The 54,671-nt window shown below is 66.8% G+C and carries 58 protein-coding genes and 1 tRNA gene (2 of these 59 running past the window's edge); 29 read left to right on the forward strand and 30 right to left on the reverse strand.

Features of this window, described 5'->3' with window-relative positions; genetic code table 11:
- On the reverse strand, positions 1-24 hold the 5' end (the start) of the coding sequence (gpmA, locus tag J8I34_RS14635) for a 2,3-diphosphoglycerate-dependent phosphoglycerate mutase (RefSeq protein ID WP_029046727.1). Its footprint begins 723 nt before the window's first position; the window shows 24 of its 747 coding nt (coding positions 1-24); it begins with the start codon at positions 22-24; its stop codon lies beyond the left edge, outside the window.
- Positions 25-205: 181 nt separating this feature from the next.
- Between gpmA and J8I34_RS14640 the strand changes: the two genes are divergently transcribed.
- The 5 genes from J8I34_RS14640 to J8I34_RS14660 all read left to right on the forward strand — a co-directional run bounded on the left by J8I34_RS14640 (position 206) and on the right by J8I34_RS14660 (position 3,975).
- The gene (locus tag J8I34_RS14640; RefSeq protein WP_029046728.1) at positions 206-619 is read left to right on the forward strand and encodes a rhodanese-like domain-containing protein; all 414 of its coding nucleotides are present in this window, start codon (positions 206-208) and stop codon (positions 617-619) included.
- Between the two features lie 101 nt (positions 620-720).
- A complete protein-coding gene (gene grxC / locus J8I34_RS14645) occupies positions 721-978 on the forward strand; it encodes a glutaredoxin 3 (protein ID WP_029046729.1) in 258 nt (85 codons plus the stop codon).
- A gap of 180 nt (positions 979-1,158) precedes the next feature.
- Positions 1,159-1,677: a protein-export chaperone SecB gene (gene secB, locus J8I34_RS14650; protein ID WP_029046730.1), complete on the forward strand. Its 519-nt coding sequence runs from the start codon at positions 1,159-1,161 to the stop codon at positions 1,675-1,677.
- 258 nt (positions 1,678-1,935) lie between these two features.
- On the forward strand, positions 1,936-2,952 hold the full coding sequence (locus J8I34_RS14655; RefSeq protein WP_029046731.1) for an NAD(P)H-dependent glycerol-3-phosphate dehydrogenase: 1,017 nt from the start codon (positions 1,936-1,938) through the stop codon (positions 2,950-2,952).
- 45 nt (positions 2,953-2,997) lie between these two features.
- Positions 2,998-3,975, forward strand: coding sequence for a Bug family tripartite tricarboxylate transporter substrate binding protein (locus J8I34_RS14660; protein WP_029046732.1), 978 nt, complete (start codon positions 2,998-3,000; stop codon positions 3,973-3,975).
- Positions 3,976-3,988: 13 nt separating this feature from the next.
- Here the strand turns inward: J8I34_RS14660 and trmL are convergent, their stop codons facing one another.
- Positions 3,989-4,459 carry a tRNA (uridine(34)/cytosine(34)/5-carboxymethylaminomethyluridine(34)-2'-O)-methyltransferase TrmL gene (trmL, locus tag J8I34_RS14665; protein WP_029046733.1) on the reverse strand — a complete coding sequence of 157 codons (471 nt, stop codon included), beginning with the start codon at positions 4,457-4,459 and terminating at the stop codon, positions 3,989-3,991.
- Between the two features lie 62 nt (positions 4,460-4,521).
- Positions 4,522-5,373 carry a ComF family protein gene (locus tag J8I34_RS14670; protein ID WP_209806336.1) on the reverse strand — a complete coding sequence of 284 codons (852 nt, stop codon included), beginning with the start codon at positions 5,371-5,373 and terminating at the stop codon, positions 4,522-4,524.
- Between J8I34_RS14670 and J8I34_RS14675 the strand changes: the two genes are divergently transcribed.
- From J8I34_RS14675 to J8I34_RS14710, 8 genes are all read left to right on the forward strand, one after another.
- On the forward strand, positions 5,362-6,333 hold the full coding sequence (locus tag J8I34_RS14675) for a methyltransferase domain-containing protein (protein WP_371748077.1): 972 nt from the start codon (positions 5,362-5,364) through the stop codon (positions 6,331-6,333). The two genes, J8I34_RS14670 and J8I34_RS14675, sit on opposite strands and share 12 nt — an antisense overlap.
- A gap of 261 nt (positions 6,334-6,594) precedes the next feature.
- Positions 6,595-7,104 (forward strand): DUF2244 domain-containing protein, encoded by a 510-nt coding sequence (locus J8I34_RS14680; protein WP_209768456.1) that lies wholly within the window; start codon positions 6,595-6,597, stop codon positions 7,102-7,104.
- Between the two features lie 58 nt (positions 7,105-7,162).
- Complete coding sequence (coxB, locus tag J8I34_RS14685; RefSeq protein ID WP_029046737.1) at positions 7,163-8,425, forward strand: cytochrome c oxidase subunit II; 1,263 nt, start codon at positions 7,163-7,165, stop codon at positions 8,423-8,425.
- A 38-nt stretch (positions 8,426-8,463) separates the two neighbouring features.
- A complete protein-coding gene (gene ctaD, locus J8I34_RS14690; RefSeq protein ID WP_029046738.1) occupies positions 8,464-10,071 on the forward strand; it encodes a cytochrome c oxidase subunit I in 1,608 nt (535 codons plus the stop codon).
- 69 nt (positions 10,072-10,140) lie between these two features.
- The gene (locus J8I34_RS14695) at positions 10,141-10,272 is read left to right on the forward strand and encodes a cytochrome oxidase small assembly protein (protein WP_209756341.1); all 132 of its coding nucleotides are present in this window, start codon (positions 10,141-10,143) and stop codon (positions 10,270-10,272) included.
- 17 nt (positions 10,273-10,289) lie between these two features.
- Positions 10,290-10,913 (forward strand): cytochrome c oxidase assembly protein, encoded by a 624-nt coding sequence (locus J8I34_RS14700; protein WP_209806338.1) that lies wholly within the window; start codon positions 10,290-10,292, stop codon positions 10,911-10,913.
- 13 nt (positions 10,914-10,926) lie between these two features.
- On the forward strand, positions 10,927-11,151 hold the full coding sequence (locus tag J8I34_RS14705) for a DUF2970 domain-containing protein (protein ID WP_029046740.1): 225 nt from the start codon (positions 10,927-10,929) through the stop codon (positions 11,149-11,151).
- A gap of 140 nt (positions 11,152-11,291) precedes the next feature.
- The gene (locus J8I34_RS14710) at positions 11,292-12,152 is read left to right on the forward strand and encodes a cytochrome c oxidase subunit 3 (RefSeq protein WP_029046741.1); all 861 of its coding nucleotides are present in this window, start codon (positions 11,292-11,294) and stop codon (positions 12,150-12,152) included.
- 125 nt (positions 12,153-12,277) lie between these two features.
- Here J8I34_RS14710 and J8I34_RS14715 read toward each other — a convergent pair whose 3' ends face one another.
- A complete protein-coding gene (locus J8I34_RS14715; RefSeq protein WP_029046742.1) occupies positions 12,278-12,487 on the reverse strand; it encodes a twin transmembrane helix small protein in 210 nt (69 codons plus the stop codon).
- Between the two features lie 117 nt (positions 12,488-12,604).
- On the opposite strand from J8I34_RS14715, the gene J8I34_RS14720 reads away from it, so the two are divergent.
- From J8I34_RS14720 to J8I34_RS14740, 5 genes are all read left to right on the forward strand, one after another.
- Positions 12,605-13,387, forward strand: a complete 783-nt coding sequence (locus J8I34_RS14720) for an SURF1 family protein (protein ID WP_209806347.1) — start codon at positions 12,605-12,607, stop codon at positions 13,385-13,387.
- Between the two features lie 75 nt (positions 13,388-13,462).
- Positions 13,463-14,113 carry an SCO family protein gene (locus J8I34_RS14725; protein WP_029046744.1) on the forward strand — a complete coding sequence of 217 codons (651 nt, stop codon included), beginning with the start codon at positions 13,463-13,465 and terminating at the stop codon, positions 14,111-14,113.
- A gap of 10 nt (positions 14,114-14,123) precedes the next feature.
- Positions 14,124-15,227: a COX15/CtaA family protein gene (locus J8I34_RS14730; RefSeq protein WP_209806339.1), complete on the forward strand. Its 1,104-nt coding sequence runs from the start codon at positions 14,124-14,126 to the stop codon at positions 15,225-15,227.
- Positions 15,224-16,168 (forward strand): heme o synthase, encoded by a 945-nt coding sequence (cyoE, locus tag J8I34_RS14735; RefSeq protein WP_029046746.1) that lies wholly within the window; start codon positions 15,224-15,226, stop codon positions 16,166-16,168. The genes J8I34_RS14730 and cyoE overlap by 4 nt, the downstream gene beginning before the upstream one ends.
- Positions 16,169-16,294: 126 nt before the next feature.
- Positions 16,295-16,909: an SCO family protein gene (locus tag J8I34_RS14740; RefSeq protein WP_029046747.1), complete on the forward strand. Its 615-nt coding sequence runs from the start codon at positions 16,295-16,297 to the stop codon at positions 16,907-16,909.
- A gap of 102 nt (positions 16,910-17,011) precedes the next feature.
- On the opposite strand, the gene rpoH is transcribed toward J8I34_RS14740, so the two are convergent.
- Complete coding sequence (gene rpoH / locus J8I34_RS14745; protein ID WP_029046748.1) at positions 17,012-17,941, reverse strand: RNA polymerase sigma factor RpoH; 930 nt, start codon at positions 17,939-17,941, stop codon at positions 17,012-17,014.
- 354 nt (positions 17,942-18,295) lie between these two features.
- Here rpoH and J8I34_RS14750 point away from each other — a divergent pair, with 354 nt between their 5' ends.
- Positions 18,296-19,174, forward strand: coding sequence for a pirin family protein (locus J8I34_RS14750; protein WP_209767867.1), 879 nt, complete (start codon positions 18,296-18,298; stop codon positions 19,172-19,174).
- 10 nt (positions 19,175-19,184) lie between these two features.
- Here the strand turns inward: J8I34_RS14750 and ybiB are convergent, their stop codons facing one another.
- The 5 genes from ybiB to J8I34_RS14775 form a co-directional block, all read right to left on the reverse strand.
- Positions 19,185-20,177, reverse strand: coding sequence for a DNA-binding protein YbiB (gene ybiB / locus J8I34_RS14755; protein WP_209806348.1), 993 nt, complete (start codon positions 20,175-20,177; stop codon positions 19,185-19,187).
- Between the two features lie 94 nt (positions 20,178-20,271).
- On the reverse strand, positions 20,272-21,075 hold the full coding sequence (locus J8I34_RS14760; protein WP_029046751.1) for an ABC transporter ATP-binding protein: 804 nt from the start codon (positions 21,073-21,075) through the stop codon (positions 20,272-20,274).
- A gap of 18 nt (positions 21,076-21,093) precedes the next feature.
- A complete protein-coding gene (gene ntrB, locus J8I34_RS14765; RefSeq protein ID WP_209767877.1) occupies positions 21,094-22,017 on the reverse strand; it encodes a nitrate ABC transporter permease in 924 nt (307 codons plus the stop codon).
- 56 nt (positions 22,018-22,073) lie between these two features.
- Positions 22,074-23,414 (reverse strand): CmpA/NrtA family ABC transporter substrate-binding protein, encoded by a 1,341-nt coding sequence (locus tag J8I34_RS14770; protein ID WP_029046753.1) that lies wholly within the window; start codon positions 23,412-23,414, stop codon positions 22,074-22,076.
- Between the two features lie 421 nt (positions 23,415-23,835).
- Complete coding sequence (locus tag J8I34_RS14775) at positions 23,836-24,474, reverse strand: ANTAR domain-containing response regulator (RefSeq protein WP_029046754.1); 639 nt, start codon at positions 24,472-24,474, stop codon at positions 23,836-23,838.
- 231 nt (positions 24,475-24,705) lie between these two features.
- On the opposite strand from J8I34_RS14775, the gene J8I34_RS14780 reads away from it, so the two are divergent.
- Positions 24,706-25,407 (forward strand): fumarylacetoacetate hydrolase family protein, encoded by a 702-nt coding sequence (locus J8I34_RS14780; protein WP_209806340.1) that lies wholly within the window; start codon positions 24,706-24,708, stop codon positions 25,405-25,407.
- A gap of 4 nt (positions 25,408-25,411) precedes the next feature.
- Positions 25,412-26,059: a maleylacetoacetate isomerase gene (gene maiA, locus J8I34_RS14785; RefSeq protein ID WP_209806341.1), complete on the forward strand. Its 648-nt coding sequence runs from the start codon at positions 25,412-25,414 to the stop codon at positions 26,057-26,059.
- A 63-nt stretch (positions 26,060-26,122) separates the two neighbouring features.
- On the opposite strand, the gene ftsY is transcribed toward maiA, so the two are convergent.
- The gene (gene ftsY / locus J8I34_RS14790) at positions 26,123-27,253 is read right to left on the reverse strand and encodes a signal recognition particle-docking protein FtsY (protein ID WP_209806342.1); all 1,131 of its coding nucleotides are present in this window, start codon (positions 27,251-27,253) and stop codon (positions 26,123-26,125) included.
- Between the two features lie 227 nt (positions 27,254-27,480).
- Between ftsY and J8I34_RS14795 the strand changes: the two genes are divergently transcribed.
- From J8I34_RS14795 to J8I34_RS14815, 5 genes are all read left to right on the forward strand, one after another.
- Positions 27,481-29,019 carry a M16 family metallopeptidase gene (locus tag J8I34_RS14795; protein ID WP_209767895.1) on the forward strand — a complete coding sequence of 513 codons (1,539 nt, stop codon included), beginning with the start codon at positions 27,481-27,483 and terminating at the stop codon, positions 29,017-29,019.
- 9 nt (positions 29,020-29,028) lie between these two features.
- On the forward strand, positions 29,029-30,420 hold the full coding sequence (locus tag J8I34_RS14800) for a M16 family metallopeptidase (RefSeq protein WP_209767897.1): 1,392 nt from the start codon (positions 29,029-29,031) through the stop codon (positions 30,418-30,420).
- 88 nt (positions 30,421-30,508) lie between these two features.
- Positions 30,509-31,216 (forward strand): 16S rRNA (guanine(966)-N(2))-methyltransferase RsmD, encoded by a 708-nt coding sequence (gene rsmD, locus J8I34_RS14805; RefSeq protein WP_029046760.1) that lies wholly within the window; start codon positions 30,509-30,511, stop codon positions 31,214-31,216.
- 239 nt (positions 31,217-31,455) lie between these two features.
- Positions 31,456-31,941, forward strand: a complete 486-nt coding sequence (gene coaD, locus J8I34_RS14810) for a pantetheine-phosphate adenylyltransferase (RefSeq protein WP_029046761.1) — start codon at positions 31,456-31,458, stop codon at positions 31,939-31,941.
- A 67-nt stretch (positions 31,942-32,008) separates the two neighbouring features.
- On the forward strand, positions 32,009-32,269 hold the full coding sequence (locus J8I34_RS14815; RefSeq protein WP_029046762.1) for a YfhL family 4Fe-4S dicluster ferredoxin: 261 nt from the start codon (positions 32,009-32,011) through the stop codon (positions 32,267-32,269).
- Between the two features lie 177 nt (positions 32,270-32,446).
- Here J8I34_RS14815 and J8I34_RS14820 read toward each other — a convergent pair whose 3' ends face one another.
- The 8 genes from J8I34_RS14820 to J8I34_RS14855 form a co-directional block, all read right to left on the reverse strand.
- Positions 32,447-34,315, reverse strand: a complete 1,869-nt coding sequence (locus tag J8I34_RS14820) for a PhoX family protein (RefSeq protein ID WP_209806343.1) — start codon at positions 34,313-34,315, stop codon at positions 32,447-32,449.
- 205 nt (positions 34,316-34,520) lie between these two features.
- Positions 34,521-35,117: an aminoacyl-tRNA hydrolase gene (pth, locus tag J8I34_RS14825; protein ID WP_209767900.1), complete on the reverse strand. Its 597-nt coding sequence runs from the start codon at positions 35,115-35,117 to the stop codon at positions 34,521-34,523.
- Between the two features lie 162 nt (positions 35,118-35,279).
- Positions 35,280-35,894, reverse strand: a complete 615-nt coding sequence (locus tag J8I34_RS14830; protein ID WP_029046765.1) for a 50S ribosomal protein L25/general stress protein Ctc — start codon at positions 35,892-35,894, stop codon at positions 35,280-35,282.
- A gap of 134 nt (positions 35,895-36,028) precedes the next feature.
- The gene (locus J8I34_RS14835; protein ID WP_029046766.1) at positions 36,029-36,982 is read right to left on the reverse strand and encodes a ribose-phosphate pyrophosphokinase; all 954 of its coding nucleotides are present in this window, start codon (positions 36,980-36,982) and stop codon (positions 36,029-36,031) included.
- Between the two features lie 97 nt (positions 36,983-37,079).
- A tRNA-Gln gene (locus J8I34_RS14840) sits at positions 37,080-37,156 on the reverse strand.
- Between the two features lie 59 nt (positions 37,157-37,215).
- Positions 37,216-38,100 (reverse strand): 4-(cytidine 5'-diphospho)-2-C-methyl-D-erythritol kinase, encoded by an 885-nt coding sequence (gene ispE / locus J8I34_RS14845; protein WP_029046767.1) that lies wholly within the window; start codon positions 38,098-38,100, stop codon positions 37,216-37,218.
- Positions 38,097-38,705, reverse strand: coding sequence for a lipoprotein insertase outer membrane protein LolB (gene lolB / locus J8I34_RS14850; protein WP_029046768.1), 609 nt, complete (start codon positions 38,703-38,705; stop codon positions 38,097-38,099). Before lolB ends, ispE begins: the two co-directional genes overlap by 4 nt.
- 114 nt (positions 38,706-38,819) lie before the next feature.
- Positions 38,820-40,781, reverse strand: coding sequence for a tetratricopeptide repeat protein (locus J8I34_RS14855; protein ID WP_245175938.1), 1,962 nt, complete (start codon positions 40,779-40,781; stop codon positions 38,820-38,822).
- Between the two features lie 141 nt (positions 40,782-40,922).
- On the opposite strand from J8I34_RS14855, the gene mutM reads away from it, so the two are divergent.
- From mutM to mutY, 3 genes are all read left to right on the forward strand, one after another.
- Positions 40,923-41,789: a bifunctional DNA-formamidopyrimidine glycosylase/DNA-(apurinic or apyrimidinic site) lyase gene (gene mutM, locus J8I34_RS14860; RefSeq protein WP_209806349.1), complete on the forward strand. Its 867-nt coding sequence runs from the start codon at positions 40,923-40,925 to the stop codon at positions 41,787-41,789.
- 278 nt (positions 41,790-42,067) lie between these two features.
- Positions 42,068-44,017, forward strand: coding sequence for a dynamin family protein (locus J8I34_RS14865; protein ID WP_029046771.1), 1,950 nt, complete (start codon positions 42,068-42,070; stop codon positions 44,015-44,017).
- Positions 44,018-44,198: 181 nt separating this feature from the next.
- Complete coding sequence (gene mutY, locus J8I34_RS14870; RefSeq protein WP_209806344.1) at positions 44,199-45,371, forward strand: A/G-specific adenine glycosylase; 1,173 nt, start codon at positions 44,199-44,201, stop codon at positions 45,369-45,371.
- An 18-nt stretch (positions 45,372-45,389) separates the two neighbouring features.
- Here mutY and J8I34_RS14875 read toward each other — a convergent pair whose 3' ends face one another.
- From J8I34_RS14875 to J8I34_RS14925, 11 genes are all read right to left on the reverse strand, one after another.
- Entirely contained in the window at positions 45,390-46,058 is a 669-nt protein-coding gene (locus tag J8I34_RS14875) for an LON peptidase substrate-binding domain-containing protein (protein WP_209767906.1), read from the reverse strand.
- A gap of 108 nt (positions 46,059-46,166) precedes the next feature.
- Complete coding sequence (gene rapZ / locus J8I34_RS14880; RefSeq protein WP_029046774.1) at positions 46,167-47,054, reverse strand: RNase adapter RapZ; 888 nt, start codon at positions 47,052-47,054, stop codon at positions 46,167-46,169.
- 122 nt (positions 47,055-47,176) lie between these two features.
- The gene (locus J8I34_RS14885; RefSeq protein ID WP_029046775.1) at positions 47,177-47,509 is read right to left on the reverse strand and encodes a PsiF family protein; all 333 of its coding nucleotides are present in this window, start codon (positions 47,507-47,509) and stop codon (positions 47,177-47,179) included.
- A gap of 171 nt (positions 47,510-47,680) precedes the next feature.
- The gene (hprK, locus tag J8I34_RS14890) at positions 47,681-48,652 is read right to left on the reverse strand and encodes an HPr(Ser) kinase/phosphatase (protein WP_063236682.1); all 972 of its coding nucleotides are present in this window, start codon (positions 48,650-48,652) and stop codon (positions 47,681-47,683) included.
- A 79-nt stretch (positions 48,653-48,731) separates the two neighbouring features.
- Entirely contained in the window at positions 48,732-49,187 is a 456-nt protein-coding gene (ptsN, locus tag J8I34_RS14895; RefSeq protein ID WP_029046777.1) for a PTS IIA-like nitrogen regulatory protein PtsN, read from the reverse strand.
- Positions 49,188-49,559: 372 nt separating this feature from the next.
- Positions 49,560-49,910, reverse strand: coding sequence for a ribosome hibernation-promoting factor, HPF/YfiA family (hpf, locus tag J8I34_RS14900; protein WP_029046778.1), 351 nt, complete (start codon positions 49,908-49,910; stop codon positions 49,560-49,562).
- Positions 49,911-49,958: 48 nt separating this feature from the next.
- Entirely contained in the window at positions 49,959-51,437 is a 1,479-nt protein-coding gene (locus J8I34_RS14905; RefSeq protein ID WP_029046779.1) for an RNA polymerase factor sigma-54, read from the reverse strand.
- A gap of 155 nt (positions 51,438-51,592) precedes the next feature.
- On the reverse strand, positions 51,593-52,393 hold the full coding sequence (lptB, locus tag J8I34_RS14910; RefSeq protein ID WP_029046780.1) for an LPS export ABC transporter ATP-binding protein: 801 nt from the start codon (positions 52,391-52,393) through the stop codon (positions 51,593-51,595).
- A 53-nt stretch (positions 52,394-52,446) separates the two neighbouring features.
- Complete coding sequence (lptA, locus tag J8I34_RS14915) at positions 52,447-53,094, reverse strand: lipopolysaccharide transport periplasmic protein LptA (RefSeq protein WP_029046781.1); 648 nt, start codon at positions 53,092-53,094, stop codon at positions 52,447-52,449.
- 135 nt (positions 53,095-53,229) lie between these two features.
- Positions 53,230-53,859 carry an LPS export ABC transporter periplasmic protein LptC gene (gene lptC, locus J8I34_RS14920; protein ID WP_029046782.1) on the reverse strand — a complete coding sequence of 210 codons (630 nt, stop codon included), beginning with the start codon at positions 53,857-53,859 and terminating at the stop codon, positions 53,230-53,232.
- Positions 53,860-53,881: 22 nt separating this feature from the next.
- Positions 53,882-54,671: the 3' portion of a KpsF/GutQ family sugar-phosphate isomerase gene (locus J8I34_RS14925; RefSeq protein ID WP_029046783.1), read on the reverse strand. Its footprint extends 194 nt past the window's final position; only the last 790 of its 984 coding nucleotides appear in the window; the start codon falls outside the window, past its right edge; it ends in the stop codon at positions 53,882-53,884.

Raw genomic sequence — 54,671 nt, forward strand, 5'->3', positions numbered from 1 at the left:
GCGGATAAGGACAAGCTTGTACATGCTGCTGCTTCCAGAGAGAGTAGATAACCTGCGTGCGTCCGCGCCGTCACCTGATCCGAAGTGCTTAATGGGCACCCATGTATCGGACAGGCGACAATGACGGGTGACCCGTTGCAACAGGGCCCGGACGCCAAACCGCGTATTTTATAATGCCGCCGACCCAACCTACCGGAAAGCCAACGTGAATTTCTTTGCCGACTACAACAACCTCGCCCTGATCGCCCTGGCCGTGGTCTCCGGCGGCCTGCTGGCCTGGCCTGCGATCTCGCGCAGCACCGGTGCCAAGTCCGTCAATACGGCCGCCGCCACGCAGCTGATCAACAAGCGTGGCGCCGTCGTGGTCGACATCCGCGAACCCGCCGAGTACGCCAAGGGCCACCTGCCCCAGGCCAAGAGCGCCCCGCTGGCCGACCTGGCGTCGCGCGCCGCGGGCCTTGCAAAGGACAAGGCGGCCCCCATCATCGTGGTATGCCAGAACGGCCAGCGCGCGGGCAAGGCCCAGGCAGCGCTGAAAGAAGCCGGTTACAGTGAGATCTATGCGCTCGAGGGTGGCATCGCCGCCTGGCAGCAGGCGGGGCTGCCGCTGGTCAAGTAAGCCCGGCCAGGAAGTCGCGGATCCCGCAGGCAATTCCGCCGCATCCATCACAGCGCGCCCGGTCCGCCTGGCGCGCCGCATTGTATTCAAGGAGAGTCCACATGGCCCGCGTCGTCATGTACAGCACCGTCGTGTGCCCGTATTGCAATATGGCTGAACGCCTGCTCAAATCCCGCGGGGTCGAGACGATCGAGAAGATCCTGATCGACCGCGAACCGGGCAAGCGCGAAGAAATGATGTCGCGTACCGGGCGCCGTACCGTGCCGCAGATCTACATCGACGAGACCCATGTGGGCGGCTTCGACGACCTCTCGGCGCTGGACCGCAAGGGCGGCCTGATGCCGCTGCTGGCGGCCTGAGCGCGCTGCCGGTCAGAACTCTCTGATTCCTGGCCGGCCAGGCGCCGGCGCGGGTGAAATCGCCACCCGCGTCATGTACCATATGCGCTTTCCACTTTTCCAACCGGGCACCGGCCAGTCCTTGCGCCTCGCAGACGATGCCGCCGCCGCGCCCAACGCCCATCCTCCCGGAAGCCTTTCATGAGCGACCAGCAAAACACCCAGCAGGACGATCAACCCTTCTTCAACATCCAGCGCGTCTACCTGAAGGACATGTCGCTGGAGCAGCCCAATTCGCCCGGCATCTTCCTGGAATCGGAGGCCCCGTCGGTGGAAGTGCAAGTCAACGTTGGCGCTTCGCAGCTGCAGGAAGGCATCTTCGAGGTGGTCGTGACCGGCACCGTGACGACCAAGGTGCAGGACAAGGTGGCATTCCTGGTGGAAGCGCACCAGGCAGGCATCTTCGATATCCGCAACGTGCCGGTGGAGCAGCTGGACCCGCTGCTGGGCATCGCCTGCCCGACCATCCTGTACCCGTACCTGCGCGGCAACATCGCCGACGTGATCACCCGCGCCGGCTTCCAGGCCATCCACCTGTCGGAAATCAATTTCCAGGCGCTGTACGAGCAACGCCTGCAGGCGGCCATGCAGGAAGCCCAGGCGGCCGAAGGTGGCAACAGCGGCATCGTGATGCCCGACGGCAGCCAGGCTCGCCACTGAGCGAGCGGCCTGCCGCGCCATGCTACGGAACGGGGCTGCGGCCCCGTTTTGCTTGTGCGCATGTTCTAGTGTCATGACTTGGAGGTTCGTTGCATCAGTCTGCCGATAAGACGCACGATCCGTCGTCGCGAATGCTCGCAAGGCTCCAGCCTTGCTGCGCTTCGCTCCTAGTCTCGCACGCCTTCTCGACAGGCTTATTTCCGCAACGAACCCCCAACTCATGACACTAGCGCCTGATTTCTCTCCGATCGAGCTGCCATGAAACTGACCTTTCTCGGTGCCGGCGCCTGGGGCACCGCCCTCGCCAGCCATGCCGCGGCCACCAATGAGGTGGTGCTGTGGGGGCGTGATGCCGCGCAACTGGCGGCCATCGCCGCAACGGGTGAAAACGCGGCCTATCTGCCCGGGGTGAAGCTGTCCCGTCGGCTGGCGGTGCAAGCTGATTTCGAGCAGGCGGTGGCCCATGCCGCGGATGACCCGGACGGCATCGTGGTGGTCGCCACGCCGGTCTCCGGACTGCGCGAAATGACACGCAGGCTGGCCACGCGCAGCGCGCGCCCGGTGTCCATGCTGTGGCTGTGCAAGGGCTTCGAGGCCGGCACGCACCTGCTGCCGCACCAGATGGTGCGCGCCGAACTGGACGCCGCCGGCCGCACCGAAGGCTTCGACTACGGCGTGCTGACCGGTCCCAGCTTCGCGCGCGAAGTCGCGCAAGGCCTGCCGTGCGCGCTGACGGTGGCGGGCAGCGTGCCGTCGCTGGCGGAGCGGGTCCAGCAGGCTTTCCACCACCACGCCATGCGCATCTATGGCAGCGACGACCTGACCGGCGTCGAGGTCGGCGGCGCCGTCAAGAATGTGCTGGCGATCGCCACCGGGGCCAGCGACGGGCTCGGCCTCGGCCTGAATGCGCGGGCCGCGCTGGTGACGCGGGGGCTGGCCGAGATGACGCGGCTGGGGCTGGCGCTGGGCGGGCGGATCGAGACCTTCATGGGGCTGGCCGGCGTCGGCGACCTCATCCTGACCGCGACCGGCGACCTGTCGCGCAACCGCAAGGTCGGGCAGCAACTGGCCGCCGGACAGAGCCTGGAGCAGATCCTGGCCGGCCTGGGCCACGTGGCCGAAGGGGTGCGCTGCGCGCAGGCAGTGGCCGAGCTGGCCGCCGCGCATGGCGTCGAGATGCCGATCGCGCGCGCGGTGTGCGCCGTGCTGTTCGATGGCCTGGGTGTCGCCGATGCGGTCGCGCAATTGCTCCAGCGCGATGCGCGCGATGAATGACCCCGCGCGCGCTCCAATCCTCCTGAAGAAAGTTAAATTTTCCGCATGCCTACCCGCCGACACGCGCTGATCGCGCTTGCCGCCGCCTGCGCTGCCGGCGCATCCGCCAGCGTGCTGGCGCAACCGTGGCCCGCGCACCCGATCCGCATGGTGGTGCCGTTCCCGCCGGGCTCGTCGCCCGACCTGATCGCCCGCATCGTCACCGAGAAGCTGGCCGCCGCGCTGGGCCAGCCTGTGGTGATCGAGAACCGGCCCGGCGCCGGCGGCAATATCGGCACCGGCATGGTGGCGCGCGCCGCGCCGGACGGCTATACGCTGCTGTTCACGATCAACGGCCCGCTGGTGACCGCCCCAACGCTGGCGCGCAACCTCAATTACGACCCGTTCCGCCAGCTCGCTCCGGTGACGCTGGTGGCCACGTCGCCCAATGTGCTGGTGGTCGACGCGCGGCTGCCGGTGAATAACCTGCGCGAATTCGTGGCGCTTGCCAAGTCGAAACCGGGCGCGCTGAACTTCGGCTCGCCCGGCAACGGCAGCGCGTCGCACCTGGCAATGGAGCAGCTCAAGGCCATGGCCGGGCTCGACCTGCAGCACGTGCCGTATCCCGGCTTCCCGCAGATCACGACTGCGATGGTGGGCGGGCAGGTGCAGGCGGCCTTCATGGTGCCGGCCATAGCGATGCCGCAGGTCAATGCGGGCAAGCTGCGCGTGCTGGCGGTGACGACGACCGGCCGCACCGCGGTGCTGCCCTCGGTGCCGACGGTGGCGGAGTCGGGCTATCCCGGCTTCGAGGCGATCTCCTGGCAGGCCGTGCTGGCGCCAGCCGGTACGCCGCAGGCGGTGATCGACCGTCTATATCGTGAACTGGTGGCGATCATCGGCAGCGCCGACGTGCGCGACAAGATGCGGGCGCAGTATTTCGTGCCTGCCGGGACTGCGCCGGCGTCGCTGCGCCAGACCATGGTCAGCGAGAGAGCGCGCTGGGACAAGGTCATCCGCGCTGCGGGCGTGCAGCCGGAGTAGCCGGGCAGGGCGCCTAGCTACCCCCCGCGAACCCGTTCTGCCGCCACGCTTCGAACACCACCACCGCCACCGTATTAGACAAGTTCAGACTGCGGTTGTCTGGCCGCATCGGCAGCCGGATCCGTTGCGCCGGCGGGAACCACTCGCGCCGCTCCGGTGAAAGCCCGCGCGTTTCCGAGCCAAACACAAACCAGTCTCCCGGCCGGAATTCCACCTGGCCGAACGGTGTCGAGCCGCGCGTGGTCAGTGCGAACATGCGCGCGGGATCGGGTTGCTCGCTGGCCATCAGCGCATCCCAGTTCTCATGCACACGCATGGCCGCATATTCGTGGTAGTCCAGGCCGGCTCGGCGCATGCGCGCGTCGTCGAGCGGGAACCCCAGGGGCTTGACCAGGTGCAGCTGCGCGCCCGTGTTGGCGCACAGGCGGATCACATTACCGGTATTGGGCGGGATTTCGGGTTCGACCAGGACGACGTTGAACATGTGCGGAGCTTCTTGAGAAACGGTGCGCACTTTAACGCGCGCACCAGGCGCTGTCATCCGGACTAGGGCGTACGCAGCGCAACGATCACGCTGACGCGTGCCGCGCCGTGCGCCTTGAGGACAAGCGCTGCCTCATGCAGCGTCGCGCCGGAAGTCATCACGTCGTCCACCAGCGCCACATGCAGCCCATCCAGCCGCGCGGGCCGCGTCAGCCGGAACGCATCGCGCAGGTTCACCTGCCGCGCGGCCAGGTCCAGCGCGCGCTGGCTGCCGGTATCGCGCCGGCGCTGCAGCAGCACGGGGTCGGCGCGCAGGCCGAGCCGGCGCGCCAGCGGGCGGGCGATTTCCCAGGCCTGGTTGAAACCGCGCGCGGCCAGCCGTTGCGGCGCCAGCGGGACGGGGGCGAGCAGGTCGGGCGGCGCCAGCCCCTGCGCCGCCCAAGCCGCCGGCAGCGCCGCGGCGAGGCGGCCCGCCAGCCAGTCGGCCAGCGGCAGCGCGTGGCCGAACTTGAGAGACAGTACCAGGTTGTCCTGCGGACTGGCGTAGTCGCCCAGCGTGCAGGCATGGTCGAACGCCGGCGGCATGGCGGCGCAGGCCGCGCAACCGGCATGGCGGCCCAGCGCCAGCGCGCAAACGGGGCAGCGCCGTAGCGGCCGCAGCAGGTCGGCGGCACACGGCGCGCACACCACGTCGCGCTGCACGCTGCCGCATAGCGCGCAGGCGCTTGGCAGCAGTGCCGGGGCGGCGGCTTGCCAGGCGCCGAGGGCCCACTTGGCGCCCATCGCGGCGCCCATCGCGGCGCGCGCGTATACTTGCCGTCCGGCCGCGGCCCATCGGGCGCGGCGGCCGCGTTCGTCCGGCGCGCGCGCCGGTTCCTGGTCTTTTTGCTGCCCTGCCTGTCCGTGTCCCTGCATGCCGCCGATCTCCCCGATAGCTCCGCTGGTCCCGATGCCTTCCTGCCGCCCGCGCGCCTGAGCCGGCTCGCCTTCGACCGGCGCAGCCGCAACTTCGGCCAGCTGGACTTCCTGCTGGGCGAGATCGGCCGCCGCATGCAGGAGCGCATGGAGGTGATCCGGCTGGCGCCGCAGCGTGCGCTGGACATCGGCTGCGGCCACGGCCAGGGGCTGGCGGCGCTGCGCGCCCGCTTCCCTGATGCGCAGATCGCCGGCCTCGACATCTCCGGGGCGATGCTGGCCGAAGCCGGCCAGCGCGACCCGCAGCGCCATCCGGGCTGGCTCGGCCGCATGCTGGGCAAGCGGCCGCTGTTCGACCTGGTGCAGGGCGATCTTGCCACACTGCCGTTTGCGCCCGCGAGCTTCGACCTGCTGTGGTCCAACCTGGCGCTGCACTGGCATCCCGAGCCGCACCGCGTATTCCCGGAATGGCACCGCGTGACGCGCGACGAGGGGCTGGTGCTGTTCTCGCTGTTCGGCCCCGACACCCTGGGCGAACTGCGCGCGGCCTTTGCCGAAGTCGACGACGCGCCCCATACGTTGCGTTTTGTCGACATGCACGACATTGGCGACATGCTGGTCCACGGCGGCTGGTCCACGCCGGTGATGGACATGGAAACGCTGACCGTGACCTACGAGTCGCCCGCTACGCTGCTGCATGAGGTGCAGGCTTTCGGCGGCCTGCGCGGCCCGGCCGGCGCGCTGCCGCAAGGCCTGCGCGGCCGCCGCTGGTACCAGGCGCTGACGCAGGCGCTGGAGCGGCGCCGCAACGCCGATGGGGTGATCCCGCTGACCTTCGAGATCGTCTACGGCCATGCGTGGAAGCTGGCGCCGCGTGGCGGCCAGGCGCTGGACGACCAGGGCCGCGCCGTGGTGCCGCTGGACCAGATCGGCCGTGCCAGGCCCCGTAGGACAGGTTAAAACAGAGTTAACTTGCGCATGCGACAGATTGCCGCAGACCGAGTGCTGGCGCGGGGTCCCGGGCAGTTCCGCAGGCACAGAATCGAGCGGCGCGCAAGCGCCCTGGTCAAGGACCGCCCTTGTCCGTGTATGGGAAGCGCCCTATAATGCGCCAGTTTGTCGCAGTGGTCCCCTGGCACAAGAACGTCCTGGTTTTGCACCTGCACTGTGCAGCCCGGGCGCCAACGTCCCGGGTGTGCATCCGATGCAGAGTGGTTGGCGATGCAAGACTTGGGTATCGCATTCCAGACGGCAGGTGGTGACTCCGGCGGAAATCACGACGGACCTCCCCCCCCGCCCCACGACTGGCTGATGAAGCGGAATTGCTCGCTGAGTCCACGCCAGGTCGGCTGGTTTTACCTCTCGATCCTCACTGTCTCGCTTGTCATTGCGTTGTTTTTCGCGTGGCAAGGGTCCTGGCTCGTGCTGCCGTTTGCAAGCATCGAGCTGGCGGGGCTGGGGATCGCCCTGCTTGTGTATGCGCGCCATGCGACAGACTATGAGCGCGTCAGCATTACCGACGGCATGCTGGTCGTGGAGACAGCCAGCGGCACGCAGGTGACGCGCCACGAATTCAACCCGCGCTGGGTGCGGGTCGAACTGGGTGAATCGCTCCGCGCGCTGGTGACGCTGCGCTCGGGCGGGCGTGAGGTACAGGTGGGGTGTTACGTGGACCCGTACCGGCGACGCAAGTTCGCGCAGGAGCTCGCAGCGGCGTTGCGCCACCTCTGAGAGGGGGGCAGGGCGGCGGCGGGGACAGATTTGAATCTGTAAATTGGGTAGATAACAAATGAAAATGTGGAAGAAGGCATCCGCAGCTTGTCTGGCAGGTGCGTCCCTGCTTGCCAGCCACGCGGCGTTCGCGGTCAGCGACATGCCCGGCGGGCCCGCCGTGCGCCAGCTCAACCTGACCGAGCCCGTTACCAAGATCGCCGAACAGATTCACTGGCTGAACTGGATGATGCTGATCATCTGCACGGTGATCTTCGTCGCGGTGTTCGCCGTGATGTTCTATTCCATCTTCACGCACCGCAAGGCGAAGGGCTCGAAGCCTGCCTCCTTCCACGAAAGCATCACGGTCGAGGTGGTCTGGACCATCGTCCCGTTCCTGATCGTGATCGCGATGGCGCTGCCGGCGACCAAGACCGTGGTCGCGATGAAGGACACCACCAACTCCGACATCACCATCAAGGCCACCGGCTACCAGTGGAAGTGGGGCTATGACTACCTGAAGGGCGAAGGCGAGGGCATCTCGTTCGTGTCGACCCTGACCACCCCGCGCGAGCAGATCAACAACGAGCAGCCCAAGGGCAACACCTACCTGATGGAGGTGGACAACGAGCTGGTCGTGCCGGTCAACAAGAAGATTCGCATCGTTACCACCGCCAACGACGTGATCCACGCCTGGATGATCCCGGCCTTCGGCGTCAAGCAGGATGCGATTCCCGGCTTTGTGCGCGACACCTGGTTCAAGGCCGAGAAGATCGGCGTGTACCGCGGCCAGTGTGCCGAGCTGTGCGGCAAGGAACACGCCTTCATGCCGATCGTGGTGCGCGTGGTGTCGGACGCCGACTACACCAAATGGGTCGACGGCAAGAAGAAAGAGCTGATGGCCAAGGCCGACGATCCCAACAAGACCTGGACGCTGGATGAATCCAAGGTCCGTGGCGAGAAGGTCTATGCCGCCAACTGCGCGGTCTGCCACCAGCCCAACGGCAAGGGCGGCGGCGCCTTCCCGGCGCTGGACGGTTCCAAGCTGGTCAATGGCCCGAAGGCCGGCCAGATGCACATCCTGCTGGAAGGCAAGGGCGGCATGCCGTCGTGGAAGCAGCTGTCGGACACCGAGCTGGCAGCGGTCATGACCTATACGCGCAACGCCTGGAGCAACAAGACGGGTGAAGTGATCCAGCCGGGCGACTTCGTGGGTGCCCGCGCGGGCAAGTTCCCCGAAGGCGGCGGTGCAGGCGGCGAAGCCCCCAAGGCCGACGCCAAGCCCGCGGACAAGACCGGCGCCAAGCAGGCCAGCCTCGCGGACAACCGCGTCGCAGGCTGACCCGCTGAAGACAGAACAGGATTAGAGGAGCATTTGCGATGAGTACTGCTACCCCGGACGCGCTCGCCCATCCGCACGATCACGCGCATGACGACCACGCGCACGATCACCCGCATGGCTGGCGCCGCTGGCTGTTCGCCACCAACCACAAGGACATCGGTACGCTGTACCTGCTGTTCTCGTTCATCATGCTGCTGTCGGGCGGCCTGCTGGCGCTGCTGATCCGCCTGGAGCTGTTCGAGCCGGGCCTGCAGTTCTTCCGCCCCGAGCTGTTCAACCAGTTCACCACCATGCACGGCCTGGTGATGGTGTTCGGCGCGATCATGCCGGCCTTCGTCGGCTTCGCCAACTGGATGATCCCGCTGCAGATCGGCGCGTCCGACATGGCGTTCGCGCGCATGAACAACTTCAGCTTCTGGCTGATGCCGCCGGCCGCGCTGCTGCTGGCCGGCTCGTTCTTTGCCCCGGGCGGCGCCACCGCCGCCGGCTGGACCCTGTACGCGCCGCTGTCGGTGCAGATGGGCCCGGGCATGGACATGGCCATCTTCGCGATGCACATCATGGGCGCGTCGTCGATCATGGGCTCGATCAACATCATCGTGACCATCCTCAACATGCGCGCCCCGGGCATGACGCTGATGAAGATGCCGATGTTCTGCTGGACCTGGCTGATCACCGCCTACCTGCTGATCGCCGTGATGCCCGTGCTGGCCGGCGCCATCACCATGGTGCTGACCGACCGCCATTTCGGCACGAGCTTCTTCTCGGCCGCCGGCGGCGGCGATCCGGTGATGTACCAGCACATCTTCTGGTTCTTCGGCCACCCCGAGGTGTACATCATGATCCTGCCGGCCTTCGGGATCATCTCGCAGGTGGTGCCGGCGTTCGCCCGCAAGCGCCTGTTCGGCTACAGCTCGATGGTGTACGCCACCGCCTCGATCGCCATCCTGTCGTTCATCGTGTGGGCCCACCACATGTTCACGACCGGCATGCCGGTGACCGGCCAGCTGTTCTTCATGTACGCGACCATGCTGATCGCGGTGCCGACGGCCGTGAAGATCTTCAACTGGATCGCGACGATGTGGCGCGGCTCGATGACCTTCGAGACCCCGATGCTGTTCTCGATCGGCTTCATCTTCGTGTTCACCATCGGTGGCTTCACCGGCCTGATGCCGGCGGTGGCCCCGATCGACATCCAGCTGCAGGACACCTACTTCATCGTGGCGCACTTCCACTATGTGCTGGTGGCCGGCTCGCTGTTCGCGCTGTTCGCGGGCTTCTACTACTGGGGTCCGAAGTGGAGCGGGTTCATGTACAACGAAGCCCGCGGCAAGGTCCACTTCTGGGGTTCGCTGATCTTCTTCAACGTGACCTTCTTCCCGATGCACTTCCTGGGCCTGGCCGGCATGCCGCGCCGCTACGCCGACTACCCGACCCAGTTCACCGACTTCAACGCGGTTGCGTCGATCGGTGCGCTCGGCTTCGGCCTGATGCAGGTGTATTTCTTCTTCTTCGTGGTGCTGCCGTCGTACCGTGGCGGCGAGAAGGCCGCGGACAAGCCGTGGGAAGGCGCGGAAGGCCTGGAATGGACCGTGCCGTCGCCGGCGCCGTTCCACACCTTTGAAGTGCCCCCGCAGGTCCGCTGAAGCGGTATTGCGCAACAAGGCAGCGGGGGGCGGCAGCGTCCGCCTCCCGCGCCGGCAGGTAAGCAAACGATGCAGGCTCCAGACAAAAACCCATCACACCCGGACCCGAAGGCCGCCAACCGGCGCCTTGGCCTGATCCTGCTGTCGATCGTGGTGGTTTTCTTTTTGGGGTTCTTCGCCAAGATGGTGTTCCTGGGCTGAGGTGGCAGGGTAGCGAGATGAGCGTCGACCAGCAGGGCAGGGAAGCGCAGGGAGCGCGGGAAGCCGACAAGCGCTTCAACCGCGGCATGATGGTGCGATTGATGGTGATCGTCGCCGTGATGTTCGGCTTCGGCTATGCGCTGGTTCCGCTGTACAAGAAGATCTGCGACATCACCGGCATCAACGTGGTGACCACGCGCGAGCTGCATGGCGGCTCGGTGAAGAACACGCAGGTCGACAAGAGCCGCACGGTCACGGTGGAGTTCGACTCCAACGCGCGCGGGCCCTTTGCCTTCCGTCCGGTCAGGAACAGCATGGAAGTGCATCCGGGCGAGATGATGACCATCGTCTACGAGGTGGCCAACGGGCAGCCGCGCGATATCTCCGCGCAGGCCATCCCGAGCTACGCCCCCAAGCAGGCGACCCAGTATTTCAAGAAGCTGGAGTGCTTCTGCTTCAAGCAGCAGACACTCAAGGCGAACGAGGCGCGCGAGATGCCGGTCGTGTTCGTGATCGATCCCGCGCTGCCCAAGGATGTGAAGAGCATTACGCTGTCGTACACCTTCTTCGAGGTGGGCACGCCGGTGGCGCAGGCCCCCGAGGGCCAGTTGGCACCGACGCCGGCGGGCAAGGGCAGCTGAGGCGAGGGGCGCGATGGACGAACTGAAGGACGCCGCCAAACGGAAGATGTCTTTCGCGCAGACCATGCGCGCGGTGCTGTGGTCGTTTATCGGCCTGCGCAAGGGCGCGGAGCACGAGCGCGACATGGCGCGGCTGAACCCGGTGCATGTGGTCATCGCCGGGCTGATCGCCGTGGCAGTCTTTATCGCGGTGCTGATCGTCATCGTGCGGATGGTGGTCAGCCAGGCGGCAGGGTAGCAAGGCAGGAAGGGTAGACAACAAGGCAGTCGCAGAAAAACAACCGCGCCGGCGCGGCCGTCCAGAGGAGGCGGGCGGCCCCGGGAAACCGGCACGGATAACGAATACTGAATCAAAGACTCTGAGCTGGAGATAAAAGAATGAGTGCGAATCGCGCAAACGCTCCGTACTACTTCGTACCGGGCCCGTCGCGCCACCCGATCACCGCAAGCTTCGGCCTGCTGATGACAGGTGCGGGCGCCGCCGGTTGGGTAAACGGGCAATCCTGGGCGCCGTACCTGTGCGTCTTCGGCCTGCTGTGGTTCCTGTTCGTGCTCAAGAGCTGGTTCGGCGACGCCATCAGCGAGTCCGAAGGCGGGATGTACGGCAAGAACATCGACCTCTCGTTCCGCTGGTCGATGGGCTGGTTCATCTTCTCCGAGGTGATGTTCTTCGCGGCCTTTTTCGGCGCGCTGTTCTATGCCCGCGCCATCGCCATGCCGTGGCTGGGCGACCTGAACAACAAGATCCTGTGGCCCGACTTCGCCGCGGTGTGGCCGAACGTGGGACCGGCCGGCGTGGTGGAATCTTTCCAGACCATGGGGCCGTGGCCGATCCCGACCATCAACACCGCGCTGCTGCTGATGTCGGGCCTGACGCTGACCTGGGCGCACCACGCGCTGCTGGCCGGCAAGCGCAACCAGCTGATCCAGGGCATGGTGCTGACCATCCTGCTGGGCGCGATCTTCATGTGCCTGCAGGTGTACGAGTACATGCACGCCTACCAGGACCTGAACCTGAAGCTGACCTCGGGCATCTACGGTTCGACCTTCTTCCTGCTGACCGGCTTCCACGGTTTCCACGTGACCATGGGCGCGATCATGCTGGCGGTGGTGCTGGGCCGGGTGCTCAAGGGCCACTTCACGCCGGATCACCACTTTGCCTTCGAAGGCGCCGCCTGGTACTGGCACTTCGTTGACGTGGTGTGGCTGTTGCTCTACGTCGTGGTGTACTGGCTGTAAGCTGCCGTACCCGCCGGTCGTCCCAGCAGCGGGACGCCCGGCGCCAGCGCAAAAGAGAAACGCCGCAGGAGGCCCGGCAGCCTGCGGCGTTTCTCTTTTGCGCTGGCCTCAAGCCATGCGGCCCGTCAGGGCGCCATGCGGATGCCCGTGCTGTGGATCCACCCCATCCAGCTCGAGAACAGGATGAACAGGAACAGCGCCACCGAGAAGCCTACGCGCAGCATCAGCGAGCGCATCATGTTGGGCGTCTTGCCGCGGTCGCGCATCATGAAGAACAGGGCGGAGGCCAGGCTGGCGATGATCAGGATGAAGGCGACGATGATGACGAAGCGCATGGCGGGGCGGGTTGGCAGCGGAGCTTGCCGCAGTCTCGTAGTAGTGGCCGCGATGGATGACGGTTCTGCACATTATCGCACCGTGCCCGCGTGCATGCCGCCGGGTATGTCGGCGCAATGAAGGCGGGCCGCATCCTCGGCGTGCTGCCGCTGGCCGCCGCGCTGGTGGTGATCGCCGTGACCGCCGCGCTTGGCAACTGGCAGCTCAACCGCGCGCACGAGAAAGAGGCGCGCGCCGCGCGGCTGCAGGCGCTGGCGGCGCAGCCGCCGGTGGAGCTGGGCGCCGCGCCGCTGTCACAAGTTGTGACGGACCGAAGGGTCCGGGTCACGGGGCGTTTCGACACGGCCCACACCGTATTGCTGGATAATCGCCCCCACGGCACGGGTGGCCGCAGCGGCGACAGCCGTGCCGGCTTCCTGGTGGTCACGCCGCTGGTGATCGGCCCGGCACAAGGGGGTGCAGGCGCCAGGCGGGCGGTGCTGGTGCTGCGCGGCTGGCTGCCGCGCGATGCACAGGACCGCACCCGGATCGCGCCGTTCCCGACGCCCGAGGGCGAGGTGACCGTCGAAGGCACGGCACTGGCGGCAGTGCCGCGGGTGTATGGCCTGGGCCAGGCGGCCAGCGCCGAGGCCGGCAGCAAGATCCGCCAGAACCTGGAAATCGCCGACTACGCCGCCGAAACCGGGCTGGCGCTGCAGCCGCTGGTGGTAGCGCAGCGCAACGATACCGGCGACGGCCTCGCTCGCGACTGGGCGCCGGCCGACGCGGGCGCGGACCGGCACTATGGCTATGCCTTCCAGTGGTTCGGCCTGGCCGCGCTGACGGTGGTATTGGTGGCTGTGCTGGGCTGGCGCGCGCGCCGGCGCGCGGCATCGCCCGTGGCCCGCAACAACGCATGAACGAAGGGCAGGCTCGCCCCGGGCAGGTTCCCGGACGAGCCCTGACTGCAGATGAAAAAGGACGGACGTACTCCCATGGCACAGCAAGACCCAGCCCCGGCGATCCAGGCCACGCCGCAGGATCCCCGCATCGACGCGCGCACGCGCCGCGGCCGCCTGCAGATGCTGATGCTGTTGCTGGTGTGCGCCTCGCCGGTGATCGCCTCTTACTTCACCTACTACGTCATCAAGCCCAGGGGCGGCGCCACCAACTACGGCGCGCTGGTCGATCCGCAACGGCCGATGCCGCCGGTGCGCGTCACCGACGAGCAGGGCAACGCCGTGCCGCTGGAGCAGTACCGCGGCAAGTGGCTGCTGGTGACGGCCGATCCATCCGCGTGCGATGAAGCCTGCGCCAAAAAGCTCTTCACCATCCGCCAGATCCGCGCCGGACAGGGACAGGACCGCGAGCGCATCGTGCCGGTGTGGCTGATCACCGATGACGGCAAGGTCGACGAGCGCTTGCGCGCCGCCTACAACGAGCCCTATGCCGGCGTGCGTTTCCTGCGCATCGACCGGCAGGTGGCGCAGCAATGGCTGCCGGCCGAAGCGGGCAAGCGTGCCGAGGACACCATCTTCCTGGTGGATCCGCTCGGCAACCTGATGATGCGCTTCCCGCAGGATCCGGACCCCAAGAAGCTGAGCGGCGACCTGAAGAAGCTGCTCAAGGTCTCGCGCATCGGCTAAGGGAACGGGCATGCTGCTGCAACTGGCCATCATCGGCGTCCTGATCGCACTGCTGCCGCTCAGCTACGTGCTGGTCAAGGGCGATCGCAACAAGTACCGCAAGCTGGTCTGGATCACCGCGTTCCTGACGCTGGACCTGATCATGTTCGGCAGCTTCACGCGGCTGACCGACTCCGGCCTGGGCTGCCCGGACTGGCCGGGCTGCTACGGCCACTCCAACCCGCACGCCGCGATGGAGCCGATCCATGCGGCCGAGACCGCGCTGCCCAGCGGCCCGGTGACGCTGATGAAGGCGTGGATCGAGATGATCCATCGCTACTTCGCCATGGCAGTGGGCGTGCTGATCATCGCGCTGATGGTGCTGGCCTGGGTCAAGCGCCGCGAGCTGAAGCAGTCGCCGTGGTTCGCCACCGGCGTGCTGGTGCTGGTGTGCGTGCAAGGTGCGTTCGGCGCGTTCACCGTGACCATGAAGCTGCAGCCGATCATCGTGGTCACGCATTTGATGCTGGGCATGGGCCTGCTGGCGGCGCTGATCCGGCTGGGCTCGCGCAGCGACCCGCCGCACCCGGTCGCGACCCAGGCGGTGCGGCTGCACTGGCCGGTGCGCATCGGCCTGCTGCTGCTGGCGGTCCAGATCTTCCTGGGCGGCTGGGTCAGCACCAACTATGCGGTGCTTGCCTGCACGGATTTCCCGCTGTGCAACGGGCAGCTGGTGCCCGAGATGGATTTCCGGCACGGCTTCACGCTGTGGCGCCAGCTTGGCATGACGGCCGATGGGGACTACATCCCGCACGCGGCGCTGGTGGCGATCCACTGGGTGCACCGGGGCTTCGCATTCGTGGTGCTGGGCTACCTGGCGTGGTTCGGCTTGCGTGCGCGCCGGCTGGAGGGGCTGCACCGGCAGGCAGGCTGGCTGCTCGGCATGCTGGTGCTGCAACTCGCGACCGGGATGTCCAATATCGTGTTCGACTGGCCCCTTGTCGCCGCGGTCGCCCATAACGGCGGCGCGGCGGTGCTCCTGCTGCTGCTGGTCCGCCTCCACTACAATATAGGGCTCGCGACCCGGGCTGCCCGCGCTCCCGCCCCTGTGCCGAACGCTGCCCGCGCCACATGAAAGACAAGACCCCTTCCGTGGTTACCGCTACACACCCCCATTCGCTGGGCAAGCTGAGCCGGATACGGCACCTGTCCCGACAATATGCCGCCCTGACCAAGCCGCGCGTGACGCAGCTGGCAGTCTTCTGCGCCATCATCGGCATGTTCCTGGCCACGCCCGGCATGGTTCCGTGGCGCGTGCTGATCGGCGGTGCCGCCGGCATCTGGCTGCTTGCCGGCGCCGCCTTCGCCATCAACTGCCTGGTCGAGCAGAAGATCGACGCGCTGATGCGCCGCACCGCCTGGCGCCCGTCCGCCACGGGTGAGATCACCACGGCACAGACGCTGGTGTTCTCCGCGATCCTGGGCGGCGCGGGCATGTGGATGCTGCACGAGTTCGCCAACGACCTGACGATGTGGCTGACCTTTGCCACGTTCCTGGGCTATGCGGTGGTCTACACGATCCTGCTCAAGCCGGCCACGCCGCAGAACATCGTCATCGGCGGGCTGTCGGGCGCGATGCCGCCGGCGCTGGGCTGGGCCGCCGTTGCCGGCGAGGTGCCGGCCGAGGCCTGGTTCCTGGTGCTGATCATCTTCACGTGGACGCCGCCGCACTTCTGGGCGCTGGCGCTGTACCGCCGCGCCGACTACGCCAAGTCGGGCCTGCCGATGCTGCCCGTGACCCACGGCGAGCGCTACACGCTGCTGCATATCCTGCTGTACACGCTGATCATGATCGCGGCGACGCTGCTGCCGTTCGTCTACGGCATGAGCGGCTACATCTACCTGGCGGCCGCGCTGGCGCTGGGCGGCGGCTTCCTGGCCTACGCGTGGAAGATGTACCGCAACTACTCGGACGAGCTGGCGCAACGCACCTTCCGCTTCTCGATCCTGTACCTGTCGCTGCTGTTCGCGGCGCTGCTGGTCGACCATTACTTCAAGTTCGTGCCGCAGGTCTGACCTGCCTTGCCACGCTGCGGGCTGCGGCATCTTGTCGCGGCCGGCGCGGCGCTGCGGCGCCATCGGCGATACTGGGTGCTTTCGCCGACGTTTCCACTGCTGACCGCTACCCACAAGCTTTCGCGCATGCCCAGACCCGCTTCCGGCCTGTTCGCCGCCTTCCGCCGCTTTTCCCTGCTCGCCGCGCTCGCGCTGGCGCTGGCCGCCTGCGGGCAGCAGAAGGCATCGTTCCGCAATGTCGACATCAGCGGCGCCGCGGACTTCGGCAAGGATTTCTCGCTTCCTGACCACAACGGCAAGGTCCGCACCATTGCCGACTTCAAGGGCAAGGCGGTGGTGATGTTCTTCGGCTACACCCATTGTCCGGACGTGTGCCCGACCACCATGGCCGAGCTCAAGGCAGTGATGGAGCAGCTGGGTCCGGATGCCGACCGTGTCCAGGTGCTGTTCGTCACTGTCGATCCGGAGCGCGACACGCAGGCGCTGCTGGCGCAGTACGTGCCGGCGTTCGACCCGCGCTTCCTGGGGCTGCGCCCGGCCGACGACGCCGCGCTGCAGAAGCTGGCCAAGGACTTCAAGGTGTTCTACGCCAAGGTGCCGGGCAGCTCGCCCAACAACTACACGGTGGATCACTCGGCCGGCAGCTATGTGTTCGATCCGGAGGGTCGGTTGCGGCTGTTCATCCGCCACGGCCAGGGGCCCGAGCCGATCGCGCACGACCTGAAGCAGCTGCTTTCCTGACGCCTCAGGTATCCGCGCGGTGCGGCATAACGTCGCACCGAGGTGGCCAAGACGAAAAAAAGCCGGTCCTGCTGGACCGGCTTTTTGCATGGGTGCCCCGGATCAGGCAAAGGCCTGCAGCGCCCCTTTCATCTTCTTCATCGCCGCGGCTTCGATCTGGCGGATGCGCTCCGCCGAGACGCCGAACTCGGCGGCCAGCTCATGCAGCGTGGCGCCGCCCGAGCCGTCGTCGGACACGTTCAGCCAGCGTGCCTCGATGATGCGGCGGCTGCGCTCGTCCAGCCGGCCCAGCGCTTCTTCCAGGCCCTCGACCTGCATGCGGTCCTGGCGCTTGGCTTCCAGCACGCGCGTCGGCTCGTTGTGGTTGTCCGCCAGGTAGGCGATGGGGGCGAATTCCTCTTCGCCGTCGTCGACCTGGCCTTCCAGCGCGAGGTCGCCGCCCGACAGGCGGGTTTCCATCTCCATCACTTCTTCCGGCTTCACGTTCAGCTCGCGCGCGACGGCCTCGACCTGCTCCGGCGTGAACGTGTGCGAACCCTGCTTGTGGCTGCGCAGGTTGAAGAACAGCTTGCGCTGGGCCTTGGTGGTCGCCACCTTGACCATGCGCCAGTTCTTCAGCACGTACTCGTGGATCTCGGCCTTGATCCAGTGCATCGCATACGAGACCAGGCGTACGCCTTGCTCGGGATCGAAGCGCTTCACAGCCTTCATCAGGCCGATATTGCCTTCCTGGATCAGGTCGGCATGCGGCAGGCCATAGCCCAGGTACTGCCGGGCGATCGACACCACCAGGCGCAGGTGAGACATCACCAGCTGGCGGGCGGCATCGACGGAATCGTTATCGCGCAGATCGCGCGCCAGGCGCTGCTCTTCCTCCGCGGTCAGCAACGGAATCCGGTGGACAGCCTGGATATAGCTGTCGAGATTGCCCACGGTCGCCGGGAAGGTCAGCGCAAAGCTGCTCCCGCTATGGGGCGCCGTCGGCAGACGGGTAGTCGTCAGGGTTTGGTCGGCAGACAAGACTGCGTTCACTCAATCGCTCCTTTCGCATCCGGCGGTTGGATTGCCGGGTCATGCCCCGCGCTTCCTTATGGGAGAGGGAGCGGCGGCGGCACTGAAACACATCTTAGCACTCCAACCGGGTGAGTGCTAATTGGAGTCCCAATGGCCTTGATAGTTCCCTTCGATCGACTTTACATATTACATAGCTGACGAGCTATGAAGCGGCGTCAGGGACACCCGAGGCTTGGCACACCTCTGATTAGAGCCCGTGTGCGGCCGCCGGTTCTGCATGCGAATGGAATGCTTCGTTTCGCCAGCGCCTACACTCGACGCAAGCGGCGGCAAGCTGGCATGCTTGCGAGCCTCTCTCACACTGGAGGAGTTATGTCTGCTATCGAACACTTGCTGAAGCCGCATGTGCGCGACCTGGGCGATTTCACCGTGCGCCGCCTGCTGCCGGCCGCTGCGACCCAGACGGTCGGGCCGTTTATCTTCTTCGACCATATGGGGCCGGTGCAGATGCCGCCGGGAGAGGGTGCCGATGTACGTCCGCATCCGCATATCGGGCTGGCGACTGTCACCTACCTGTTCGAAGGCGAGATCATTCACCGCGACAGCCTCGGCAGCGAGCAGGCGATCCGGCCGGGCGACGTCAACTGGATGACCGCCGGCCACGGCATCGTCCATTCGGAGCGCTCGCCCGATCACGTCCGAGCCGAAGGCGCGCGCCTGCACGGCATCCAGACATGGGTGGCATTGCCGAAGTCGCACGAAACCGACGAACCGTCCTTCTCCCACCATCCTGCGGCAACGCTGCCGCGCGTCGAGCGGCCAGGGGTGCGCATGGTGGTGATCGCCGGCGATGCCTTCGGCAAGACTTCGCCGGTCAAGGTCTTCAGCCGCACCCTGTACGTGGCGATCAAACTGGACGCCGGCGCGAGCGTAGAAATTCCGGCCGAGCATGCGGAACGCGGCATTTACCCGGTGGACGGCGCGGTGTCCCTGGACGGCGAGCCGCTGCCGGCCGAGCACATGGTGGTGCTGACGCCCGGGCAGCCGGCCACGCTGATGGCGACGGCGCCATCGCGCGTGATGCTGCTGGGCGGCGATGCCACCGACGGCCGCCGCTTTATCTACTGGAATTTCGTGGCCAGCAGCAAGGAGGCCATCGAGGCTGCCGCCAAACTCTGGGAGGACGACCAGTTCCCGCGCGTGCCGGGCGACGAGCGCGAGCGCATCCCGCTGCCAGCGCGCAAGCCCTGAGCCGCCTGGCTCAGACCGGACTGGCCCAGGTGACGCGGGTGCCCAGCTTAAGGCACTCGCGGATGGCTTCGACCTGTGTGGCGATCGGTGCCGGCACCGGCACGGTGCCATCGAGCACGCGCCGGATCCATGCTGTCGTCAGGCCGGCATCACTGCCGGGCGGCAGTTCCGGTACTTCAGCCAGCGAACCGCCGGTGGGATCGACCAGCGTCTGCTGATGCCCTTCATGCAACCAGTCGATGCGGCTGTTGCGCCGCGCATCGGCGACCACTTCGCCCTCGGTGCCACGTGCCAGCAGCACGTTGGCCGGTTCGTGGGAGAAATAGTCGGTCAGCGTTTCGCGGTATTCCGGGTGGGTATAGCTGTACAGGCGCAATGCCTCGGCCGGCGTGTGCTCGCCAACCGGCTGCAGCATCTTGGCCACGGTATGCGAGGAATTGCGCAATCCGATCACCGTGCGCCGCTCCAGCAGCTGCGACAGGCCGGGTGACAGCACATCGACCGGCAGCACCGCCAGCGGCCCGTCACCGCCAGTCTCGCGCAGACGTGCCGAGGCTTCGGCTGTGCTGGCGCACAAAGGAATGCCCAGCGCCCCGAACAGGGTCATGCTGGTGACGCGGTCATTGAAGACGCGCGTCCCGTGCACCAGTACGGGGATGCCTTCGCGAGCCAGCAGCAGCGCCAGCAGCGGCACCAGGTTCGGCTGCTTGCGCGCGCCGTTATAGCTGGGGATCACCACCACCGGGCGCTCGGGCGGCGCGGGCAGCGGCTGGCAGTGTTCATGGGCCGCCTCGAGCATGCCGGCCAGCTCGTGCGGGGCCTCGCCCTTGATGCGGTAGGCCATCAGGATCGCGCCCAGCTCGAGGTCGGACACGCGCCCGGCCAGCATCGCGTCGAACAGGATCTTGGCATCGTCGCGCGGCAGTGCCCGCGCGCCGTTGACGCCACGGCCGACCTCCTTGATATAGCGGGCGGCGGAAAACGGGTTGGCTGGCGTGGTCATGGCGGCGTGGGGAGGAGTCGGTTCTGGGTTCATGATAGCGGAGCAGCGCCGTCGCGCCCATCGCCGCCGACGGGCGCGACGGCGGGGAGCACGCTCAGGCTGCCTCCTGCAGTGCGGGATTGCGCTGCTTGCGGTAGAGAAAGTCCAGCACCGCGGTACGGCAGGCGTGGTAGTCCTTGTCGTCGGCCAGCGCCACGCGGTCGCGCGGACGAGGCAGGTCGACCTTGAGGATCTCGCCGATGGTGGCGGCCGGGCCGTTGGTCATCATCACGATGCGGTCGGCGAGCAGCACGGCCTCGTCCACATCGTGCGTGACCATCACCACCGTGCTGCGGGTTTGGTCGACGATCTTTAGCAGCGCGTCCTGCAGGTGCGCGCGCGTCAGCGCATCGAGCGCGCCGAAGGGTTCATCCATCAGTAGCACCTTGGGCGCCATCGCCAGCGCGCGGGCAATGCCGACGCGCTGCTTCATGCCGCCGGAGATCTCATGCGGGTACTTGCCCTCGGCGTGCGTCAGGCCCACCAGTGCCAGCGTCTCGCGCGTGCGCGCCTTGAGCCCGGCCTTGCTCTCGCTGGCGCCGAACACGCGTTCCACGCCCAGGTAGACGTTCTCGAAGCAGGTCAGCCAGGGCAGCAGCGAATGGTTCTGGAACACCACGCCGCGCTCCGGCCCGGGGCCGGCGATCTCGCGCCCGGCGCAGATCAGCGCGCCGGTGGTCGGCGTGGCCAGTCCGGCGATCAGGTTCAGCAGCGTTGACTTGCCGCAGCCCGAGTGCCCGATCAGCGTGATGAACTCCCCCTCGGCAATCTGCAGGTTGATGTCGCGCAGGGCGACGAACGGCCCCTTGCGCGTCTTGAAGGTCTGTCCGACGTTCTCGATGCTGACAAACTTGTCCATGGCGTCTCTCCCTCGCTCTTAGTTGGCGCCGTAGCTGAAGCGCCGTGCCAGTGCCAGCAAAGCATGCTCGAGCATCAGCCCGATGATGCCGATCACGAAGATCGCGATCACGATGTGCTCCACCTTCAGGTTGTTCCACTCGTCCCACAGCCAGAAGCCGATGCCGGTGCCGCCGGTCAGCATCTCGGCCGCGACGATCACCAGCCACGCGGTGCCGATCGACAGCCGCACGCCGGTCAGCATGTAGGGCAGCACCGCGGGAAACAGTACCCGCGTGAACACCTTCCACTCCGACAGGTCGAGCACGCGCGCGACATTCAGGTAGTCCTGCGGCACGCGCGTGACGCCCACGGCGGTGTTGATCACCATCGGCCAGATCGAGCAGATGAAGATGGCCCAGATCGCTGCCGGGTTGGCGGCTTTGAACAGCAGCAGCCCGATCGGCAGCCAGGCCAGCGGCGAGACCGGCCGCAGCAGGCTGATCACGGGCGACGCCATCGCGTTCAGGAACGCAAAGCGCCCGATCAGGAAGCCTGCCGGGATGCCGATCACGGCCGCCAGGCCGAAGCCCGCGGCCACGCGCGCCAGCGACGCCAGCACGTTCCAGCCGATGCCCTGGTCGTTGGGGCCGTTGCGGTAGAACGGGTCGGAGAACAGCGGCACCGCCGCGTTCCACGTTGCGCCCGGCGTGGGAATCGCCGGGATCAGCGTGGCGATGCCGTGCCAGGCCAGCACGAACAGGGCAAAGCCCAGTGCGGGCGGCACGGCCTTGCGCGCCAGGGCGCCGAGCATGTCCTGGTGTTGTGCGCGGCGTTGTGCGCGCCGTTCCTGCGCGGCGATTTCCAGCTCGCGCCGCCGTGCGCGTTCCTTGGTGTCGGTCTCGGTGGCGGCGACTTTGGCGGCATTGGCGCCTTCAGGCGCGGTGTGGGCGATGGCATTCACGTCGGGCTCCTTTATGCAGGGGCGCTGCGGATCGGTGGGGAAGTGGTGGCCTGTGGTCAAGCGTTCTGTGCGCCGGCCTTGATCTTGAAGCCGTCGGCATATGCCTTCGGGTCCTTGGTGGCATCCCAGACCACGCCGTCGATCAGCTTCGCGGTGCGGAAGTCGCTCTTGGGCAGGGGCACCTGCGCCGCGGTGGCGGCCTGCCTGAAGATGTCGATGCGGTTGACCTGCCTGGCCACGGCGAGGTAGTCGGGATGATCCTTCAGCAGGCCCCAGCGCTTGTGCTGGGTCAGGAACCACATGCCATCCGACAGGAACGGATAGTTGGCGCTGCCGTCCTGGTAGAACTTCATCGCATCGGGATCGTCCCAGGTCTTGCCCAGGCCGTTGCTGTAGCGCCCGAGCATGCGGTCCAGGATGATGTCCATGTCGGTGTTGACGTAGGACTTGGCGGCGATGGTCTCGGCGGTCTTGCGGCGATTGGAGGCCGAGGCATCGATGAACTTCGATGCTTCCAGCACCGCGGCCACCATCGCGCGCGCGGTGTTGGGGTACTTCTGCACGAATTCTGCCGTGGTGCCGAGCGTCTTCTCCGGATGGTTCTTCCAGATCGACTGCGTGGTCTCGGCGGTAAAGCCGATCTTGTCGGCGATGGCGCGCGCGCCCCAGGGCTCGCCCACGCAGAAGCCGTCCATGTTGCCCACGCGCATGTTGGCCACCATCTGCGGCGGCGGCACGGTGATGGCCTTGGCGTCCTGCATCGGGTTGATGCCGTTGGCAGCGAGCCAGTAGTACAGCCACATCGCATGCGTGCCGGTGGGGAAGGTCTGCGCGAAGGTGTAGTCGCGCTTTTCCTTGACCATCAGCGCCTTCAGGCTGGCGCCGTCGCGCACGCCTTTTTCGGCCAGCTTCGACGACAGCGTGATGGCCTGGCCATTGTGGTTCAGGCTCATCAGCACCGCCATGTCTTTCCTGGGGCCGCCGATGCCGAGCTGCACGCCGTAGATCAGGCCGTACAGCACGTGCGCGGCGTCGAGTTCGCCGTTGACCAGCTTGTCGCGCACGCCGGCCCACGAGGCTTCCTTGGTCGGCGTGATCTTGATGCCGTATTTCTTGTCGAGGCCAAGCGTGGACGCCATGACCACTGAAGCGCAGTCGGTCAGCGGGATGAAGCCGATGCGCACGTCGGTCTTCTCGGGGGCGTCCGAGCCCGCCGCCCACGCCCCGGCGCGCACCAGCGGGTCGACCAGCGTCATCACGCTGGCGCCGGCGATGGTCGCCAGCGCGCGGCGGCGGCCGCTGCTGGCCGGCACCGCGTCGGCAGCGGCCGCCGAGGCGGCTTCAGAGGCGTTCACCGCCGCGTGCAGCGGCTTGGCAATCCTGAGGCGAGAGGGCATTGCGAAACTCCAAGAAAAAAGCGTCCCCGTCCGTGGCCGGCTTCGCCAGAAGTCCGTACGGTGCAGGGACGCCGTTGTCCATGGCGTGACGCAGCCTGCGTTGGCTGTGTCCGCCTAAATTGTGATCGGCCGCCGTTGGCCGATGCGTGCATATCGCAAGGCGTGTGCCAGCCTGTGCGGTGCAGCATTTCGGGGCGGCGCCGTGCCGATGGAGTGACGCTTCTGAACGAAATGAGCGAGCGCGGTGCGTGCGCCGGCTGCGCTGCCGCATCCCGGGGCAGTGTCGCGGGGGGGCGGTGCGGGGACGGTGCGTGGGCGGTGCGTGGGCGGTGCGTGGACGGCTCGATTTGGGGCGGCGCCGGGATCCTGCCTTGCACCAGCCTCGGGCTGGCGCGCCCCGTGGCTGGCAGGTGGGTGGGCGTCAGCCCATCACGTCGATCACGCGCTGGGCGGCATCGACCAGCTTCAGCCCACGCTCCATCGCCATGCTGCGCAGACGCTTGTAGGCCTCGTCCTCGCTGATGCCGCGCGCCTGCATCAGCAGGCCCTTGGCGCGCTCGACCACCTTGCGCTCGGCCAGCTTGAGGCGGGTGGCGTCGAGCTCGGCGCGCAGCTGCTGGTCCAGCTCGAAGCGGGCGTAGGCGACGTCGAGCACCGTCTTGACGCGCTCGGCGCGCAGGCCATCGACGATATAGGCCGTGATACCCGCCGACAGCGCGGCCTTGATGCGCTGGCTGTCATCGTTGTCGGTGAACAGCACGATGGGCCGCGGGGCATGCTGGGTCGAGACGCAGACGTGCTCGATGGTGTCGCGCGCGGCCGATTCCGAGGCGATGATCAGCATGTCGGGCTGGGTGGCGGTGATCACGTCCGGCAAGTGCAGGTCGGCGTCGACGATCTGGATCTCGCTGAAGCCGGCGCTGACCAGTCCGTTGCGGATGGTCTCGACGTTAAGCGGATTGGCGTCAAGGGGATCGCGCACCAGCAGGATTCGCAACGTCCTGCCGGCGGCGGCGGGGGCTGGCGTCGATGGTGATGGGGGCGGATGGCGTCGGGTCATGGCTTCATTCTGTTGCAGTGCGCCATGCAAGATTCGCGCCGGGTGCGAGGCGTCCACGCCGCACTGCCATGGTGCAGCGCGCCTGGATTCATTGTATGCCGTCGTACGCAGGCTACCGCGTGCGGTGTATCCTGTTGCCCTGCCGCGCCGGGGGCGTCTGCTGGCGACGCCGCGATGCACACCCCCGCACCCCGTGCCGCGGAACCAATCAGAAAAAGTCTGGAGAGATGCATGACCGAATTCGTGTTCGCCCCGCCGGCCCCTGTTGGCGTGCCGGTGCGTGGCAGCGACGCTAGCTTCCCGGTCCGCCGCGTGTACTGCGTCGGCCGCAACTATGCTGCCCATGCCCGCGAAATGGGCTCGGACCCCGACCGCGAGCCGCCATTCTTCTTCTGCAAGCCGTCCGACGCGGTCAGCTACATCGCCGACGGCACCGAAGGCGCGTTCCCGTACCCGCCGGGCACCAGCAACTGCCACTATGAAGTGGAGCTGGTGGTGGCGATCGGCACGGGCGGGCGCGACATTCCGGTGGAAAGCGCCGCGCAGCACGTGTTCGGCTACGCCGTGGGCCTCGACATGACCCGCCGCGACCTGCAGAACGAATCCAAGAAGACCGGCCGCCCCTGGGAGACCGGCAAGGCCTTCGACAAGTCGGCGCCGATCGGCCCGATCGTGCCGGTCTCGGCCATCGGCCACCCGCAGAAGGGCGAGGTGACGCTGTCGGTCAACGGCGCGGAAAAGCAGCGCGGCGACCTGTCCGACCTGATCTGGTCGGTGCCGGAGATGGTGTCGTACCTGTCGAAACTGTTCGAACTGCAGCCGGGCGACCTGATCTTCAGCGGCACGCCCGAAGGCGTGGGCCCGGTGGTCAAGGGCGATGTCATGCAATGCCACGTCGGCGGCGTGGGCGATCTCACCATCAAGGTAGTCTGATCCGATGCTCAAGCTTTACAGCTACTTCCGCAGTTCGGCCTCGTTCCGCGTGCGCATCGCGCTGGAACTGAAAGGGCTGCCGTACGAATACGTGCCGGTGCACCTGCTCAAGGACGGCGGCCAGCAGCTCAAGCCAGAATTCCGCGCGGTGAACCCGGACGGCCTGGTGCCGGCGCTGGCCGACGACGGCAACGTGCTGCAGCAATCGCTGGCCATCGTCGAGTACCTGGACGAAGTCCATCCCGAGCCCAAGCTGCTGCCCGGCACGGCGCTGGACCGCGCCTATGTGCGCGGGCTGGCGCAGGAAATCGCGTGCGAGATCCATCCGCTGAACAACCTGCGCGTGCTGAAATACCTGAAGCACAAGGTAGGCGTGACCGATGAGGTCAAGGACGCATGGTACCGCCACTGGATCGAGCTGGGCTTCGAGTCGCTGCAGGCCAACCTGGCGCGCGCCGGCAAGGCGGGGCGATTCTGCCTTGGCGATACGCCGACGCTGGCCGATGTCTGCCTGGTGCCGCAGGTGTTCAACGCGCAGCGCTTCAATGTCGACGTGAGCCGCTATCCGGCGATCGCGAAGATCTATGAGGCGTGCATGGAGATGGAGGCATTCCAGAAGGCGGAGCCGAAGTCGCAGCCGGACGCGGAATAAGCATTCGCACTCGCAAGCAAAACGCCCCGGCCAATGCCGGGGCGTTTTTGTCTGATAGCCGTATCAGCCCAGCAGCGCTTCGGCGAACTCCTCCGCCTTGAACGGCTGCAGGTCCTCCACCTTCTCGCCCACGCCGATGAAGTACACCGGCACCGGGCGCTGGCGCGCGATCGCCGCCAGGATGCCGCCCTTGGCCGTACCATCCAGCTTGGTCACGATCAGGCCGGTCAGTCCCAGCGCATCATCGAAGGCCCGCGTCTGCTGCAGCGCGTTCTGGCCGGTATTGGCGTCGATCACCAGCAGCACCTCATGCGGCGCGGTCGGCATGGCCTTGCTGATGACGCGCTTGACCTTCTTCAGCTCCTCCATCAGGTGCAGCTGCGTCGGCAGGCGGCCGGCGGTATCAGCCATCACGATGTCGATGCCGCGCGCCTTGGCCGCATTGACCGCGTCGAAGATCACCGCCGCGGGGTCGCCGCTTTCCTGCGCCACCACGGTGACATTGTTGCGCTCGCCCCAGATCGACAGCTGTTCGCGCGCGGCGGCGCGGAAGGTGTCGCCGGCGGCCAGCAGCACCTTCTGGTCGTAGCGCTGGAAATGCTTGCACAGCTTGCCGATGCTGGTGGTCTTGCCGGCGCCGTTGACGCCCGCGATCATCATTACCAGCGGCTGCTCGCGGCCCAGCGCCATGGTCTTTTCCAGCGGGCGCAGCAGGTCGGTCAGCAGTGTCTTGAGCGCGGCCTTGACGCCTTCGGCCGATTCGATGCGCTCGGACCTGACCCGCTTGCGCAGCTCGGCCAGCAGGTATTCGGTGGCTTCCACGCCGGCATCTGCCATCAGCAGCGCGGTCTCCAGCTCCTCGAACAGCGCCTCGTCGACCTTGACGCCGACGAACAGCGTGCCGATGTTGCGGCTGGTCTTGGACAGGCCAGTGCGCAGCCGGTGCATCCATCCCTGCCGGGCTTCGGCGCTGGTGGCGGGCGGAGGGACCAGTTCAAGCGTTTCGATGGCGGGGGCCGGTGCGGACGCCACGGGGGCCGGCGCCGGGGGCGGCACCTGGGCGGGAACCGGAGTCGGCGTCGGGACCGGAACGGAGGCGGGGACCGGGGCAGGCGCGGGGGTGGGCGCAGGCGTAGGGGCTGGCGTCTCGACGGACGCGGGCTCGGCCTTGCGCTTCTTCCAGAAACTAAACATTGGGGAATGGAGTCAATACCGGGGCCGATACCCTGGTGGCACATTGCCGGCAGGCGACCGGTTAATAATCAAGGGCTTACGCTGACATCGCGAAGGTCGGGGAGAACCCGTTGTGGTCCCGGCCGGCGATTGCGTATAGTTCGCTACATCAGTTCGCTACATGGCTGATCCGCGCGCGCGTACTGCCTGCGCGGATCGATCGGCAAAATTCTAGCAGACGGGGTCGCATGAACCATTGCGCTGTCCTGACCGCGGCGGGCGCCGAAGGTGCCCAAGCACGCATCCAACGGCACTGCCAGCCTACCTCCTCAACACTTCCGGCCGGCGCCGCGCGCCTGGTGCGGCGCATGGTCCCGGCGTTGCTGCTGGGCCTGCTGCCCTGGTCGTTGCCGGCCGGCGCGCAAGGCGTGGTCGGATCGCCGATGCCTTCCGCGCAGACCGCCCCCGCCGGCGCCACCGCGCATGGCACCACCGAATACCGGCTCTCCAACGGCCTGCGGCTGATCGTCAAGGAAGACCACCGGGCGCCCACGGTGGCGCACCAGATCTGGTACCGCGTCGGCGGCATCGACGAGGTCAGCGGCACCACGGGCGTGGCTCACATGCTCGAGCACATGATGTTCAAGGGCACGCCCAAGGTCGGCGTGGGCGAGTTTTCCAAGCAGGTGGCGGCACTGGGCGGGCGCGAGAACGCCCTGACCAACCGCGACTTCACCATGTACTACCAGCAGGTCGGCAAGCAGTACCTGCCGAAGATGATGGAGCTGGAGGCCGACCGCATGGCCAATCTCATTATCAAGAAAGACGAGTTCGACCGCGAGATGAAGGTGGTGATGGAAGAGCGCCGCCTGCGCACCGACGACTCCTCCCGCGGCACCGTCTACGAGCAACTGCTCGCCACCGTCTATACCGCCGCGGCGTACCGCCATCCGGTGATCGGCTGGATGGATGACCTGGTCAACATGCGCGTCGAAGACGTCAAGGACTGGTACCGCCTGTGGTACGTGCCGAACAACGCGATGGTGATCGTCACCGGCGACGTCAAGGCCGAGGAGGTGCGCGCGCTCGCCGAGCGCTACTATGGCAAGCTCAGGCCGCGTACGCTGCCGCTGCGCAAGGACCAGGAAGAGCCGGAGCAGAAGGGCATCAAGCGCATCTGGGTCAAGGCACCGGCCGAGAACCAGTACATGGTGATGGCCTACAAGGTGCCGCGGCTGCGCGATGTCGAGAAGGACGTCGACCCCTACGCGCTGGAAGTCCTGGCGGCCGTGCTCAACGGCTACGACAACGCGCGCCTGACGCGCGAGCTGGTGCGTGAGCAGCGCCTGGCCGACGACGTCAACGTCGGCTACGACAGCATCAACCGCGGCGAGTCCCTGTTCGTCCTCGACGGCACGCCGGCGACCGGCCACAGCACCGACGAGATCGAGCGCGCGCTGCGCGCCGAGATCCAGCGCATCGCCAAGGAAGGGGTCTCGCCGGAAGAGCTCAAGCGGGTCAAGGCGCAGGTGGTGGCCGGGCAGATCTACAAGCGCGATTCGGTGTTCGGGCAAGGCATGGAGATCGGCGTATCCGAGATTTCTGATATCTCGTGGCGCCAGATCGACCGTATGCTCGACAAGATCAAGGCCGTCACGCCGGCGCAGGTGCAGGCCGTCGCCGCCAGGTATTTCAACGACGACAACCTGACCGTGGCCACGCTGCTGCCGCAGCCGATCGATCCGAACAAGCCCAAGACCCAGGCCCCGTCGGGCCTGCGCCACTGAGGAATGACGATGTCCCAGTCCGCCACTTCATTCAACGCGCGGCCCCGCACGCTGCGCGCGCTGGCCGGCGCGGCGCTCGGCGCCGCCATGCTGCTGGCCGCGCAGCTGGCCCAGGCCGCGATCCCGATCGAGCACTGGACCGCGTCCACCGGCGCGCGCGTGTACTTTGTCCACAGCCCGTCGATTCCTATGCTCGACGTCAATATCGACTTCGATGCCGGCAGCCGCTACGACCCGCCGGGCAAGGCCGGGCTGGCGACGCTGACGGCGGCGCTGCTGGACAAGGGCGCGGCCGCGCAGGACGGCCAGCCGGCACGCGACGAGGCGCAGATCGCCGACGGTTTCGCCGATACCGGAGCCGCTTTCGGCGGCGCGGCGGGCGGCGACCGCGGCGGCATCGGGCTGCGCACGTTGACCGCGCAACCCGAGCTGGACCAGTCGGTGGCGCTGGCCGCGCAGCTGATCAAGGCGCCGAGCTACCCCGACGCTGTGGTCGGGCGCGAGAAGCAGCGCCTGATCACCGCCATCCGCGAGGCCGACACCAAGCCGGGAGTGATCGCCGACAAGGCGCTGTCCAAGGCCATGTACCCGGACCATCCCTACGGCATTGCGGCCACGCCGGAGAGCGTGCAGTCGATCACGCGCGATGACATCGCCAAATTCTGGCGTGACAACTACGGCGCGCAGAGCGCGGTGGTGACACTGATCGGCGCGATCGACCGCAAGCAGGCCGAAGCCCTTGCCGAGCGGCTTACGCGCGGGCTGCCGCAGGGCGGTGCCGCCCCGGCGCTGCCACAGGTGAAGCTCAACATCCCGGCCAGCGAGCAGCGCCTGCCGCATCCGGCGCAGCAATCGAGCGTGGCCATCGGCCAGCCGTCGATCGCGCGCGGCGACCCTGACTACTTCGCGCTGCTGGTGGGCAACTACGTGCTCGGCGGCGGCGGCTTCAGTTCGCGCCTGACCGACGAGGTGCGCGAGAAGCGGGGCCTGACCTACGGTGTCGACAGCTACTTCGCTCCGTCGAAGCAGGCTGGGCCGTTCGGCATCAGCCTGCAGACCAAGAAAGCGCAGACCGACGAGGCGCTGGCGCTGGTGCGCCAGGTGCTGGCGCGCTTTGTCGCCGAAGGGCCGACCGAGAAGGAGCTGCGCGCGGCAAAGGACAACCTGATCAACGGCTTCCCGCTGCGCATCGACAACAACCGCAAGCTGCTGACCAATGTCGCCAATATCGGCTGGTACGGGCTGCCGCTGGACTACCTCGACACCTGGACCGCGCAGGTCGGCAAGGTCACGCGTGAGCAGGTCAGGGCGGCCTTCCAGCGCCATGTGCGTCCGGACGGCATGGCCACGGTGATCGTCGGCGGTCCGGTCGGCAGTACGCCCACGGCATCGCGCCAGTGATGCAGTCGCCGCACGGCGCAGGGTGGCCTATGCGCGCCGCCCCACGCGCTAGTGCGGCGAACCGGCCCGCAGGCTCTACAATCACGGGATGAATTCGCGTTCCCGATTGCCTTCGCCCGCTCCCGGCGGGCGTACCCCTTCCTCCGCGCCAGCTTCCGCTGCAGCCGGCGCACGTTCTCCAGCAGGGCCTCCGCGCCCGGTGCCGCGACAGGCGCCGTCCCAGGTCCGCATCATCGGCGGGCGCTGGAAGCGCACGCTGCTGCCCGTGCCCGACGCCCAGGGTTTGCGCCCGACACCCGATCGCGTGCGCGAGACCTTGTTCAACTGGCTTGGCCAGGACCTGTCGCGGCTCGCCTGCCTGGACCTGTTCGCCGGCTCCGGCGCGCTCGGCTTCGAAGCCGCGTCGCGCGGCGCTGCCGCAGTGACGCTGGTGGAGTCCAATGCCCGCGTGGCCAAGCAACTGCGCGACAACCAGTACCGGCTCGATGCCAGCCAGGTGCGCGTCGTGCAGGGCGATGCCTTTACGGTTGCCGCGCAGCTGCCCGACGGCAGCTTCGACGTGGTGTTCCTGGACCCGCCCTTTGCCGAAGACTGGATCGGCCCGTCGCTGGAGCACGCCGCGCGGCTGCTGCGGCCCGGTGGCGCGGTCTATGTCGAAACCGACCATGCCCTGACCGGCGTCGACGCCCCGGTCCCGGCATCGCTCGAGATCGTGCGCCATGCGCGCGCCGGCGCGGTGCATTTCCATTTGCTGCAGCACCGCCAGCACCCACAACACGGTAGCGGCGCGGATTGACGGCCTGCCCCGGCATTGCGCCAAGCCCCTGTTTCGCCATGCGCAAAGGGCGCCTTTCCGATTGCGAAACGGATTCGTGGGTGCAGTGCCGCAAAACGGTACGCCGCGCGCCTTCCAAGCGGCGCATTTAGGGTTACACTACGCCGCTGTCACAACGCTCGCGACGCAGCACCCACGCCGGTCCGGCCGGTGAACGAGGCGGCCACAACGGCCGGCAGCGGGCAGATCAAGGAGGAAGTATGGTCATCGCGGTCTATCCCGGCACCTTCGATCCAATGACCCGGGGACACGAGGATCTGGTCCGCCGTGCGTCGAATATCTTCGACGAACTGGTGGTCGGCGTGGCGCACAGCCCCAACAAGCGCCCGTTCTTTTCGCTCGACGAGCGCATCGGCATTGCCCGCGAAGTGCTTGGGCACTATCCCAACGTGCGTGTGGAAGGTTTCGCCGGGCTGCTCAAGGACTTCGTGCGCAAGAACAATGCGCGCGTGATAGTGCGCGGCCTGCGCGCGGTGTCCGACTTCGAGTACGAATTCCAGATGGCGGGCATGAACCGCTACCTGCTGCCCGACGTGGAAACCATGTTCCTGACCCCGTCGGACCAGTACCAGTTCATCTCCGGCACCTTCGTGCGCGAGATCGCGGTGCTGGGCGGCGATGTCAGCAAGTTCGTGTTCCCGTCGGTGGAGCGCTGGCTGCAAGAGAAAATCGCCAAACCGGAATAAAATACGTTTTCAGACACGTCAGACCGCGGCCAGTCGGGCGCGGGCGTGTCCGCAGGAAGGAAACACCATGGCGCTGATGATCACCGACGACTGCATCAACTGCGACGTTTGTGAACCCGAGTGCCCGAACGAAGCCATTTCGATGGGGCCCGAGATCTATGAAATCGACCCCAACAAGTGCACGGAGTGCGTCGGGCACTTCGACGAGCCGCAATGCCAGCAGGTCTGTCCGGTCGCCTGCATCCCCAAGGATCCGAACCGGGTGGAGTCGCAAGAGGTGCTGATGCAGCGTTACCGGCTGCTGACGGCGGCCAAGCACGCGGCCTGATCCGCCGGCCTGGCCTGCTCCGCTTCGCACTTCGCACTGCGCTCAGAGGTAAAAAAAGCCCCCGTCACCGCAAGGTGGCGGGGGCTTAACTTTTCCCCAGTTACTACGGTACTACGGCACTACACGGTACTACACGGTACTACGCGGTACTACGCGGTACTACGCGGTACTACGCGGTCACGCACCCATCGGCTTGCCGTCCGTGCGGCGCACGACGATGGTCGACGAGCGCGGCGGCTTGGCGGCGTCCGGCCACTGGCCGGTCGGGTGCTGGATGTTGATGAAGCAGGTGGTCAGATCCGGCGTGTAGGCGATGCCGGTGATCTCGCAACCGGTCGGGCCGACCAGGAAGCGCTTCGACTGCCCGGTCGGCGAGATGTAATACATGCTGTTGTTGCCGAAGGTGTTGGTGTACGTCGAGCTGGTGCTGGAGTCGGTCTGCACCCACAGTCGGCCCTTCGGATCCACGCGCAGGCCGTCCGGGCTCGAGAACGTATCGCCATTGATGTTGCCCTTCAGGTTGTCCGTGGCCAGCGACGGGTCGCCAGCCTGCAGCAGGATGCTCCAGGTGAAGGTGGTGGCCAGCGGCGAGTCGCCGGCTTCCTTCCACTGGACGATGTGGCCGTGCAGGTTCTGCACGCGCGGGTTGGCGGCGTCGGTCTGCTGGCGGCCGCTGTTGTTGGTCAGCGTGCAGTAGACGGTCTTGTCCAGGCCGACCGTGATCCATTCCGGGCGGTCCATCAGCGTGCCGCCGGCGACGCGCGCGGCCGACTTGGTGTTGATCAGGACGTCGGCCTGCGTGGCGAAGTCGACCGTGGTCGGTGCCGGCGCGGTGGCGAACTGGGTCCAGTTGCCCGGATCCGAGGCGCCAACGGTCAGGCCGTTCTTGCCTTGCGTGAGTTCGACCCACTGCCCGCTGCCGTCGGCGTTGAACTTCGCCACGTAGAGCGTGCCGCTGTCCAGCAGGTTGGCGTTGGCCGCGCGGTTGTTCGGGTCGAATGCCGCTGCCGGGATGAACTTGTAGATGCAGCCCGGCGTGCCGTCGTCGCCCATATAGAAGGCGACCCGGTTGCCGGCATCGGTCAGGAAGGCGACGTTCTCATGGTCGAAGCGGCCCATTGCGGTGCGCTTGGCCGGCGCGCCCAATGTGCCATACGGGTCGATCTCGACCACCCAGCCGTATCCCTTCTCGTCCTGGTTCCTATCCAGGTAGTTGTCCGTGCTTTCTTCGCAGGTCAGGTAGGTCCCCCAGGGTGTGTACCCGCTGGAGCAGTTGTTGAGCATGCCTACCACGGTCGACCCCACGGTGGCAGCGGCCGGGCCGCCCACACGGTACAGCGTGTTGCCGGTGTAGCGCTTGTTGTAAATCGAGTCGCGCTTGACCTGCCACTTGCCGCTGGCAGCCAGTTCGACCTCGATTACCGAAATGCCGACCGCTGACAGCGCGATTCGCTTCTGCTCGGGGCTGGCCGTGGCTTCGTCATAGGTGGCGCCCGCAAACAGGATCTTGTAGTCCGGCAGTTCGTGGTTGATGGCGAGCAGGCCGCCCTTCTGCGGATCGACACCCGACAGCGCGAAAAAGTGCATGCCGTCATGGTTGCCGCCGGCCTGGCGCTCGGTTTCGGCCGACGACTGGAACGCGCCGGCATAGCCGGTGGCGCCGGCCTCGACCGGATCGCCCGCGGAAAACAGCACGTCGACGCTGTAGCCGTTCGGCACCACCACAGCGTCGGCGGTCGACTTGGCGACCGGCTCGAAGGTGACGTCGTAGCTTGGCGTGACAGAGCCGGGTGCCGGGCCAGGGGCGGGCGCCGGTGCGGGCGCCGGTGCGGGCGCCGGTGCGGGCGCAGGATCGTCATCGCCGCCGCAGGCAGCCAGCAGGCCGCTGCCGAATGCGGAGAACAGCGACAGGCCCACGCCGCCGCGCAGCACCCGGCGGCGGGCCGGGTTGGCAGCAACGATGTCTTCCAGCCGCTGGCCGGGCACGTCAACGTCAGGCTTGGCGGCACGGCCGGCGGCGCGCGCTTCGTCGGTCAGGTACGACATGGGCTTTCCTCTCTTTGTGGGTTTGTCATGCGCGCCGGCTACGATGTGATCCGGCGCGGTGGAAACCCCGCAATGTAGGGACTGCCCGTGGAAGTTTGATGACAGCTTGTCTGCAACATAAGAGTTGCAGCGCGCCAACGACAAACGGGCCGCATGTGCGGCCCGTGTCACATCGGCGTCGCGGAAATGTGCCTGCGCCGACAGGTCAGCGCGTGGTGTGCAACTGCGCCATCGCGCGCTCGGCATCGCCGCGAGCCAGCAGCCCCAGCGGATCGATGCAGCGGTCGATGGCGGCGTCGATCGCTTCCTGCTCCTCTTTGCGCGGCGGCTTGAGCACGAAGTTGACCACGTCCTCGCGGCCCGCGCCGGCGCCGCCAGGCGCGTTGCGCGGATGGCCAACGCCGATGCGCAGGCGCCAGTAGTCTTGCGTGGTCAGGTGGGCCGAGATGTCCTTGAGGCCATTATGGCCTCCCGCGCCGCCGCCGCGCTTGAGCTTGACGGTGCCGGACGGCAGGTCCATTTCGTCGTGGGCGACGACGATCTCGTCGGGCAGGATCTTGTAAAAGCGTGCCAGCGAGACCACGGCCAGCCCCGAGCGGTTCATGAAAGTCGAGGGCTTGAGCAGCCAGATGTCCTGGTCCCACAGCCGCGCGCGCGCGGCCAGCCCGTGAAAGCGGCCTTCCACGCGCGGCGTGGCGCCACCGATGCGGGCAAGCTGGTCAACCAGCCAGAAGCCGGCGTTGTGCCGGGTGGCCTCGTATTCCGCACCGGGATTGCCGAGGCCGACGATGAGCTTGATCATGCGATTGACTGATTCGTTGGCGCGCAGGGCTGCGCCACAGGCGCCAAGGATACCGAAAATCCGGCCAGGTGCCGGTTCGGCAGGGTCGAAAAAAAACCGCCGCGAAGGGCGGCGGTTTTCTCCGTGGCGCGGCCCATGGGCCGCGGACGCTGTGGCAGCAGCTTAGGCAGCCGGCGTTTCGCCTTCGCCTTCGGCGCTTTCGGCGGCCGAAGCGGCGCCAGCCGGCAGCGAGATGCTGGCGATGGCGGGATTGTCGTCACCGTGGGTGATGACGGTCACGCCCTTCGGCAGCTTCAGGTCGGCCAGGTGCAGGGTCTGGCCCAGTTCCATCGTGCCAACGTCCACTTCGATGAACTCGGGCAGGTCGGCCGGCAGGCAAGACACTTCCAGGTCGTTGACGATGTGGTTGACCAGGCCGTGGCCCAGCTTCACGCCAGGAGCGGTTTCCTGGTTCATGAAGTGCAGGGGCACCTTGACGTGGACCTTGTCGTTGGCCGACACGCGCTGGAAATCGACGTGCAGGACCAGCGGCTTGAACGGGTGCATCTGGAATGCGCGCAGCAGGGCCTTTTCCGACTTGCCAGCGACTTCCAGGTCCAGGATCGACGAGTGGAACGCTTCCTTCTTCAGGGCGTGCCACAGCGCGTTGTGATCCAGTTCGATCATCTTCGGCTCGGCGGCGCCGCCGTAGATGATGCCGGGGGTCTTGCCCGAATTGCGCAGGCGGCGGCTCGCACCCGTACCCTGTACGCTACGCTCGAAAGCGACAACTTTCATGATGACTCCAAAAGTAAAGAAGGCCGTCCGCGACCAGACAGCCTCGTTGCGGCGCTAACAATGAGAATCAGCGCCGATCAAGCCACGTTGGCCGTCGCATAACGGCTGCCAACGCGGTAAAGCCCTAAATTCTATCAGGAACCCGCAAACAGCGACATGATCGAGTCGCCCTTGACGATGCGGGTGAAGGTCTCGGCCAGCAGCGGGGCGGTCGAGAGCTGGCGGATCTTGCCGCACTTGGCCGCTTCTTCCGACAGCGGGATGGTGTCGCACACCACCACTTCGTCCAGCGACGAGTCGGCGATGCGGGCGGCGGCGCCGCCGGACAGCACCGGGTGCGTACAGTACGCAAACACCTTCAGCGCGCCACGTTCCTTCAGCACCTGGGCGGCTTTGCACAGCGTGCCGCCAGTGTCGATCATGTCATCCATGATGACGCAGTTGCGGCCTTCGACTTCACCGATGATGTTCATCACCTCGGCGACGTTGGCCTTGGGACGACGCTTGTCGATGATCGCCAGGTCGCAGTTCAGTTCCTTGGCCAGTGCACGCGCACGAACCACGCCGCCGACGTCAGGCGAGACCACCAGCAGGTCGCCGTAGTTCTTCTCGCGCAGGTCGCCCAGCAGGACCGGCGATGCGTAGATGTTGTCGACGGGAATATCGAAAAAGCCCTGGATCTGGTCGGCGTGCAGGTCCATCGTCAGCACGCGCTCGACACCGGCGACTTCCAGCATGTTGGCCACGACCTTGGCCGAGATTGCCACGCGCGCCGAACGCGGGCGGCGGTCCTGGCGGGCATAGCCGAAGTAGGGCATGGCGGCGGTGATGCTGCGTGCCGAGGCGCGCTTGAGCGCATCGACCATCACCATCAGTTCCATCAGGTTGTCGTTGGTCGGCGCGCAGGTGGACTGCAGCACGATGACGTGCTTGCCGCGAACGTTTTCCTGGATTTCTACCTGGACTTCACCGTCGGAGAAACGACCAACCTGGGCCTTGCCCAGCGGAATGCCGAGGTGCTGTACGACAGCCTCCGCGAGTTTGGGGTTGGCGTTGCCGGTAAATACCATCAAGCCTTCGCTGCGCATTCGGGGCACCTGTCTTGCTGCTGGGGGAGCTTGGTGTCACCGGCGAAGCCGGTGACCTGGAAGATATCGTGTACCGTTAGGACACTATAGGAAGTAATGGCAGGGGAAGAAGGATTCGAACCTTCGAATGCCGGAATCAAAATCCGGTGCCTTGACCAACTTGGCGACTCCCCTACACAACCGGGCCGTTCTTCGTGGTACCTACCTGCCGTACCGCGCCGAACGATAACTTGCTATGCGAACGCTGCGAGCGGGTGATGCGCCAGACTCCTCACACACCTGCCATCCCATTCGGGAGGCAACCTTTCCAAAACCTGCTGCGCTGTCTTTGCGTCAGGAAAACGCGCAAACACGCAGGCTCCGGAACCGGTCATCCTGGCATGCTGATTGTATTGCTTCAGCCATTCCAGGGCTCGGGCAACTTCGCCGAACTTCGCTGTTGCTATCGGTTCCAGGTCGTTGCGACCGAAATCGAATTTGTTTGTGCGAGCAGCGAAGACCGCAATTATGGAGACGGGCGTATCCCTTGTCAAGCGCTGGTCCGAAAAAATTTCAGACGTCGGCACATGTTGTTTCGGATGGATGACCACGAACCAGCTTTCGGGCAACTCCACCGGGGTCAGTTGCTCGCCCACGCCCTCGGCGAACGCGTTCCGGCCGAACACGAACACCGGCACGTCCGCACCCAGCTCGAGGCCGATGCGCATCAGTTCCGCGCGCGACAGGCCCAGGCCCCAGAGGTGGTTCAGCGCCAGCAGCGTGGTCGCGGCATCCGACGAGCCGCCGCCGATGCCGCCGCCCATCGGCAGCACCTTGTCGATCTCGATGTCGGCGCCGAAGGGGGTGCCCGTGGCCGCCTGCAACGCGCGCGCGGCGCGCACGACGAGGTCGCTGTCGGCGGGCACGCCGGGCACGTCCGTGACGCGCGCCACGATGCCATCGTCGCGCCGGCGGAAATGCAGCGTGTCGAACCAGTCGACCAGCTGGAACACGGTCTGCAGCGTGTGGTAGCCGTCGGCGCGGCGCCCGGTCACGTGCAGGAACAGGTTGAGCTTCGCGGGCGCGGGGCAGTCGCGCAGTTCGGGCGGCGGCAGTGCCGGGGTCCGGTCAGGGGTCATGGCGTCTCGGTATCGATGACCAGCCGCACCGACAGCGGATTGCCGCCGGAGTCGCGCGCGAGGTCGATGCGGCGCGGCTGCGCCGCGGCGGCGGTTGCGGCCTGCGTGTCCTGCCATGCGACGTAGCGCACGGTCCAGCCGTTCTGCGCCAGTGTCGACAGGCGCCCCTGGTCGTCGCGCGTAGTGCGCGCAGGCGATCCCTGCGCGGCGCGGCCATGCAGCCAGTCACGCATGCCGGCCACCGGCAGTGCGAAGCCGAGCGCTTCTTCCATCAGCGTGTCGACCTCAGGCGCATTGCGCGGCGGCTGGTTGGGCAGGTCCAGCGTGGCGCCGGACGGCGTGGCAGTGACCACCGCCAGCGTCTGGCCAAGCGGCGAGACCAGGTCGAGCCGCACGTTGCGGCCTTGCTCTTCCCAGCGGAAGCTGCCGGTCACGCCTTCGTCGCGGCCGTAGCGCTGGTAGTTGGCCGAAAAGCGGCCGGTGTATTGCCGGCTTGCGCTGGATTCACCGGCATCGAAGCCGCGCGACGGTGCCACGCTGGCGCACGCCTGCAGCAGCAATGGGGCGCCCAGGCAAAGCAGTGCCAGGCGTCTGGTTCGATTCATGGACATGGTCGTGGAGCGGCGGCGCGCGGCCGCGGCCGCCGGACTGACGGAAATCCCGTGCCGCGCCTGGACAACGCAAGTCAAGCGGGGCTACGGGGCTACGGGGTTACGGGGTTACTTGGCCAGCTGCACCTCGAACTTGTACCTGCGCAGCGTATCGACCAGGGTTTCGTTCTCGGGATCGATGCGCATCGCCTCGGTCCACGTCTTGCGCGCTTCCTCGTGCTCGCCGAGCTGCCACAGCACCTCGCCCAGGTGCGCGCCGATCTCCGCTTCAGGCGCCTTGGCGTAGGCGTTGCGCAGCAGGTCCGCAGCGGGGCGCAGCTCGCCCATGCGGAATTTGACCCAGGCCAGGCTGTCCATGATGTAGGGATCGTCCGGGCCCAGTTCGGTTGCGCGTTCAAGCAGCATGCGCGCTTCCGGCAGCCGCTCGTTGCGATCGGCGAGCGAGTAGCCAAGCGCGTTGTAGCCCTGCTTCTGCTGCGGCTGCAGCGCGATCACGCGGCGCAGGCCTTTTTCCATGCTGTCGTAGCGCTTCTGGCGCTCGTCGAGCATGGCCAGCTCGTAGATCCAGTCGGCGTTGTCGGGCTCGGCGGCGATGCGGTCGTCGAGTACCTTGCGCGCTCGGTCGTAGGCCCTGGTCTCCATCAGCGTGGCCACCTCGGCCTGGCGGATCGCCATGACGCGCTGCGCGCGCTGGCCCGGGTCGGGGATTTCCTCGGCATCGGCAAGCATCTCGCCGAACAGGGCCTGCGCATCGTCCAGCTTGCCCAGGCGTGCCAGCAGTTGCGCGCGCTTGGCGGTGGCCGCGGGCGCCAGGCGGATGTCCTCGATGCGGTCCAGCCACCGGATCGCCCCGGCGTAGTCCTTACGTTCCTCGGCAATCTGCGCCAGGTACTGGTAGGCGATGTCTGGATTTGCCGTGGGTTGCTTCTCGACCAGCTGCAGGTACTCCTGCAGGTATTGCTCGGCTTCGCTGTAGTTCTTGGCCTGCAGGCTGGTCAGTCCGAGCGCCAGTGGCACGCGCGGATCGGCGGGCGCCACCTTGCGCAAGGTCTCGAACTCTTGCCGGGCCGCCTGCATGTCATTGCGCAGCAGGTACAGGCGTGCCAGCGTGATATGGCCGTTGACCGATTCGGGCGACTTGTCGAGGAAGCGCTTGAGGATGGCGACGGCTTCGTCGGGCTCCTTTTCGGCGCGCAGCTCGGCAGCCATCAGCGCGGCAGGCTCATAGCCCGGGCGCAGCTTCAGCGCCTGGTCGAGCGCGGTGATCGCGCCCGGCACGTCGTCGGCGATTTCGCGCGCGCGCGCCAGCGCCAGGTAGGTTTCCGGCAGCTTGGTATCGTTGCGCGTCAGTTCCTGCAGCAGCGAGGCTGCGCCGGCGGGATCGCTGGTGCGCGACAGTTGCTGCTGCATCTGCAGGATGGCGTCGCCGCGCTGGCTGGCGGGTACGGCGGCCAGCTGCTGCTGCAGCAGCGGGCGGGCATCGTCCCAACGTCCGTTCAGCACCAGCAGTGTCGACAGGACCTGCGCGGCCGCGGGCGAATTGGGCGAGATTTCGCGCCACAGCCGCGCCGCGTCCAGCGCCTGCTGCGGGATGCGCGCGTTAAAGGCGATCTCGGTGGCGCGCTGCGCGAAGCGGGGGTCGCGCGTCTGCCGCGCCAGTTCCAGGTAGGTGCGGTAGGCCGGCCCGACCAGGCCGCGCTGCATGGAAATCTCGGCCGCCAGCACCATATAGACGATGTCGTCGGTCAGCTCCAGCGACGGCAGCTGGCTGCGTGCCGACTTGCCGGTGCTGGCGGCGGGGCGCGCGTCGTCGGAGGCTGCGATCTGCATCGGCGCAAGCTGCGGCAGCGGCACGTCGCCGGCCGGAGGTGCCGCATGCGCGGCGCCAGCCAAGGCGAGCAGTGCCGCGGCGCCCAGCGCACGTGCGTGGCGGCGGGTTCTGGCAAAGGCTCCCGCGACGCCTGCCGTGCGCGTAAATGCGCCCTCGTGCACGGGGATGCCGCACATGGAGGCTTGCAATGTGGCGTCCGGCATCAGGTCCGGCGTCAGGTCCAACTTCAGGTCCGACATGTATCTAGTGCTCCGGCGCGCGCTGGCGAAGGAATGGATAAAGGCATTGTAGCCTGCCGCTACAATGCGCTGCTTGGCGCGCTGGCCTGTGGCCAGCAAGGCCGGCAGGAGTTTGGAGCGGTAACCAACGGAGAGGTTCGATTGCCTGAATTGCCCGAGGTCGAAGTGACCCGGCGCGGCTTGCTGCCGCACGTGGTGGGGCGGCGCATTGAAGCGGTGACGGTGCGCCACCGCGGGCTGCGCTGGCCGGTCGAGCCGGGCCTCGAAACCCGCCTGGCGCAGCGTGTGGTGCGCCGGATCGAACGCCGCGGCAAGTACCTGCTGCTCGAATGTGTCAGCGACAATGCCGCCGAACCGGCCGGCTGGCTGCTGGTGCATCTCGGCATGACCGGCACGCTGAGAGTGTTGCCGCAGGCGCCGCCGCCAGGCGCCCACGACCACCTCGACATGGTGCTGGCCGCTGGTGCCGAGGGCGCCGAGGGTCCGGTGGTGCTGCGCTTCCGTGATCCGCGCCGCTTCGGCGCGGTATTGTGGACCACGCTTCCCGAGCACGAACTGCCATCCCACCCGCTGCTGCGCACGCTTGGCATCGAGCCCTTCGATGCTGCCTTCGACGGAGCCTGGCTGCACCGCCACACGCGCGGCCGCAGTGCTGCCATCAAGACGGTCCTGCTGGCCGGCGGCATCGTGGTCGGGGTCGGCAATATTTACGCGTCGGAAAGCCTGTTCCGCGCCGGCATCCGGCCGACCACGCCGGCCGGCCGCCTCAGCCGCGCGCGTTGCGACCGGCTGGCACAGGCGGTGCGCGAGACCCTGGCGCAGGCGATCGAGCGCGGCGGCAGCACGCTGCGCGATTTCGTCGGCAGCGACGGCGCCAGCGGCTACTTCCAGCTCGATTGTTTTGTCTACGACCGGGCCGGCCAGCCTTGCCGCGTCTGCGCCACGCCGGTGCGGCAGATCGTGCAAGGCCAGCGCTCCACCTTCTACTGCCCCAACTGCCAGCACTGAGCGGCGACCGCCATTGAGATGCGCGGTGTGGCGCACAATGCGCGCCGGCGGCGGCAGTCGATGGCTTGGCGCAACACTCTGCTTGCATGCCCTCCGCAAGGGACGCGAATTCCACAAAACCGCCGTGGAAACCTGTATCGTGTGCGCAGTCATAAAAAGTTACAAAAATGGAACAGATTGGCTCGCCCGATGACCGCAGCGGGCCGGCAGTGCGGGAACACGGGCACGCCTCCGCCGGCGGCGGCCCCGATGCAAAAACCGAGTCAGCCGAACAGCTCATGACAACGCTCGCCCACCAATTCGAACAATACGGCGCATGGAGAACGGGGGTCCTCCAGTCCCTGGCGGAATTCCAGTCGTGGCTGCAGCAGCACGACCTGTACGACGCGCAGGCCGACGACCGCGTGCAGCGCATCCAGAACGTGCTGCGCAGCGACCGGCTCAAGGTCGCCTTCATTGCGGAGTTCTCGCGCGGCAAGAGCGAGCTGATCAATGCGATCTTCTTTGCCGACTACGGGCGCCGCATCCTGCCGTCGTCGGCGGGCCGCACCACGATGTGCCCGACCGAGCTGCGCTACGACGAGGCCGAGCCCCCATGCATCCGGTTGCTGCCGATCGAAACCCGGCTTCAGGACGCCTCGACCGCGGATTTTCTCGAGGCCGGCCCCTCGGCACACTGGCATACGGTGCCGCTGGACCCGTCCTCGCCCGAGGGCATGCTCGAAGCCTTCCAGCACGTGGTCCAGACCGTGCGCGTGCCGCCCCAGCAAGCCGAGGCGCTGGGCCTCTACCATGAGAGCGACCCCGATGCCGCTTATGCGGTCGATGCCGAGGGCATGGTCGAGATCTCGCGCTGGCGCCATGCGGTGATCAATTTCCCGCACCCGCTGCTGCGCCAGGGGCTGGTCATCCTCGACACGCCGGGGCTGAACGCGATCGGCACCGAGCCCGAACTGACGCTGCGCCTGATCCCCGACGCGCACGTGGTGGTGTTCGTGCTGGCTGCCGATGCCGGCGTGACCAAGAGCGACCTTGAGCTGTGGCGCACCCACGTGGACGCCGGCCATCGGCGCGGCTGCCTGGCCGTGCTCAACAAGATCGACGGGCTGTGGGACCCGCTGCGCCAGCCGTCCGAGATCGCGGGCGAGATCGGGCGGCAGGTCTCAAGCACGGCGCAGGTGCTGGGCATCGAGCAGGCGCGTGTCTATCCGGTGTCGGCGCAGAAGGGCCTGGTGGCCAAGGTCACGCACGACGACGCGCTGCTGGGGCGCAGCGGCTTGCCGGAGTTCGAGCACGTGCTCTCCGACCAGCTGATCCCGCGGCGGCGCGACATCGTCTCGGACCAGGTCCACCGCCAGGCGCAGGACATGGCGCGGGCCGCGCAGCAGCTGCTGCAGAGCCGCCGCCGCGATATCGTCGAGCAACTGTTCGAGCTGCGCGGGCTGCGTGGCAAGAACCACGCGATGGTCAAGCACATGCTGATGCGCGTGCAGGCCGAGAAGGAAGAGTTCGAGCAGAGCATCAGCAAGTTCCAGGCGCTGCGGCTGGTGTTCGGCCGCCACAGCGCCGACATCATCAAGAGCCTGCAGCTGCGCGACGTGCGCCGGACCATGCGGGCCGCGCGCGAGCAGATGAAGGAACGCTTCTTTTCCCGCGGCCTGCGCGAGGACATGGATGCGCTGTTCGCCCAGCTGACCGCGCTGGTGGCCGATGCCGACAACAAGATCGGCCAGCTGCACCAGCTGATCGAAAGCATGTACCGGCGCTTCAATGCCGAGCACGGCTTCACGCTGCCCGCGCCGATGCAGTTCACCGCCGAGCGCTATGTGGCCGAACTGCAGGAGACGCTGCGGCTGGTGCATGCGCACTTCGGCACGGTCAGCATGCTGACGCGCTCGCGGCCGCAGCTGGTGCAGAACGCATTCAGCACCATGGCCAGCCGCGTCCTGGAGAACTTCCGCGACCTGAACCGCGATATCGAGGTGTGGCTCAAGTCGGTGATGACGCCGCTGGAAGCGCAGGTGCGCGAGCACCAGAAGCAGCTGCGCCGGCGCGTCGATTCGATCGAGCGCATCCATGAAGCGACCGATACGCTGGAAAGCCGTATTGCACAGCTCGAGGAAGTGCTGAACGGGCTGGATGAGCGCAGCGGGAAGATCGAGGGGTTTGCGCAGCGGTTGCTGCGTCCGGCGACCGGGGCGGAGCAAGCGAGCCTGGCGGTGGCGTGAGGGGAAGCGTTTTTACGGGCCGGTATATCATGTAGCGCCGCGCATAGCGGCGCTTTTTTTGCTGGCAACGTTCGCACGCTGCTGGTTTGCTCCCCTCTCCCGCAAGCGGGAGAGTGAGCACTCCAAGCGGTGACGAAACGTCCGTAGCCACCACCAGTCCCCACACCACAAGCCGTACCCCATGCCCCGCAAGTCTGCCTCCCGCGCCACCGCAGCCATCCCCGCCGACATCCACGTGCCCCCCGATTTCGGCGCACGGGTCGTCAACTGGCAGCGCGTCCATGGCCGGCACGACCTGCCTTGGCAGAACACGCGCGATGCCTACCGCATCTGGCTGTCGGAAATCATGCTGCAGCAGACCCAGGTCAGCGCGGTGATCGAGTATTTCCAGCGCTTTGTCGCCACATTGCCGACGGTGCAGGCACTGGCCGCCGCGCCCGCGGACCAGGTGATGGCGCTTTGGGCCGGCCTCGGCTACTACTCGCGCGCGCGCAACCTGCATCGCTGCGCCATGCAGGTGGTCAGCGAGCACGGCGGCGTTTTCCCGACCGATCCCACGGTATTGGCGACGCTGCCCGGCATCGGCCGTTCGACCGCGGCGGCGATCGCCGCCTTCAGCGCCGGCGTGCGCTCGCCGATTCTCGACGGCAACGTCAAGCGTGTGTTTGCGCGCTGCTTCGGCATCCATGGCCATCCGGGCGAGCGCGCGGTGGAAACGCGCATGTGGCAGCTGGCCGGGATCGCGCTGCCCGCAGCGGGCCCGCGCCAGGCCGAAGACATGGTCGCCTATACGCAAGGGCTGATGGATCTCGGCGCGACGGTCTGCTCGCGCGGCAAGCCGGCGTGCCTGGCCGATGCCGGCGCGTGCCCGCTGTCCGCAGACTGCGTGGCACGCCGCGACGGGCTGACCGGCGTGCTGCCCACACCCAAGCCGCGCGCTGCGATCCCCGAGCGCAGCACGGTAATGCTGATGGTGCGGCGCGAGCGTGAAGTGTTACTGCGGCTGCGCCCCGGCAGCGGCATCTGGGGCGGCTTGTGGAGCCTGCCGGAGATGCCGGTCGAAACCTTGCCCTTCGATGCGGAAGCGGCCGAAGCCGCCGCGTTCGACTACGCCCGCGCCTACGGAGCACCCGTGCGCGCCGCGATAGCGGGCGAACTGACCCATGTTTTCACGCACTTCCGCCTGTTGATCCGCGCGATTCGCGTCGATGTGGGCGCAGGCGACCCGATGGTGCAGGACCGCGCCACCGAAGCCACACAACGCTGGCTTTCGCTCGACGATCTCGATGCGCTGGGCACGCCCGCGCCGGTGCGCAGGCTGCTGGAGGACCAGGCCCGCGGCGGCCTGTTCTGAAGGCGGCCCTGGCGCCGCTCAGACGATGTGGTTCTGCCGCATGTAGCGGTGCACGATCTCGATGCGCATGCCCGCATCGGGCAGCGCCATCAGCATCTGCTTGGCTTTCAGCGGCACCGGCAGCAGTTCGCACAGCCGGTTGGCGACCCAGCTGGGATCGTCCCACAGATAAGGCTCGTCGAACGGCATCCGGTCGGGCTGCTCCGCATGCAGCCGCGTCACGATCCGGCGCAGCGCGTCCAGGCATTCGCCCAGCAATTCGAGCTTGCAGTCGATGATATCGGCGGGCAGTACTTTGGCACGCGCCACCAGCAGGCCGTCGTCGCGGGTCTCGTGGCTGATGATCTGGAAGCGCTCGCGCCCGCGCGCACGGATCAGCAGCACGCCGAGCTGCTCCATGTTGCAGTCGACGATTTCGGCCAGGCAGCCGACCGTTTCCGGCACGGTGGCCTTGCCGGGCCGCGCCACTTCGTCGCCGCTCTCGATCAGGCAGGCGCCGAACGGCGTGCCGTCGCGCAGGCAATTGCGCACCATGTCGACATAGCGCGCCTCGAATACGCGCAACGGCAGCCGGCCACCGGGAAAGAGCACGGTGTGCAGCGGGAATAGTGGGAGGTTGTCTAGCGTCTGCGGCTCGGGGTCGGACCCGGCGGACGTGGTGGGGCGGTAAAGGTCGGTGGAAGACATGCGGTGCCAGCGTGCATAAGGGATGCAGTGGGATGCCAGAATGCAGCAACGGCGCGCCGCCGGACCATACGCCGCGCCGCCGATGCCCGCAGGCATGCACGCTTGGCGTCAGCCCGCCGGCGCGAGCTCTCGGTGTCTCACCAGCACATTACCATGCGCGCGGAAATAGTTGGCAAGCCTTTCAGCAATATAGACCGAGCGATGCTGGCCGCCGGTACAGCCGATGGCGACCGTCAGGTAGCTGCGGTTGTCGGCGATGAAACTCGGCAGCCACTTTTCCACATAGGCGCGGATATCCTCGGCCATCGCCAGCACCATCGGCTGCGCCTGCAGGAAATCGATCACCGGCGTGTCGCGCCCGGTCAGCGGGCGCAGGGCCACGTCGTAATAGGGATTGGGCAGCGAGCGCACGTCGAACACCATGTCGGCGTCGCTGGGCACGCCATGCTTGAAGCCGAAGGACTCGAACAGCAGCGTGAGGCGCTCGCTGTCGTTGCGGATCAGCTCCTTGATCCAGCTGCGCAGCGTATTGGTGCGCACATTGCTGGTATCGATGCGGTGCGCGGCCTCGGCCAGCGGGCTCAGCAGCTCGCGCTCCATTTCGATCGCTTCCATGAGCGCGGTGTCGTTGAAGGCGGGCTCGCCGCCGGGGCTCACCACGCCCCCGTCGGTGCGGATCGACAGCGGATGGCGCCTGCGCGTCTCGGAGTAGCGCTGCACCAGAGCGTCCGTGCTGGCCGTCAGGAACAGCACCTCGACCTGGTGCTCGCCGGCGAGCGTACGCACGGTATCGGGCAACTGGTCGAGCGACTCGCGGCTGCGGATGTCGGTGGCAACGCCCAGGTGCGTATAGCCCTGGCTGGACAGGTAGCGGACCAGTTCCGGGATGAACTGCGCCGGCAGGTTGTCCACGCAGTAGTACCCCGCATCTTCGAGGACATTCAATGCGACGGACTTGCCGGAACCGGAAATGCCGGTGATAAGGATGATGCGCATAGCAACTGAAGCATAGCATCACGTGATGGCCGCGTCATGACAGCGGGATGACCGCGGGCCCGGAAACAACGATGGCGAACCTCGCGGTTCGCCATCGTTGCTTGCTCGGAAGAGGGCCTGCCTCAGGCCGACTTCGACAGGCACTCCTTCATGTACGCCTTGTATTCGTCGCCCTTCTTGCCCTTGCCTTCCTTGCTGCAGGCCGCCATTTTTTCCTGCTGGGTCTTGGGCACCGCGTCCGGCTTGGCCGACAGGCACTGCTTCATGAATGCCTTGCGCTCGTCGCCCTTCTTGTCGCCGGCCTGCGCATTGCAGGTCTTCATCTTTTCCTGCTGCGCGGTGGGCGCCTTGGCGGCGTCCTTTGCCGGGGCCGCCGGTGCCGACGCCGACTGGGCGAAGGCCACGGATGCCAGCAGCGGGGTGACCAGCGCGCACATCGCGATCAGTTTCTTCATGCTTGCTCTCCTTGGTGTGGAAAACATCACGGCCGCACGGTGTCAGGGGCTGGCGGCGGCCTTGTAATGGGCTCGATGCCCATTACAGCACAAAACGGCACTATGGATGTCGGCGTTGACGGCGGGGGAGGCCGCCGTTGTAAGCAATTGAAAACGCGTGTCCGGCCCCGGTCAGAGCAGGCGGCCCTGGCCGCGCGAGACCGCATCGGCCTGCATCGCGGCGCGCTGGCGGTCCATGAAGTCGCGCAGCGTGTCGATGCCGCGCAGGCGCAGGATGGTGTTGCGCACGGCGGCCTCGACCAGCACGGCGAGGTTGCGGCCGGCCGCCACCTGGATCTTGACCATGTGGATCGGCAAGCCCAGCACGTCGAGGTATTGCGAATCGAGCGGCAGGCGCTCGAACTCGCCGTCGTTGCGGCGCACCAGCTGCACCACCAGCTTGATCTTCATCTTCCGGCGTACCGCGGTCTCGCCGAAGATGGTCTTGATGTCGAGCAGGCCCAGGCCGCGCACTTCTAGCAGGTTCTGCAGCAACGGCGGGCAGCGGCCCTCGATAAAGTCCGGCCCCAGGCGTACGAAGTCAACCGCATCGTCAGCCACCAGCCCGTGCCCGCGCGAGATCAGTTCCAGGCCCAGTTCGCTCTTGCCCAGCCCCGATTCACCCATGATCAGCACGCCCATGCCGAGGATGTCGAGGAACACCCCGTGCATGGTCACGCGCGGCGCTGAGATGCGCGACAGGTACAGGCGCAGGTGGTCGATCACCGCTGCCGACGACACCGGCGTGGTGAACAGCGGCGTGGAAGAGCGTGTGCAGCGCAGCTCCAGGTCCGGCGGCGGCTCCATGCCGTCGGCCACCACCAGGAAAGGCGGTTCCAGCAAGATCAGCTCGCCCATCTGGCGCTTGCGGATATCGTCGTCCAGCCGCTGGTAGTAGGTGATCTCAGGCTTGCCAAGCACCTGGATGCGGTTGGGGTGGATCAGGTTCAGGTGGCCCACCAAGTCTGCGGCGGAGGTGGCTTCGCGGGCGAATTCCACGTCGAAGGCGCGGTCCGCACCTTCCAGACCGGCCACCCAAGAGAGTTTGAGGTCGGCTGCGTTGTCGTCGAAGATGGACTGGGAGGTGACGCCGGTGAGTTCCATGCGGGTATGACGTGTGGGGCGGTGTGCCAGGCGCTGCGCCTGTCCGGTCTGTGCCGGCCCGTTCAGGTCAATCGGTGAATCAGGGATGCCATTCGGTCAGCAGCTGGTGCACGGCTTCGGAAGTGGGCAAGGTCGCCAGCCCTTCGCGCATGTCGCGATCGGACAGCAACTGCGCGATCTCGGACAGGATTTCCAGGTGCTGCTGCGTGGCCTGTTCCGGCACCAGCAGGAAAATCAGCAGCGACACCGGCTTGCCGTCGGGCGATTCGAACGGGATCGGCTCGGCCAGGCGCATGAAGGCGGCCAGCGGCTGCTTCAGGCCCTTGATCCGGCCGTGCGGGATCGCCACGCCTGCGCCAAGGCCGGTGGAGCCCAGCGACTCGCGCGCGAACAGGTTGTCGGTCACAGTAGCGCGCGCCACGCCATGGTTGTTCTCGAAGAGGAGCCCGGCCTGCTCGAACACACGCTTCTTGCTTGTGACGCTGACGTCGAGGGTAATGTTGCCGGGTGGCAGCAATTTGGCCAAACGATTCATGGGCGATGCGCAGGATTTCAGTTAGCGGGCGGATCCGCCGTTCCGCCGGGCAGTATGGCTCAGAGGCTGCCGGTCGCCGGCAACGCCGAGGCGTCCGGCCATTATAGAGCAGCGGCCTCCCCGTGATTGTGCAGCGCAGCGCCGCGCGGTGGGCGTCCGCACCGTAAGCGGGCGCGGGCAGGATGCGGCTCTGCATGTATGGCGCAGCATACACCCTGCCGCGGCCGTTGCGAACACTCCGTCTCAAACGGGTGACACGCCTTTGCGCAGGCGCCACAGCGCACAGCGCCGCAGGCGCAAAAAAGCCGCGCTATGCGCGGCTTGCCTGTTCAGTCTTGATTCAGCAGCCCTCTGCAGGGCCCCCGGGCACGCTCATTGCTGCATCTGCGCTGCGGCCATCTGGTACTTGACCGCTTCGCGGTCGTGGCCTTGCACGCGGTCCTTGTAGCGCAGTACCTGACGGTCCAGCTTGTCGACTAGTGCGTCGATCGCTGCATACAGGTCTTCATGATGCGCTTCAACGAAGATGTCCTTGCCCCTGAGATGTAGATTGATTTCCGCATATTGCCGCCTGTCCTTTTCCTTGTGATTGTCGACAGAGAGCAGCACGCTAACGCCAATGACCTGATCGAAATGCCTGACGATTCGCTCCAGCTTCGTTTCCACGTACTCACGCAACGGCGGCGTGATGTCAAGGTGGTGTCCACTGATCTTGAAGTTCATAGCGCTTCTCCTTCTGAAAGAGCCTCACCAGGCAGGCGGTGGGCTCGGCTACAAAGACTTGCGGAGATTCACTGCGGGGATCTTCAGGGCTTCGCGATATTTGGCAACGGTGCGGCGTGCGACAACGAAGCCTTGCTCACCCAGCAGTTCGGCGATGCGACTGTCGGAAAGGGGATTCCTCGGGTCTTCGGCTCCTATCAGTTGCTTGATCAAGGCGCGGATGGCCGTTGATGAAGCCGCGCCACCGGTTTCGGTGGACACGTGGCTGCCGAAGAAGTACTTCAGTTCGAAAGTACCCATCGGCGTTGCCATGTATTTATTGGTCGTCACCCGGGAGATGGTTGACTCGTGTAATCCCAGTGTATCGGCAATCTCCCGCAAAACCAAGGGGCGCATGGCGATTTCGCCGTGCGTGAAAAAGTTCTTTTGACGCTCGACAATGGCCTGCGAGACACGCAGGATCGTGTCGAACCTTTGCTGGATATTCTTGATCAGCCAGCGCGCTTCCTGCAGTTTCTGCTGCAGGCCCGCGGTACCCGACTCGCCCTTCGCGCCGCGCAGGATCTGCGCGTACATGTCGTTGATGCGCAGCCTCGGCATCACATCGGGATTGAGCTGCGCGATCCAGCCGCTGCCGCTCTTGCGCACGAACACATCGGGCACGACGAAGTCGGCCTCGGGTCGGCTGTAAGCCTGGCCCGGATAGGGTGCCAGCGAGCGGATCAGCTCGTGCGCGGCCTTGAGTGCAGGCTCGTCTACCTGCAGGGCTTTTTTCAGGCGCGTGTAGTCGCGCACCGCCAGCAGCTCGAGGTGGTTGTGCACGATGTTCAGCGCCAGTTCGCGCTGCGGGTGCTGCAGCCGGCGCAATTGCAGGCCCAGGCACTCGGCTGCATTGCGCGCGCCCACGCCCGGCGGGTCGAAGCTTTGCAGCAGCGTCAGCATCGCCTGCACTTCGTCGATCTCGAATTCGAGCTCTTCCGGCAGTTCGGCGCAGATTTCTTCGAGTGTCGCGCTGAGGTAGCCGTCGTCGTCGAGCGATTCGATCAGGAAGATGGCCAGGCCCTTGTCGCGCACCGAGATCTTCAGCGGCGTGAGCTGTTCCATCAGGTATTCGCGCAGCGTGGGCTCGGCCTCGCGCAGCTGCATCGGCGTCTTCTCGTCTTCGTCGCCTTGCGGGCGGCGCGCGAAGTCGTCCAGGCTCCAGTCGCCGCCATAGTCTTCGCCACTGTTGCTGTCGCCGTAGCTGTCGTCGTCGCCCGCGCCATCGGTGCGCGCCTCGCCATTGCCTTGCGGCTCGGAAGGTGCCGGCGCCGGCGCGCTCTGAACATTGACCGAACCATCGGCGGCCACGCGCAGCGGGCTTTCGATCCAGTCGTTCTCGCGTTCGAGAAGGGGGTTTTCCGTGAGCGCCTGTTCGACTTCCTGCTGCAGTTCCAGCGTCGAAAGCTGCAACAGCCTGATCGACTGCTGCAGTTGCGGTGTCAGTGCCAGGTGCTGGGAGAGGCGGAGCTGTAGCGACGGTTTCATGCGACCTATTTTATGCGCATCTTTCCGTTGTTGGAACGGAAATTGCTATCAATGTCGCGGCTCGATCGACGCCGGCAGTGGGCTGGCCCACACCCAGATCATGGGGCCGAAAGCAGGGAGAATCAATGGCCTGCCGCTGTGGACAGGCCAGTACATCACATGCGGAAGTTCTCGCCGAGGTAGACGCGCCGCACCGATTCGTTGGCGATGATCTCTTCGGGCCGCCCGGCGGCCAGCACGGTGCCTTCGCTGATGATGTACGCGTGGTCGCAGATGCCAAGCGTTTCGCGCACGTTGTGGTCGGTGATCAGCACGCCGATGTTGCGCGCCTTCAGGAAGCTGACGATGCGCTGGATCTCGCCCACTGCGATCGGGTCCACGCCGGCGAACGGTTCATCCAGCAGGATGAAGCGCGGCGACGATGCCAGCGCGCGCGCGATTTCCACGCGGCGGCGTTCGCCGCCGGACAGCGACAGCGCCGGGTTGTTGCGCAAGTGAGCAATCTGCAGGTCGTCGAGCAGCGCGTCGAGCCTGCGCTCGATCTCGGCCTTGGCCAGCGGCTTGCCGTTTTCCACCTGCAGCTCCAGCACGGCGCGGATGTTTTCCTCGACGTTGAGCTTGCGGAAGACCGACGCTTCCTGCGGCAGGTAGGACAGGCCCATGCGCGCGCGCTCGTGGATCGGCAGGCTGCTGATGTGGTCGCCGTCGAGCACGATATCGCCCTCGTCCAGGTTCACCAGCCCCACGATCATGTAGAAGGAGGTGGTCTTGCCCGCGCCGTTGGGGCCGAGCAGGCCGACCACTTCGCCGCTCTTCACGTCCAGCGACACATCTTTGACCACGGTGCGCGAGCCGTAGTGCTTCTTCAGGTGGCGCACGACCAGCGTGCTGCCGCCTTCGAGGACGGCCGTGGCTTGGGCGGAAGGCTTTTCGGCGATGGTGGCGGTATCGGTCATTGGCACAGTCTGGCGTTCAGCGTTTCAGGCGAGGAAGCGGTCCCCGCCCGGCGTCAGGGTTTGTTGGCGGGCGCGGGCGCCGGCTTCAGGTCCAGCGGCGAGCCGCTGCCCGAACCCTGCGCATTCGGGTCCTGCCGAGGCGACAGCACCGCGCGCACGCGGCCCGACGGATTGGCGGCCGAGGTGTTGTCGCCGCCGCCGGCAGCCGTGTAGAACTCCTTGCGGCTGTCGTAGGTCAGCACCGCGCCGCGGATCTCGTCGAGCATCTTGGCGCCCTGCAGGCGCGCCATGCGCGCGTGGCCGATCAGCTTGGACAGCTCCTGCTTGCCGTCGTATTCGATGCGGTCGCCCCAGCCGTCGATGTACTCGTCGACGCCTTCGCGCTTCTGCCGGATATAGGCTTGCTTGCCCGGCTTGGACGTGGCCACCGCGAACTGGTAGCCCTCGGGATCGGTGCGCAGTTCGGCCGCATCCGATTTCAGGATCATGGTGCCCTTGGTCAGCACCACGTTGCCGGTCAGCGTATAGATCTGCTTGACGTCGTCGTAGCTGGCATTGTCGGCCTCCAGCACCATCGGCTTGTCGCGGTCCGCGCGCTCGGCCAGCGCGGGCTGGGCCAGCAGCAGGCCGAAGGCCATGGCCGTGGCGAGCAGGGCCGGGGCGGCGTGTCGACGGGACGAAGTCGTCAGGGAAGCAGTCATGTTGGCAGCAGTAGCTAGAGGGCGTGGTGGTGCGGATTATGCAGATGCGGGTCGTGCGGGTCGTGCGGGGCGGGCAGGGCGCGCTGCGGCATGGCCGTTGTCCGGGCGGGCGGCCGGGCGGCCGCGCCAGCCAGGTCAGGGCCCCGGCGTACGGCCCGGGGACGGCCCGGTGACGATGGTGCCGCGTACGTTGCCGAGCAATTGTACTTCGCGGGTGACGTTGTTGAAGATCAGCCCGTTCGCGGTCATCACCGACGGGCCGCGCATCAGCTTCACCGGCTTGTCGGTCTTGACGATGTCGTCGTTGACCAGCAACTGGAAATAGCTCGACGCGGCGCTCAGCTGCGGATCCTTGGACGGGTCGGCGCCCTGCTGGCGCAGCACATGGCCGTTGCCGTACAGGTCGATCACCGAGCCTTCCGCATTCATGCGGCCCAGGTCGGCGCGTGCCGTCACCGGCGGCCGGTCCGGTTCATAGGCGCGCAGCGCGGGGCGCGTGACCTCGTAGGTCTGGTCGTCCTCGAAGTGGACCATGCGCTCGCCGGTGAAGCGGATCTTGGTGCTGCCGTCCTGCGCCAGTTCCGTGGCCGAGAAGCGGTCCATGAAATAGTCCGGCTCGTGCTTCTTGGCCGCCTGCGTGTCCTGGCTTTCCTTGGGCGAGTTGATCTGCACCAGCCAGAAGGTGCTGCCGGCGACGATGGCCATCAGCAGCAGCGGCAGCAGCCGCATGACGATGCCGCTGAGGGAGGCGATGAGTGCCTGCATGGTGTGCTTGCCCGCGCCCCGTTCAGATGACCTTGGCGCGGGTCAGGTCGTGGATATGCAGCGCGCCGGCCAGGCGGTCGTCGTCGTCGACCACCAGCAACTGGTTGATGCGGTTGGCTTCCATGACCTGCACCGCCTCGACGGCGAGCTGGTTCTGGTTGACCACGTGCGGGTTGCGGTGCATGACCTCGCCGATGGGAACGGTCTTCCAGTCGCGCGGGGTTTCCAGCAGGCGGCGCAGGTCGCCGTCGGTGAAGACGCCGATGGCATGGCCGTCGGGATCGACCACCGCGGTCATGGCCATGCCCTTGCGCGTGATTTCCATCAGCGCCTGGGCCAGCGGGGTGTTCTCGCGGACACTGGGGACCGCATTGCCGGTGCGCATCACGTCGCGCACGTGGGTGAGCAGCTTGCGGCCGAGCGCGCCGCCCGGGTGCGAGCGGGCGAAGTCTTCCTCGCCGAAGCCGCGCGCGTCCAGCACCGCTACGGCCAGCGCGTCGCCCAGCGCCAGCGCGGCGGTGGTGCTTGCCGTTGGCGCCAGGTTCAGCGGGCAGGCTTCCTTTTCCACGCCCGCGTCCAGATGCGCGTCAGCCAGCTTGGCCAGGTTCGATTCAGGATTGCCGGTGACCGAGATCAGCCGCGCACCGATGCGCTTGACGATCGGGATGATCGACAGCAGCTCGCCGGTCTCGCCGGAATTGGAGAAGGCGATCAGCACGTCATCGCGTGTGACCATGCCCAGGTCGCCGTGGCTGGCCTCGGCCGGATGCACGAAGAACGCCGGGGTGCCGGTGGAGGCCAGCGTGGCCGCT

Source organism: Cupriavidus phytohabitans, from assembly GCF_017815025.1.
In the GTDB taxonomy this organism is placed as follows: Bacteria; Pseudomonadota; Gammaproteobacteria; order Burkholderiales; family Burkholderiaceae; genus Cupriavidus.

Bases quoted from the DNA above. Each gene is read 5' to 3' on its own strand.
- J8I34_RS14905 (WP_029046779.1), bottom strand. From the start codon at position 51,437: ATGAAACCGTCGCTACAGCTCCGCCTCTCCCAGCACCTGGCACTGACA.
- grxC (WP_029046729.1), top strand. From the start codon at position 721: ATGGCCCGCGTCGTCATGTACAGCACCGTCGTGTGCCCGTATTGCAAT.
- J8I34_RS14725 (WP_029046744.1), top strand. From the start codon at position 13,463: ATGGCACAGCAAGACCCAGCCCCGGCGATCCAGGCCACGCCGCAGGAT.
- J8I34_RS14760 (WP_029046751.1), bottom strand. From the start codon at position 21,075: ATGGACAAGTTTGTCAGCATCGAGAACGTCGGACAGACCTTCAAGACG.
- ybiB (WP_209806348.1), bottom strand. From the start codon at position 20,177: ATGACCACGCCAGCCAACCCGTTTTCCGCCGCCCGCTATATCAAGGAG.
- J8I34_RS14720 (WP_209806347.1), top strand. From the start codon at position 12,605: ATGAAGGCGGGCCGCATCCTCGGCGTGCTGCCGCTGGCCGCCGCGCTG.
- cyoE (WP_029046746.1), top strand. From the start codon at position 15,224: ATGAAAGACAAGACCCCTTCCGTGGTTACCGCTACACACCCCCATTCG.
- J8I34_RS14855 (WP_245175938.1), bottom strand. From the start codon at position 40,781: ATGTCGGACCTGAAGTTGGACCTGACGCCGGACCTGATGCCGGACGCC.
- secB (WP_029046730.1), top strand. From the start codon at position 1,159: ATGAGCGACCAGCAAAACACCCAGCAGGACGATCAACCCTTCTTCAAC.
- J8I34_RS14770 (WP_029046753.1), bottom strand. From the start codon at position 23,414: ATGCCCTCTCGCCTCAGGATTGCCAAGCCGCTGCACGCGGCGGTGAAC.
- J8I34_RS14830 (WP_029046765.1), bottom strand. From the start codon at position 35,894: ATGAAAGTTGTCGCTTTCGAGCGTAGCGTACAGGGTACGGGTGCGAGC.
- J8I34_RS14820 (WP_209806343.1), bottom strand. From the start codon at position 34,315: ATGTCGTACCTGACCGACGAAGCGCGCGCCGCCGGCCGTGCCGCCAAG.
- coxB (WP_029046737.1), top strand. From the start codon at position 7,163: ATGAAAATGTGGAAGAAGGCATCCGCAGCTTGTCTGGCAGGTGCGTCC.
- J8I34_RS14705 (WP_029046740.1), top strand. From the start codon at position 10,927: ATGGACGAACTGAAGGACGCCGCCAAACGGAAGATGTCTTTCGCGCAG.
- J8I34_RS14655 (WP_029046731.1), top strand. From the start codon at position 1,936: ATGAAACTGACCTTTCTCGGTGCCGGCGCCTGGGGCACCGCCCTCGCC.
- J8I34_RS14715 (WP_029046742.1), bottom strand. From the start codon at position 12,487: ATGCGCTTCGTCATCATCGTCGCCTTCATCCTGATCATCGCCAGCCTG.
- J8I34_RS14775 (WP_029046754.1), bottom strand. From the start codon at position 24,474: ATGACCCGACGCCATCCGCCCCCATCACCATCGACGCCAGCCCCCGCC.
- mutY (WP_209806344.1), top strand. From the start codon at position 44,199: ATGCCCCGCAAGTCTGCCTCCCGCGCCACCGCAGCCATCCCCGCCGAC.
- J8I34_RS14710 (WP_029046741.1), top strand. From the start codon at position 11,292: ATGAGTGCGAATCGCGCAAACGCTCCGTACTACTTCGTACCGGGCCCG.
- lolB (WP_029046768.1), bottom strand. From the start codon at position 38,705: ATGAATCGAACCAGACGCCTGGCACTGCTTTGCCTGGGCGCCCCATTG.
- coaD (WP_029046761.1), top strand. From the start codon at position 31,456: ATGGTCATCGCGGTCTATCCCGGCACCTTCGATCCAATGACCCGGGGA.
- J8I34_RS14795 (WP_209767895.1), top strand. From the start codon at position 27,481: ATGAACCATTGCGCTGTCCTGACCGCGGCGGGCGCCGAAGGTGCCCAA.
- maiA (WP_209806341.1), top strand. From the start codon at position 25,412: ATGCTCAAGCTTTACAGCTACTTCCGCAGTTCGGCCTCGTTCCGCGTG.
- J8I34_RS14670 (WP_209806336.1), bottom strand. From the start codon at position 5,373: ATGCAGGGACACGGACAGGCAGGGCAGCAAAAAGACCAGGAACCGGCG.
- lptC (WP_029046782.1), bottom strand. From the start codon at position 53,859: ATGCAGGCACTCATCGCCTCCCTCAGCGGCATCGTCATGCGGCTGCTG.
- rsmD (WP_029046760.1), top strand. From the start codon at position 30,509: ATGAATTCGCGTTCCCGATTGCCTTCGCCCGCTCCCGGCGGGCGTACC.
- J8I34_RS14815 (WP_029046762.1), top strand. From the start codon at position 32,009: ATGGCGCTGATGATCACCGACGACTGCATCAACTGCGACGTTTGTGAA.
- J8I34_RS14875 (WP_209767906.1), bottom strand. From the start codon at position 46,058: ATGTCTTCCACCGACCTTTACCGCCCCACCACGTCCGCCGGGTCCGAC.
- hprK (WP_063236682.1), bottom strand. From the start codon at position 48,652: ATGGAACTCACCGGCGTCACCTCCCAGTCCATCTTCGACGACAACGCA.
- ftsY (WP_209806342.1), bottom strand. From the start codon at position 27,253: ATGTTTAGTTTCTGGAAGAAGCGCAAGGCCGAGCCCGCGTCCGTCGAG.
- ctaD (WP_029046738.1), top strand. From the start codon at position 8,464: ATGAGTACTGCTACCCCGGACGCGCTCGCCCATCCGCACGATCACGCG.
- J8I34_RS14865 (WP_029046771.1), top strand. From the start codon at position 42,068: ATGACAACGCTCGCCCACCAATTCGAACAATACGGCGCATGGAGAACG.
- ispE (WP_029046767.1), bottom strand. From the start codon at position 38,100: ATGACCCCTGACCGGACCCCGGCACTGCCGCCGCCCGAACTGCGCGAC.
- J8I34_RS14740 (WP_029046747.1), top strand. From the start codon at position 16,295: ATGCCCAGACCCGCTTCCGGCCTGTTCGCCGCCTTCCGCCGCTTTTCC.
- J8I34_RS14835 (WP_029046766.1), bottom strand. From the start codon at position 36,982: ATGCGCAGCGAAGGCTTGATGGTATTTACCGGCAACGCCAACCCCAAA.
- lptA (WP_029046781.1), bottom strand. From the start codon at position 53,094: ATGACTGCTTCCCTGACGACTTCGTCCCGTCGACACGCCGCCCCGGCC.
- J8I34_RS14695 (WP_209756341.1), top strand. From the start codon at position 10,141: ATGCAGGCTCCAGACAAAAACCCATCACACCCGGACCCGAAGGCCGCC.
- J8I34_RS14700 (WP_209806338.1), top strand. From the start codon at position 10,290: ATGAGCGTCGACCAGCAGGGCAGGGAAGCGCAGGGAGCGCGGGAAGCC.
- hpf (WP_029046778.1), bottom strand. From the start codon at position 49,910: ATGAACTTCAAGATCAGTGGACACCACCTTGACATCACGCCGCCGTTG.
- J8I34_RS14885 (WP_029046775.1), bottom strand. From the start codon at position 47,509: ATGAAGAAACTGATCGCGATGTGCGCGCTGGTCACCCCGCTGCTGGCA.
- J8I34_RS14680 (WP_209768456.1), top strand. From the start codon at position 6,595: ATGCAAGACTTGGGTATCGCATTCCAGACGGCAGGTGGTGACTCCGGC.
- ptsN (WP_029046777.1), bottom strand. From the start codon at position 49,187: ATGAATCGTTTGGCCAAATTGCTGCCACCCGGCAACATTACCCTCGAC.
- J8I34_RS14730 (WP_209806339.1), top strand. From the start codon at position 14,124: ATGCTGCTGCAACTGGCCATCATCGGCGTCCTGATCGCACTGCTGCCG.
- J8I34_RS14750 (WP_209767867.1), top strand. From the start codon at position 18,296: ATGTCTGCTATCGAACACTTGCTGAAGCCGCATGTGCGCGACCTGGGC.
- J8I34_RS14800 (WP_209767897.1), top strand. From the start codon at position 29,029: ATGTCCCAGTCCGCCACTTCATTCAACGCGCGGCCCCGCACGCTGCGC.
- trmL (WP_029046733.1), bottom strand. From the start codon at position 4,459: ATGTTCAACGTCGTCCTGGTCGAACCCGAAATCCCGCCCAATACCGGT.
- rapZ (WP_029046774.1), bottom strand. From the start codon at position 47,054: ATGCGCATCATCCTTATCACCGGCATTTCCGGTTCCGGCAAGTCCGTC.
- J8I34_RS14780 (WP_209806340.1), top strand. From the start codon at position 24,706: ATGACCGAATTCGTGTTCGCCCCGCCGGCCCCTGTTGGCGTGCCGGTG.
- lptB (WP_029046780.1), bottom strand. From the start codon at position 52,393: ATGACCGATACCGCCACCATCGCCGAAAAGCCTTCCGCCCAAGCCACG.
- J8I34_RS14660 (WP_029046732.1), top strand. From the start codon at position 2,998: ATGCCTACCCGCCGACACGCGCTGATCGCGCTTGCCGCCGCCTGCGCT.
- pth (WP_209767900.1), bottom strand. From the start codon at position 35,117: ATGATCAAGCTCATCGTCGGCCTCGGCAATCCCGGTGCGGAATACGAG.